The sequence below is a fragment of the Streptomyces sp. NPDC006430 genome (genome assembly GCF_040612395.1).
Taxonomy (GTDB): Bacteria; Actinomycetota; Actinomycetes; order Streptomycetales; family Streptomycetaceae; genus Streptomyces.
The window spans coordinates 1-54,905 of record NZ_JBEXQA010000027.1 but is presented as its reverse complement, the minus strand read 5'-3'; the positions used below and the strand labels follow the sequence as shown (position 1 = coordinate 54,905).

52 protein-coding genes and 7 pseudogenes (1 of these 59 running past the window's edge) are annotated in these 54,905 nt (G+C 69.5%); 34 read left to right on the top strand and 25 right to left on the bottom strand.

Annotated elements, in window-relative coordinates; all coding sequences use genetic code 11:
• A protein-coding gene (gene gdhA / locus ABZZ20_RS28860) for an NADP-specific glutamate dehydrogenase (protein ID WP_356874505.1) crosses the window boundary here: on the bottom strand, positions 1-1,028 show its 5' portion. It extends 328 nt beyond the left edge of the window; only the first 1,028 of its 1,356 coding nucleotides appear in the window; its start codon is at positions 1,026-1,028; its stop codon lies off the left edge, out of view.
• A gap of 233 nt (positions 1,029-1,261) precedes the next feature.
• On the opposite strand from gdhA, the gene ABZZ20_RS28855 reads away from it, so the two are divergent.
• The 5 genes and pseudogenes from ABZZ20_RS28855 (at position 1,262) to ABZZ20_RS28835 (ending at position 4,486) form a co-directional block, all read left to right on the top strand.
• Positions 1,262-1,582, top strand: coding sequence for a hypothetical protein (locus ABZZ20_RS28855; protein WP_356874503.1), 321 nt, complete (start codon positions 1,262-1,264; stop codon positions 1,580-1,582).
• Positions 1,583-1,764: 182 nt separating this feature from the next.
• Positions 1,765-2,256: pseudogene (locus tag ABZZ20_RS28850) on the top strand (transposase); the annotation flags it as partial.
• Positions 2,257-2,481: 225 nt separating this feature from the next.
• The gene (locus ABZZ20_RS28845; RefSeq protein ID WP_356874568.1) at positions 2,482-3,021 is read left to right on the top strand and encodes a hypothetical protein; all 540 of its coding nucleotides are present in this window, start codon (positions 2,482-2,484) and stop codon (positions 3,019-3,021) included.
• A 409-nt stretch (positions 3,022-3,430) separates the two neighbouring features.
• Positions 3,431-3,919 carry a hypothetical protein gene (locus ABZZ20_RS28840; RefSeq protein ID WP_356874564.1) on the top strand — a complete coding sequence of 163 codons (489 nt, stop codon included), beginning with the start codon at positions 3,431-3,433 and terminating at the stop codon, positions 3,917-3,919.
• A 12-nt stretch (positions 3,920-3,931) separates the two neighbouring features.
• Positions 3,932-4,486 (top strand): flavoprotein, encoded by a 555-nt coding sequence (locus ABZZ20_RS28835; RefSeq protein ID WP_356874501.1) that lies wholly within the window; start codon positions 3,932-3,934, stop codon positions 4,484-4,486.
• A 90-nt stretch (positions 4,487-4,576) separates the two neighbouring features.
• Here ABZZ20_RS28835 and ABZZ20_RS28830 read toward each other — a convergent pair whose 3' ends face one another.
• Positions 4,577-5,758 (bottom strand): epoxide hydrolase family protein, encoded by a 1,182-nt coding sequence (locus tag ABZZ20_RS28830; RefSeq protein WP_356874499.1) that lies wholly within the window; start codon positions 5,756-5,758, stop codon positions 4,577-4,579.
• A gap of 79 nt (positions 5,759-5,837) precedes the next feature.
• Positions 5,838-7,118, bottom strand: a complete 1,281-nt coding sequence (locus tag ABZZ20_RS28825; protein ID WP_356874497.1) for a cation:proton antiporter — start codon at positions 7,116-7,118, stop codon at positions 5,838-5,840.
• Between the two features lie 196 nt (positions 7,119-7,314).
• Between ABZZ20_RS28825 and ABZZ20_RS28820 the strand changes: the two genes are divergently transcribed.
• The 6 genes from ABZZ20_RS28820 (at position 7,315) to ABZZ20_RS28795 (ending at position 14,020) form a co-directional block, all read left to right on the top strand.
• The gene (locus ABZZ20_RS28820; protein ID WP_356874495.1) at positions 7,315-7,773 is read left to right on the top strand and encodes a carboxymuconolactone decarboxylase family protein; all 459 of its coding nucleotides are present in this window, start codon (positions 7,315-7,317) and stop codon (positions 7,771-7,773) included.
• A 263-nt stretch (positions 7,774-8,036) separates the two neighbouring features.
• Entirely contained in the window at positions 8,037-8,711 is a 675-nt protein-coding gene (locus tag ABZZ20_RS28815; protein WP_356874493.1) for a ScbR family autoregulator-binding transcription factor, read from the top strand.
• 180 nt (positions 8,712-8,891) lie between these two features.
• Positions 8,892-10,178 carry a ParA family protein gene (locus ABZZ20_RS28810; protein ID WP_356874491.1) on the top strand — a complete coding sequence of 429 codons (1,287 nt, stop codon included), beginning with the start codon at positions 8,892-8,894 and terminating at the stop codon, positions 10,176-10,178.
• Entirely contained in the window at positions 10,175-11,167 is a 993-nt protein-coding gene (locus ABZZ20_RS28805; RefSeq protein ID WP_356874489.1) for a ParB/RepB/Spo0J family partition protein, read from the top strand. Before ABZZ20_RS28810 ends, ABZZ20_RS28805 begins: the two co-directional genes overlap by 4 nt.
• A 135-nt stretch (positions 11,168-11,302) precedes the next feature.
• Positions 11,303-13,459 carry a helix-turn-helix transcriptional regulator gene (locus tag ABZZ20_RS28800; RefSeq protein ID WP_356874487.1) on the top strand — a complete coding sequence of 719 codons (2,157 nt, stop codon included), beginning with the start codon at positions 11,303-11,305 and terminating at the stop codon, positions 13,457-13,459.
• A gap of 6 nt (positions 13,460-13,465) precedes the next feature.
• Positions 13,466-14,020 carry an XRE family transcriptional regulator gene (locus ABZZ20_RS28795; protein ID WP_356874485.1) on the top strand — a complete coding sequence of 185 codons (555 nt, stop codon included), beginning with the start codon at positions 13,466-13,468 and terminating at the stop codon, positions 14,018-14,020.
• Positions 14,021-14,106: 86 nt separating this feature from the next.
• On the opposite strand, the gene ABZZ20_RS28790 is transcribed toward ABZZ20_RS28795, so the two are convergent.
• The 3 genes from ABZZ20_RS28790 to ABZZ20_RS28780 all read right to left on the bottom strand — a co-directional run bounded on the left by ABZZ20_RS28790 (position 14,107) and on the right by ABZZ20_RS28780 (position 17,333).
• Entirely contained in the window at positions 14,107-14,484 is a 378-nt protein-coding gene (locus ABZZ20_RS28790) for a DUF6009 family protein (RefSeq protein ID WP_356874483.1), read from the bottom strand.
• 180 nt (positions 14,485-14,664) lie between these two features.
• The gene (locus tag ABZZ20_RS28785; RefSeq protein WP_356874482.1) at positions 14,665-16,245 is read right to left on the bottom strand and encodes a phage/plasmid primase, P4 family; all 1,581 of its coding nucleotides are present in this window, start codon (positions 16,243-16,245) and stop codon (positions 14,665-14,667) included.
• On the bottom strand, positions 16,242-17,333 hold the full coding sequence (locus tag ABZZ20_RS28780; RefSeq protein WP_356874480.1) for a bifunctional DNA primase/polymerase: 1,092 nt from the start codon (positions 17,331-17,333) through the stop codon (positions 16,242-16,244). Before ABZZ20_RS28780 ends, ABZZ20_RS28785 begins: the two co-directional genes overlap by 4 nt.
• A gap of 1,210 nt (positions 17,334-18,543) precedes the next feature.
• Between ABZZ20_RS28780 and ABZZ20_RS28775 the strand changes: the two genes are divergently transcribed.
• Positions 18,544-18,759: a hypothetical protein gene (locus ABZZ20_RS28775; RefSeq protein WP_356874478.1), complete on the top strand. Its 216-nt coding sequence runs from the start codon at positions 18,544-18,546 to the stop codon at positions 18,757-18,759.
• A 171-nt stretch (positions 18,760-18,930) separates the two neighbouring features.
• On the opposite strand, the gene ABZZ20_RS28770 is transcribed toward ABZZ20_RS28775, so the two are convergent.
• Complete coding sequence (locus ABZZ20_RS28770) at positions 18,931-19,533, bottom strand: hypothetical protein (RefSeq protein ID WP_356874476.1); 603 nt, start codon at positions 19,531-19,533, stop codon at positions 18,931-18,933.
• Between the two features lie 303 nt (positions 19,534-19,836).
• Positions 19,837-20,319 (bottom strand): HIT domain-containing protein, encoded by a 483-nt coding sequence (locus ABZZ20_RS28765; protein WP_356874474.1) that lies wholly within the window; start codon positions 20,317-20,319, stop codon positions 19,837-19,839.
• Positions 20,320-20,487: 168 nt separating this feature from the next.
• Between ABZZ20_RS28765 and ABZZ20_RS28760 the strand changes: the two are divergent.
• A pseudogene (locus tag ABZZ20_RS28760) lies at positions 20,488-20,692 on the top strand (MerR family transcriptional regulator); the annotation flags it as partial.
• A gap of 57 nt (positions 20,693-20,749) precedes the next feature.
• Here ABZZ20_RS28760 and ABZZ20_RS28755 read toward each other — a convergent pair.
• The 5 genes from ABZZ20_RS28755 to ABZZ20_RS28735 form a co-directional block, all read right to left on the bottom strand.
• The gene (locus ABZZ20_RS28755; protein ID WP_356874472.1) at positions 20,750-22,444 is read right to left on the bottom strand and encodes a DUF885 domain-containing protein; all 1,695 of its coding nucleotides are present in this window, start codon (positions 22,442-22,444) and stop codon (positions 20,750-20,752) included.
• Between the two features lie 290 nt (positions 22,445-22,734).
• Positions 22,735-23,340 (bottom strand): response regulator transcription factor, encoded by a 606-nt coding sequence (locus tag ABZZ20_RS28750; RefSeq protein ID WP_356874470.1) that lies wholly within the window; start codon positions 23,338-23,340, stop codon positions 22,735-22,737.
• An 804-nt stretch (positions 23,341-24,144) separates the two neighbouring features.
• Positions 24,145-24,654 carry a GNAT family N-acetyltransferase gene (locus ABZZ20_RS28745; RefSeq protein WP_356874468.1) on the bottom strand — a complete coding sequence of 170 codons (510 nt, stop codon included), beginning with the start codon at positions 24,652-24,654 and terminating at the stop codon, positions 24,145-24,147.
• A complete protein-coding gene (locus ABZZ20_RS28740) occupies positions 24,647-25,909 on the bottom strand; it encodes an MFS transporter (RefSeq protein WP_356874466.1) in 1,263 nt (420 codons plus the stop codon). The genes ABZZ20_RS28745 and ABZZ20_RS28740 overlap by 8 nt, the downstream gene beginning before the upstream one ends.
• Before the next feature lie 10 nt (positions 25,910-25,919).
• Entirely contained in the window at positions 25,920-28,055 is a 2,136-nt protein-coding gene (locus ABZZ20_RS28735; RefSeq protein ID WP_356874464.1) for a YcaO-like family protein, read from the bottom strand.
• A 393-nt stretch (positions 28,056-28,448) separates the two neighbouring features.
• Here ABZZ20_RS28735 and ABZZ20_RS28730 point away from each other — a divergent pair, with 393 nt between their 5' ends.
• From ABZZ20_RS28730 to ABZZ20_RS28720, 3 genes are all read left to right on the top strand, one after another.
• On the top strand, positions 28,449-28,625 hold the full coding sequence (locus tag ABZZ20_RS28730; protein WP_356874462.1) for a hypothetical protein: 177 nt from the start codon (positions 28,449-28,451) through the stop codon (positions 28,623-28,625).
• A 53-nt stretch (positions 28,626-28,678) separates the two neighbouring features.
• Positions 28,679-29,494 carry a DUF899 domain-containing protein gene (locus ABZZ20_RS28725; RefSeq protein ID WP_356874460.1) on the top strand — a complete coding sequence of 272 codons (816 nt, stop codon included), beginning with the start codon at positions 28,679-28,681 and terminating at the stop codon, positions 29,492-29,494.
• Positions 29,495-29,623: 129 nt separating this feature from the next.
• Positions 29,624-29,998 (top strand): VOC family protein, encoded by a 375-nt coding sequence (locus tag ABZZ20_RS28720; protein ID WP_356874458.1) that lies wholly within the window; start codon positions 29,624-29,626, stop codon positions 29,996-29,998.
• Positions 29,999-30,000: 2 nt separating this feature from the next.
• Here the strand turns inward: ABZZ20_RS28720 and ABZZ20_RS28715 are convergent, their stop codons facing one another.
• Positions 30,001-30,360 (bottom strand): transposase, encoded by a 360-nt coding sequence (locus tag ABZZ20_RS28715; RefSeq protein WP_356874456.1) that lies wholly within the window; start codon positions 30,358-30,360, stop codon positions 30,001-30,003.
• Positions 30,361-30,545: 185 nt separating this feature from the next.
• On the opposite strand from ABZZ20_RS28715, the gene ABZZ20_RS28710 reads away from it, so the two are divergent.
• The 4 genes from ABZZ20_RS28710 to ABZZ20_RS28695 all read left to right on the top strand — a co-directional run bounded on the left by ABZZ20_RS28710 (position 30,546) and on the right by ABZZ20_RS28695 (position 36,181).
• Positions 30,546-31,496 (top strand): MerR family transcriptional regulator, encoded by a 951-nt coding sequence (locus ABZZ20_RS28710; RefSeq protein WP_356874454.1) that lies wholly within the window; start codon positions 30,546-30,548, stop codon positions 31,494-31,496.
• Entirely contained in the window at positions 31,493-32,728 is a 1,236-nt protein-coding gene (locus tag ABZZ20_RS28705) for an MFS transporter (protein ID WP_356874452.1), read from the top strand. Before ABZZ20_RS28710 ends, ABZZ20_RS28705 begins: the two co-directional genes overlap by 4 nt.
• A 481-nt stretch (positions 32,729-33,209) precedes the next feature.
• Positions 33,210-34,661: a DUF4158 domain-containing protein gene (locus tag ABZZ20_RS28700; RefSeq protein WP_356874450.1), complete on the top strand. Its 1,452-nt coding sequence runs from the start codon at positions 33,210-33,212 to the stop codon at positions 34,659-34,661.
• The gene (locus ABZZ20_RS28695; RefSeq protein WP_356874448.1) at positions 34,619-36,181 is read left to right on the top strand and encodes a transposase; all 1,563 of its coding nucleotides are present in this window, start codon (positions 34,619-34,621) and stop codon (positions 36,179-36,181) included. Before ABZZ20_RS28700 ends, ABZZ20_RS28695 begins: the two co-directional genes overlap by 43 nt.
• A gap of 48 nt (positions 36,182-36,229) precedes the next feature.
• Here ABZZ20_RS28695 and ABZZ20_RS28690 read toward each other — a convergent pair whose 3' ends face one another.
• Together ABZZ20_RS28690 and ABZZ20_RS28685 are read right to left on the bottom strand one after the other, a co-directional pair.
• Entirely contained in the window at positions 36,230-36,793 is a 564-nt protein-coding gene (locus ABZZ20_RS28690) for a TIGR03086 family metal-binding protein (RefSeq protein WP_356874446.1), read from the bottom strand.
• Positions 36,790-37,386: a TetR/AcrR family transcriptional regulator gene (locus tag ABZZ20_RS28685; protein ID WP_356874444.1), complete on the bottom strand. Its 597-nt coding sequence runs from the start codon at positions 37,384-37,386 to the stop codon at positions 36,790-36,792. Before ABZZ20_RS28685 ends, ABZZ20_RS28690 begins: the two co-directional genes overlap by 4 nt.
• A 174-nt stretch (positions 37,387-37,560) precedes the next feature.
• On the opposite strand from ABZZ20_RS28685, the gene ABZZ20_RS28680 reads away from it, so the two are divergent.
• Positions 37,561-38,163, top strand: a complete 603-nt coding sequence (locus tag ABZZ20_RS28680) for a recombinase family protein (RefSeq protein WP_356874443.1) — start codon at positions 37,561-37,563, stop codon at positions 38,161-38,163.
• A gap of 41 nt (positions 38,164-38,204) precedes the next feature.
• Here ABZZ20_RS28680 and ABZZ20_RS28675 read toward each other — a convergent pair.
• From ABZZ20_RS28675 to ABZZ20_RS28665, 3 pseudogenes are all read right to left on the bottom strand, one after another.
• Positions 38,205-38,553 (bottom strand): annotated as a pseudogene (locus tag ABZZ20_RS28675) (transposase); the annotation flags it as partial.
• Positions 38,554-38,872: 319 nt separating this feature from the next.
• Positions 38,873-39,247, bottom strand: a pseudogene (locus tag ABZZ20_RS28670) (MarR family transcriptional regulator); the annotation flags it as partial.
• A 162-nt stretch (positions 39,248-39,409) separates the two neighbouring features.
• Positions 39,410-39,607: pseudogene (locus ABZZ20_RS28665) on the bottom strand (helix-turn-helix domain-containing protein); the annotation flags it as partial.
• A gap of 235 nt (positions 39,608-39,842) precedes the next feature.
• On the opposite strand from ABZZ20_RS28665, the gene ABZZ20_RS28660 reads away from it, so the two are divergent.
• Genes ABZZ20_RS28660 through ABZZ20_RS28650 form a run of 3 tightly spaced genes read left to right on the top strand, consistent with a single transcriptional unit; the run spans position 39,843 to position 42,270 of the window.
• Entirely contained in the window at positions 39,843-40,508 is a 666-nt protein-coding gene (locus tag ABZZ20_RS28660) for a DUF4097 family beta strand repeat-containing protein (protein ID WP_356874441.1), read from the top strand.
• 26 nt (positions 40,509-40,534) lie between these two features.
• Positions 40,535-41,494: an ATP-binding cassette domain-containing protein gene (locus ABZZ20_RS28655; protein WP_356874439.1), complete on the top strand. Its 960-nt coding sequence runs from the start codon at positions 40,535-40,537 to the stop codon at positions 41,492-41,494.
• A complete protein-coding gene (locus tag ABZZ20_RS28650; protein WP_356874437.1) occupies positions 41,494-42,270 on the top strand; it encodes an ABC transporter permease in 777 nt (258 codons plus the stop codon). Before ABZZ20_RS28655 ends, ABZZ20_RS28650 begins: the two co-directional genes overlap by 1 nt.
• A gap of 220 nt (positions 42,271-42,490) precedes the next feature.
• On the opposite strand, the gene ABZZ20_RS28645 is transcribed toward ABZZ20_RS28650, so the two are convergent.
• Positions 42,491-42,871 (bottom strand): hypothetical protein, encoded by a 381-nt coding sequence (locus ABZZ20_RS28645; RefSeq protein ID WP_356874436.1) that lies wholly within the window; start codon positions 42,869-42,871, stop codon positions 42,491-42,493.
• On the bottom strand, positions 42,868-43,455 hold the full coding sequence (locus tag ABZZ20_RS28640; protein ID WP_356874434.1) for a TetR/AcrR family transcriptional regulator: 588 nt from the start codon (positions 43,453-43,455) through the stop codon (positions 42,868-42,870). Before ABZZ20_RS28640 ends, ABZZ20_RS28645 begins: the two co-directional genes overlap by 4 nt.
• A gap of 341 nt (positions 43,456-43,796) precedes the next feature.
• Between ABZZ20_RS28640 and ABZZ20_RS28635 the strand changes: the two genes are divergently transcribed.
• Together ABZZ20_RS28635 and ABZZ20_RS28630 are read left to right on the top strand one after the other, a co-directional pair.
• Positions 43,797-43,907 carry a DUF3117 domain-containing protein gene (locus ABZZ20_RS28635; protein WP_356874558.1) on the top strand — a complete coding sequence of 37 codons (111 nt, stop codon included), beginning with the start codon at positions 43,797-43,799 and terminating at the stop codon, positions 43,905-43,907.
• A 221-nt stretch (positions 43,908-44,128) separates the two neighbouring features.
• Positions 44,129-44,446, top strand: a pseudogene (locus ABZZ20_RS28630) (virginiamycin B lyase); the annotation flags it as partial.
• 105 nt (positions 44,447-44,551) lie between these two features.
• Here the strand turns inward: ABZZ20_RS28630 and ABZZ20_RS28625 are convergent.
• A complete protein-coding gene (locus tag ABZZ20_RS28625) occupies positions 44,552-45,214 on the bottom strand; it encodes a response regulator transcription factor (protein WP_356874432.1) in 663 nt (220 codons plus the stop codon).
• The gene (locus tag ABZZ20_RS28620; protein WP_356874430.1) at positions 45,211-46,422 is read right to left on the bottom strand and encodes a histidine kinase; all 1,212 of its coding nucleotides are present in this window, start codon (positions 46,420-46,422) and stop codon (positions 45,211-45,213) included. Before ABZZ20_RS28620 ends, ABZZ20_RS28625 begins: the two co-directional genes overlap by 4 nt.
• A 402-nt stretch (positions 46,423-46,824) precedes the next feature.
• On the opposite strand from ABZZ20_RS28620, the gene ABZZ20_RS28615 reads away from it, so the two are divergent.
• On the top strand, positions 46,825-48,315 hold the full coding sequence (locus ABZZ20_RS28615) for a hypothetical protein (RefSeq protein ID WP_356874428.1): 1,491 nt from the start codon (positions 46,825-46,827) through the stop codon (positions 48,313-48,315).
• Between the two features lie 331 nt (positions 48,316-48,646).
• Here the strand turns inward: ABZZ20_RS28615 and ABZZ20_RS28610 are convergent, their stop codons facing one another.
• Positions 48,647-49,864, bottom strand: a complete 1,218-nt coding sequence (locus ABZZ20_RS28610) for an MFS transporter (protein ID WP_356874426.1) — start codon at positions 49,862-49,864, stop codon at positions 48,647-48,649.
• 108 nt (positions 49,865-49,972) lie between these two features.
• On the opposite strand from ABZZ20_RS28610, the gene ABZZ20_RS28605 reads away from it, so the two are divergent.
• Positions 49,973-50,491: a MarR family transcriptional regulator gene (locus ABZZ20_RS28605; RefSeq protein ID WP_356874424.1), complete on the top strand. Its 519-nt coding sequence runs from the start codon at positions 49,973-49,975 to the stop codon at positions 50,489-50,491.
• A gap of 650 nt (positions 50,492-51,141) precedes the next feature.
• On the opposite strand, the gene ABZZ20_RS28600 is transcribed toward ABZZ20_RS28605, so the two are convergent.
• Complete coding sequence (locus tag ABZZ20_RS28600) at positions 51,142-51,777, bottom strand: hypothetical protein (RefSeq protein ID WP_356874422.1); 636 nt, start codon at positions 51,775-51,777, stop codon at positions 51,142-51,144.
• 116 nt (positions 51,778-51,893) lie between these two features.
• Between ABZZ20_RS28600 and ABZZ20_RS28595 the strand changes: the two genes are divergently transcribed.
• The 6 genes and pseudogenes from ABZZ20_RS28595 (at position 51,894) to ABZZ20_RS28570 (ending at position 54,815) form a co-directional block, all read left to right on the top strand.
• A complete protein-coding gene (locus ABZZ20_RS28595) occupies positions 51,894-52,484 on the top strand; it encodes a TetR/AcrR family transcriptional regulator (RefSeq protein WP_356874420.1) in 591 nt (196 codons plus the stop codon).
• Between the two features lie 86 nt (positions 52,485-52,570).
• Positions 52,571-52,723 (top strand): hypothetical protein, encoded by a 153-nt coding sequence (locus ABZZ20_RS28590; RefSeq protein ID WP_356874418.1) that lies wholly within the window; start codon positions 52,571-52,573, stop codon positions 52,721-52,723.
• A gap of 28 nt (positions 52,724-52,751) precedes the next feature.
• Positions 52,752-53,111, top strand: a complete 360-nt coding sequence (locus ABZZ20_RS28585) for a hypothetical protein (protein WP_356874416.1) — start codon at positions 52,752-52,754, stop codon at positions 53,109-53,111.
• Positions 53,112-53,229: 118 nt separating this feature from the next.
• Positions 53,230-53,559, top strand: a pseudogene (locus ABZZ20_RS28580) (transposase); the annotation flags it as partial.
• 94 nt (positions 53,560-53,653) lie between these two features.
• Positions 53,654-54,124, top strand: coding sequence for a DUF5959 family protein (locus ABZZ20_RS28575; RefSeq protein WP_356874414.1), 471 nt, complete (start codon positions 53,654-53,656; stop codon positions 54,122-54,124).
• A 169-nt stretch (positions 54,125-54,293) separates the two neighbouring features.
• Entirely contained in the window at positions 54,294-54,815 is a 522-nt protein-coding gene (locus tag ABZZ20_RS28570; protein ID WP_356874412.1) for a replication-relaxation family protein, read from the top strand.
• Positions 54,816-54,905 lie beyond the last annotated feature (90 nt).

Sequence of the window (54,905 nt, the reverse complement as noted above, 5' to 3'; positions counted from 1 at the left end):
ACCCCGCCCGCAACGAGCGTACGGGCGTCCTGCGCTTCCAGTTCGTTCTGCGTGGCGGAGGGGAACGCGACGTCCGCCGGAACGTCCCAGACGCGCCCGCCGGGCACGTAGTACGCCGAGGACCCGCGCCGCGCCGCGTACTCGCTCACCCGCCCGCGCTCGACCTCCTTGACCTCCTTGAGCAGGGCGAGGTCGATGCCCTTGTCGTCGACGACGTAGCCGTGGGAGTCGGAGCAGGTCAGCGGGTTCGCCCCGAGCTGCTGGAGCTTGTCGATCGTGTACAGCGCGACGTTGCCGGAGCCCGAGACCACGGCGGTCAGGCCGTCCAGGGACCCGCCCCGGACCTTCAGCATCTCCGCGGCGAACAGCACGCTGCCGTAGCCGGTGGCCTGCGGGCGGATCGCGGAACCGCCCCAGCCCTGGCCCTTGCCGGTCAGGACGCCGGCCTCCCAGCGGTTGGTGATGCGCCGGTACTGGCCGAAGAGGTAACCGATCTCGCGCCCGCCGACCCCGATGTCCCCGGCGGGCACGTCGGTGCGCTCGCCGATGTGTCGGTGCAGTTCGGTCATGAAGGACTGGCAGAAGCGCATGACCTCGGCGTCCGACCTGCCGCGCGGGTCGAAGTCGCTGCCGCCCTTGCCGCCGCCGATGCCGAGGCCGGTCAGGGCGTTCTTGAAGACCTGCTCGAAGCCCAGGAACTTCACCACGCCGATGTCCACCGAGGGGTGGAAGCGCAGACCGCCCTTGTACGGGCCCAGCGCACTGTTGAACTCGACGCGGTAGCCGCGGTTGACGTGGACCTGGCCCCGGTCGTCCTGCCACGGGACGCGGAAGAGGATCTGCCGCTCGGGTTCGGTGAGCCGCTCCACGAGGGCCACGGCCGGGTCGGCGTACTCGGGCCGCACGGCGAAGACGGGGGTCAGGGTGTCGAGGACTTCCCGTACCGCCTGGTGGAACTCGGGCTGCGCGGGATTGCGGCGCTCGATCCCGGTCCGCAGTTCTTCCAGCCTGTCCTTCGGGTCCTTCACGTGTGTCCCTCCAGGGAGTGCGGTGTAGACGACGGCAGGGGTGTCCGCGCGCTCCGAGCACGCACTTTCGGAAGATCCTTTCCGGATCTCGTTTCCCGGCGGAGGCTATCGCGCACGGCGCCGCTCCGGTGAAGGCTTCACGTCCCCGGACAAAAACCGCCCGCGCCCCCGGCGCTGAGCTTGTTCTTTAAGCCCTGGTGCTCCTCATGGCCTGTCACATGTACGGTGCCGTGGTGACAGATGGCCTGTACCCACGGCTGGCGGATGCGTTTCCGGCACTTGCTACCGAGATCGCTGAACTGCTGCGTGCTGAGGGTGAACCACTGGCCAAGGTGGTCGCTGACCTGCCCTACTACGGCCCGTGCACCTGTACCGCAACCTGTATCAACCTGCTGACCGCGCCGCCCGGTTCGTCGGGTTCCTCGGTGATCCAACTCGAACGCGACGGCGTGGACATCATCTGGCTGAGCACGGATCCCTCCCGGACCACTATCACCGACATTGAAGTCCTGGACGGACGCGATCTCGGCCCAAACGCCCAGCGATCTGGTTGACCACGTCACTTCCGCTGTCCGCCGGATACCCAAGCGGCCCGGGGCTGATCACATGACGGCCTCGAACGGCGCCCCGAACGTGATCGCCCGTACGGGGATTCCCAGGACGTGAACACGGCCTTTTCGTCTGATCCTGTGCTCCGACCAAAGAGGCACTTGACCAGCACGAAGGCCGTGAGGGAATGAGTCTGTTGCAACATGACGTCCGGCGGGAGGCGTTCGCGGCGGCGTCACACTTCCGGGACGACTGCTTCGACTGCCTGACCGCGCACGGGACACGCTGTTCGAGCTGACCGACGCGTTGCTGTGCGCTGACGGCCCGGTGACCACGCCGGTGGACCTGACGCTGACGGCCGAGCACCGGCGCGGGCACGGCGCCATGTACGACGCACTGAACAGCGGGAACGTCGACGTGCCGCGGCTGCGGCAGGTGCTGGCTGGGCTGCCGCAGCCCGAGGCCGCCGACGGGCGCCTGGTCCTGGGGGTGGACGTCACCCACTGGCTTCGGCCCACCGCACCGACCAGCGCGGACCGCTTGTTCTGTCACGTCTACGGCCCGCAGCGGCCGATCCTCGGATCAGTTCGTGCCTGGCTGACCCTACTCGTTCGTCGCCGCGCTCGAATCGGGCCGGACCTCGTGGGGCCAGATCCTGGACGCGCTGCGGCTGGGGCCGCTCGACGTCGGCGCCCGAGGCGTCGAAATCCCCGATGTTTCTCCGGGGCTCGGCGAGTGTGCGTCGGAGTTTCCGAGAGATGGGCCACCAGGCGGCGGCCGGAGTGTCAGCGCCATGTGCGAGCAGGCCCACGGGCGGCTTCGCCCCGCCCCTCCCCCGCGCGGGGGAGGGGCTCCTCCTGCGAGCCGACGCCTCGTCCGCGCCCCGGCTCGTAGCGTCGAGGTCATGCAATCCGAACCCGGGAAAACTCTCCTCCGCTGGGCATACGCGGCCGTCGCCTGGTTGGTGGTGAGCTTCGTGTGGCACGTGCAGATGGGCGTCATGTACGAGGACACGATGGATCCCGACGACGGCACTCCGGTGTGGCTCTTCCTCTCCTACGACGCCCTCATCGTCCTCATGTCGGTCGTCGGCGTGGTGTGCGTGCTGGCCACGGTCAAACCATGGGGCCGACGTGCGCCGTACTGGTTGGTACGCGCGCCCCTGTGGATCGGCTGCGCGGTACTGACGATGCGGGGCGTGCCTGGCCTCGTCGAGAACATCACCACGGCGACGGGACTCACTCCGCACGGCCTGCTCGGCATGGAGAAGGAGGCTGTCGACACAGGGTCATGGGACTTCTGGAAGACCATGGTGATCAACGGCTACTTCTTCCTCGGCGCGGTACTCCTCGTGCCGGCCACCGTGTTGTCCCGCCGGCGTCGACGCACGGCGAAGGCAACGCGAACGGTGGATCCAGCGCGACCCGCCCAGACGCGCTCCTGAGAGCTGCCGACCCTGAGGACGATGTCGGAGGCACGGTTCACGATGCTCGGTCACTGGAGTCGGGGCACACCAGTACACCTGACCGAGCGCCAGCCCTTCTTGGACTACAACCTGGAGAAGCACCATCCCGGCATTGACTCCCTCCGTCTGGCCCCCGAGGTCGCCGCAGCCTGGAAGGAACACAGCCGCACCAAGACGACGGTCCGCCGGTGCCCGACGGTAGGTCCGTCGAGGTCACCAGCCCCAGAGCGAATGCGTCGCTCTGTTCACCGACGTCCGAGCGTTTCACCCGGACCTCGCCCAATGGGCCTTGGAGGAACCCGGCCGCTGGGGCCCGTGGGTGGCACCGTGTCCGGTCGGGCCGGCCGAGATTTCGTACAGAAAGCATGTCAGCCGGCGCAAAGCGCGCATGGACCAGCGGACCCGAGAGCGGCTCCCCGTCCTTCCCGCCCTGGTCAAGAGCGCGTCCGACGAGCTCAAGAAAGCCCAGGCCCGCCTCGCCGCCGTCCACGCGGCAGCGCCGGGAGCCTCGTTCACCGTCCTCGGCGCGACCTACATCAAGGTCAAAGGGACCCGCTACATCGTCCGCACGGCCTCGGCCACTGTCTACGACGCGGCTGGGCGACGGCGCTGCCTCGGAGTCGCCGAGCAACACGCCTTCTGGGCCTGGGCAACGGTGGAGTTCCTCCGCCACACCGGCGGCCGGATCGAGGAGATGCGTACCTTCAGGAGGTCATCGGCCACTCCCCGTTGGCCGCCGGTCTCGCCTTCTCCGTCCTCGGCGCCGGCACCGTCCTCGGCGGCTCGACCGCTGCCGTTCCCCTCGCTCGACGCGGCACGGAATGCACGATCGCATCGATCTTGCTCCCTCAACTATGGTCGAGGCCAGGCAATGTGATCACATGACGGTATGACCCCCACGAGGACTCTCTACCTGCTCTGCTCCGCAGCCCCGCCCGTCTTCGACGTGGCCCACGTGATCGAGGACGCCCAGTCCCGCGGATGGGACGTCTGTCTCGGCCTCACCCCCACCGCCGCGCACTGGGTCGCCGGCAGCCTCGACGGCCTGGCCGCCCTGACCGGCCACCCCGTGCGTTGGCAATACAAGCTTCCCGGCGAACCCGACGTATGGCCGGCCGCCGACGCCCTGCTCTTCGCCCCGGCCACCTTCAACTCCCTCAACTCCTGGGCCCTCGGCCTGACCGACCGCTTCGCCGTCGGCGTCGCCGCCGAGGCGATCGGCAAGGGAACCCCCGTCGTCACCATGCCCTGCACGAACGCCGCCCTCGCCGCCCACCCGCAGTTCGACCTGTCCCTGGCCACACTGCGCGGCGCCGGCGTCACCGTCCTCTACGGCGAGGAAGGCTTCACCCCCGGCCCCGCCGGCCCCGATGCCCCGACCCACTTCCCGTGGCCGGTGGCCCTCACCGCCCTGGACACCGTCAGCATCCCGCACACCCCCTGAGGGGCATGAGGGTCATAAGGGCCGCGCGGGACCACTGTTCCTCGGTCATGGGGTGATGACCACAGCCGTACGGCGGCCCCGCGCGCCCCTTCACCTTCCGGACCGCAACTGCCGGAAGAAGGCCCGGACGTCCCCGACCAGCAGCTCCGGCACCTCCATCGCGGGAAAGTGCCCGCCCCGGTCATACGAGGTCCAGCGCACGATCGCGTCGGTGCGCGCGGCGACGTGCCGCAGCGGGATGAAGTTGTCCCGGGGAAAATCGGCGAGTGCGGTCGGCGTGGCCGACACCTCTGGCGGCAGCCCGTAGTAGTCGGCGTGCGCGCGCTCGTAGTAGATTCGCGCGGCGGACCCGGCCGTCCCGGTCAGCCAGTACAGCATCACATTGGTCAGCATCTGGTCCCGGTCGACCGGACACCGCGGATCCGCCCACTCGATGAGCTTCTCCCCGATCCATGCGAGCAGCCCGACCGGTGAATCGTTCAGACCGTACGCGAGGGTCTGCGGCCGAGTCGCCTGGATGTCGGCGTACCCCTGCCGCTCCCGCGCCCACACCCGGTACCGCTCCCACGAGGCCAGCGTCCGCTGCCGTTCCGCCGGGCTCAGCACGGCCAACTCCTCGGGCCGGGGCTCCTCGGTCGCCCCGCCCCCGGGCAGCAGATTCAAGTGAACGCCCACCACCCGCTCGGGTCGGATCCTCCCGAGCTCCCGCGATACGGCGGCCCCCCAGTCCCCACCCTGCACCCCGTAGGTCGCATACCCGAGCCGCTCCATCAGTACCCCGAAGGCCCGCGCGACCCGCCTGAACTCCCAGCCGGTCTCGCGGGTCGGCCCGGACAGGCCGAAGCCCGGGATGTGGGGCAGCACCAGATGAAAGGCATCGGCGGGATCCCCGCCGTGCGCCCGGGGATCGGTCAGGGGGCCGGCAACCTTCTGGAACTCCACGAAGGAGCCGGGCCATCCGTGGGTCATGAGCAGCGGCGTCGCACCGGCCTCGGGCGACTGGATGTGCGCGAAGTGCACCCGGGCCCCGTCGATGACGGTCGTGTACTGCGGCCACTCGTTCAACCGCGCCTCGGCCGCCCGCCAGTCGTACCCGGTACTCCAGTACCGCGCGAGTTCCCGCACCTCGTCGAGCGGCATCCCGTAGGCCCGCCCCACCCCCGGCAGTTCGTCGGGCCACCGCGCCCGATCGAGCCGCTCCGTCAGGTCCTCGAGTTCCGGCTCTCCCACGTCCAGCCGGAACGGCTGCGCCCAGTTTCCAAGATCGCTCATGGGCCCGCATGGTAGGCGCCGCCCTGCCATTAACGCCGTTAACACCCCCACCCCCTGTCCTCGCGGAGCATTAACGCCGTTAACACCCCCGGCCGGCCGACACCTCAGACCGCCGCTCCCCGTCCCGCTCCCGCAACACCCGCACCACCGGCCCGGTCACCGCCGTCGTCACCAACGCCATCAGTACCAGCGTCGTGAACAGCTCCTGCCCGATCACCCCGAGTTCGAGCCCCACGTTCAGCACCACCAACTCCGTCACGCCGCGGCAGTTCATCAGGGCTCCGAGCGTCACCGCGTCCCGCACCGGCTGTCCCACCAGCAGCGCCGCCCCGGTCCCGCCGCCGCACTTCCCGGCGACCGCCACCACCAACACCGCCGCCGCCCACAACCCGGCCGCGCCGCCCCCCAACAGCCCCACATCCGTCTTCAGCCCGCTCCCGACGAAGAACAGCGGCAGTAGCACCGGGACCGCGAACTCCCGCATCCGTTCCGCCGCCGCCTCGACCACCGCCGCCCTCGGCACCACCACACCGAACACGAACGCCCCGAACAGCGCGTGCACCCCCATCACATGGGTGGCATGGGCCGCCAGATACACCCCACTGCACAGACCCACGACCGCACCGGTGCCCACCCCCCCGCCCCACCGCTTCACGACCCACGCGAGTACGGGTCGTACCCCCCACCACATCCCTGCCAGGAACACCCCGGCCAGCACACCCATGCCGGCGACCCGCCAGCCCTTCCCGCCCCCGATCCCGCCTCCCGGGGAATGCGCCATGGCCACCACCAACGCCAGCAGGCACCACGCCACCACGTCGGCAACCGCCGCACACGCCATCGCCAGTGCCCCCACCGGCGTCCCGTACAGCCCCTGCTCCTTCAGGATCCGCGCCAGCACCGGGAAAGCGGTCACGCTCATCGCGACGGCCACGAACAGGACGAACTCCGCCCGGCCGACCCCCTCCGGCGCGAAGACCCCGTACATCGCCAGTGCCAGGAGGCTCCCGAACCCGAGCGGTATCCACACGCTCGCCTGGCTCACGACGACGACGGCCCGCCCGCGCCCGCGCAGCAACCCGAGATCAAGCTCCAGGCCCGCCAAGAACATGAAGACCAGCAAGCCCAGGTTCCCCAGTACACCCACGTACGGAAGAACCTCGCCCGGTAGCAACCACCGGCTCCCCGCCGGCCAGAGCCATCCGAGCAACGAGGGCCCCAGCAAGATCCCCACGAGGATCTCCCCGACCACGGCCGTCTGCCCGAGCCTGCGCATCACGGCGGCTGCCCCGCCGCACGCGAGGACGACGACGGGTACGGCGATCAGCACAGCTTCGAGCGGATCACGTGACGCTCCCACCGCCACAGCCTTCCGCCCGGACCCCCGCCCGGGCAACGAACCGCCCCACACTTCCGGGGGTCGCGGCGTTAACGGCGTTAACGCCGTTAACGCCCACCCGAAAAGATCTTCGCCGTAGCGGTCACACTCCCCGTCGCCCATCCGTCAGTGCAGTGGAAGCAACGAACGGCACCCACCCACACCCCAGGAGACCGCAATGACCGCACGCATGGGAAACCCCGCGCTCGTCGTCCCCGGCGCCATGGCCAGCCTGACGGCCATGGGCAAGGCCGTCATCGCCACCGGCATCAGCGAGCGCACCCTCGAACTCGCTCACATCCGCGCCAGCCAGATCAACGCCTGCGGCGTCTGCCTCGACATGCATCCCAAGATCGCGAAGAAGCTGGGCGAGACCGACGAGCGCATCCACGCGATCGCCGGCTGGCGCGACACCCCGTACTTCACGGATGCCGAGCGCGCCGCCCTCGCCCTCGCGGAGGCCGTGACCCGCGTCGCGGACCGCAGCAACCCGGTACCGGACGAGGTCTACGACGAGGCCGCCCGGCACTACGACGAGCAGCAGCTCGCCGCACTCATCCTCTCCATCTCCACGGTCAACGTCTGGAACCGCATCAACCTGGCCACCCGCCAACAGGCCGGCACCCCCTGGTCCTAGGAGTGCCGGGGCCGCCGGCCCGTCCGAGTGTTAACGCCGTTAACGGCGTTAACACTCGGACACCGCCGTGCCGGGGACCGTTAACGGCGTTAACGCCGTTAACGCGCCCTCGCCGAACGCACTTGTCGACTGGTTTTCTCTCCCGCTGCCCCACTAGATTGAACTTCGTACGAACCTCCGCCCGCACGGCCCCGCCGCAGCGACGAAGACCACTCGCACACCAGCGACGAGCGGCAATCGGCACACGGCAGGAGACCCCCACCATGGCAAGGGCGAGGCAGGAACGTGCCGAGATCACCCGGCAGGCGATCCTCACCGGCGCAGCCATCGGCTTCGACCGCTACGGCTTCGGCGGCACCAGCCTCGGCGACGTGGTCAAGCACGCCGGGGTCACCAGGGGCGCCCTGTACTTCCACTTCCGTTCCAAGGACGCCCTCGCCCGCACCCTGATGGACGAGCAGTTCCAGGTCTCCGAAGGCGTTTCCGCCATCGAGGAACCGGGACTCCAGACGGCCATCGACCTGACCCACCGGATGGCGTACGGGCTGCGCACCAACGTCCGCATCCGTGCCGGCGTCCGCCTCGTCATCGAGTTCGGCTCCTTCGTCAACCCGGACCCGACCCCCTACAACGTGTGGATCGACATCGCGCACGTCTGTCTCAAGCCTGCCCAGGAGCGCGGGGACATCCTGCCTGCGCTGGACGTGTACGACCTCTCGACGTTCCTCGTCGGCTCGTTCACAGGCATCCAGGTCACCTCACACGTCCGCACCGGCCGCGAGGACCTGCACACCAGGGTCATCGACCTGTGGAACGTCCTGCTTCCGGGGATCGTGCCCGCCCACCGCATTGCGGCCTTCGATCCGGCGGGCTCGCCCGAGTGCCGAGCAGAGCTCGGTCTGTCCGCTCCGGACTCCGCGGCGGTCCCGGTCAGCTGACGGCGTGTTCGGGGGCCGCCCCACGGCGTACCCGGGTGGCCATCACAGCGGCGTGCGCCGCTCACGTACGCCCCCACACCGGCTCCACACCGCCCCGCATCCGAAAACAGACCCCACTTCGTTAGCAAAACTCAAGCGTGGCGCCCACATCCGGCCTCGAACGTTAGTAAAGTCCCTCTCATGACTTCGCCCTCGTCTCAGAGCGACCGAGAGAAGGTCGTCTCGAAGCTCCCCCCGTGGCTCCGCCAGGAGTTGAAGATCCGCACCGCCCAACTGCGGGTCGACATCCAGGACGCCGTCCACCAGGGCATCGCCCACTGGAGCGCGCTCGCTTCCGCCCCCTCCCCCGTCGACACCTCCGGTGCCGAATCGTTCTCCACCTGGCTGCCCGCCGGCCAGTGGGAATCCTTCCGCACCGACGCGAAGGACCGCGGCGTCTCCCTCATCCAGGGTCTCGCCCAAGCGGTCCGTCTCTGGCTGGAGATGAACCCGGCGCCCACGGTCAAACGCCCTTCCGTCGTACGCCGCATCGTCGTGTGCAACCAGAAGGGTGGCGTCGGCAAGACCGCCATCACCGCCGGCACTGCGGAGGCCCTCGCCGAGGACCCGGAGACCCTCCACCCGGTCCGCATCGCCCGCCAGCTGGCCCGCCTCTCGGCGTCAGAAGACGGAGACCAGAATCAGGGCCACGGTCAGGGCCAGCACTCCCAGAACGACACGACCCCGCTGGACCTCGAAGACCTCCCGGGTCTCGGCATGCGCGTCCTGCTGGTCGACTTCGACCCCCAGGGCCACCTCACCAAGCAGCTCGGCCAGCAGCCACTGCCCATCGGCGGCGACAGCCTCACCTGCCACATGGCAAGCGAGGCCAAGGGGCCCCTCGCCGACCTGATCGTCCCCATCCCGGACGAGCGCTTCGGCGACCGCCTCCACCTCCTGCCCGCATGCACGGACGCGTTCCTCCTCGACGTCCGGCTCTCCACCGTCCGCGCCCGCGAGGCCGCCCTCGAACGCGCCCTGTCCCCCGTCGAGTCGGACTACGACGTCATCCTCATCGACTGCCCGCCGAGCCTCGGCCTCAGCATGGACGCCGCCATCTACTACGGGCGCCGCCGCGACACCGAACAGCCAGGCGCCTCCGGCGCGCTGATCGTCGTACAGGCGGAGGACTCGTCGGCCGACGCGTACGACCTCCTCACCTCCCAGATCAACGACCTGCGCGACGACCTCAGCCTCGACATCGACTACCTCGGCCTCGTCGTCAACCTCTACGACGGCCGACGCGGCTACATCGCGACCTCCTCCCTCCAAGCGTGGATGGACATAAAGGATCCGCGTGTCGTCGCCGTCGTACCCGACCTCAAGGAACAGCGCGAAGCCGTCCGCGTGAAGCAGCCGCTGTTCGTCTACGCGCCCAAGGGCGACCAGGCCATCGCACTGCGCGCACTCGCCAGGGAGATCTCATGAGCAAGGCCGACAAACTCGGAGTCTCGGCATCCTTCGCGCGGGCCCAGCCCGTCGGCGTCAGTTCGCGCCGTGCAGCGATCGCGGAAGCCACGGGCGCGCCGACCTCCGGCGTGGTCCCCCCGTCCGAGGTCCCGATCGAGGCCCTCGCCCACAACCCGTTCAACCTCCGCGAGGACCTCACCGAACTCGACGAACTGGCCCAGTCCCTCCTCTCCCGCGGTCAGCTCCAGCCCCTCGCAGTAGCCACCCGCATGGCCTTCATGGAGGCCCACCCGGGCCAGACCGACGGCCTGGGCCGCGCCCCGTACGTGGTCATCGACGGCAACCGCCGCCTCGCGGCGGCGCAGCTGGCCGGTCTCAAGACCATGCACATCCACGTGAACGACGCCCTCTCCGCCTCAGCGGCGGACATCCTCGAATCGGCGCTCATCGCCAACGTCCACCGCGTGGACGTGGCTCCGATGGACCAGGCCCGCGCCCTCCAGGAACTCGTCGAGGTCCACGGCTCCCAGGCCCAGGTCGCCAAGCGCCTGGGCAAGACGGCTGCCTGGGTCTCCCAGCGGCTCACCCTCCTGAACCTCACGCCGAGCCTCCAGGAGAAGGTCGAGACGGGCGAGCTCAAGGTGGAACCGGCTCGCCGCATCGGCCGCCTCCCCCAGGAGCATCAGGAGGCGGCAGCCGAGGAGACCATCAACACCGTCACGCCGCCGCGCCAACGCGGGCACGCCGCCCCGCCGCGCGTTAACGCCGTTAACGCCGTGGAGGTGGCGGAAGCCAGGGACGCCGTGCACCCGGACACGGCGGAATCCGTTAACGGCGTTAACGCCGTTAACGCCGCTCCCTCGGCTCCTTCCGCTCCTTCCGCTCCCTCCGCTCCCCGGATCACGATCGCGACTGACTCCCCGGAAACCATCGCCGACGCCCTGACGGCACACCTCACCCCGGACGACCTCAAGGCCGTCACCGAGCTCCTGGTGCTGCGCATCTGAGCTGGCATCCGTGCTGGCATCGGAGGCGGGTACCCACGACGGGGGCGCTGACGGCATTAACGCCGTTAACGCCCCCACGTGCGTTTCATGTGCGTTCAGCAGTGTGGTTCACATAGGCTGCCCCCGGAGGTACCCATGCCCAACGAACAAGAGAGCCTCTTCGCAGCGGTGGACGCCCTGCTCGAAGAAGCCGCCGCCCAGGACACGCTCCCGCATCCGGACGAGCGCAAGCGCCTGCGTGAAGCCGCCGGACTGAGCCAGGAGCAGATCGCCACCGCGCTCTCCGTCCGCCGTGAAACGGTCACCTCCTGGGAAACGGGCCGCACGGCCCCCCGCCCTCCCAAGCGCGCGGCCTACGCCCGTCTCCTGGAAGGCCTCTCGGCCCTCCATCCCCCCACCCCGGCACCGGGTGACACCCCGGCGACCCCGGACACGCCCACCCCGGACACGCCCACCCCAAAGCCCGCACCTCCAGGTGCCGGCAACCCGGAGCCCGCACCGGAGCCCCCGGCTGGGGAAGCGGCCCGCAGGGAAACACCCCCGCAGAGCACCCCACCCCGGAAGCGGGCGGGCAGGGGCACCGCCCCGCAGGCCCCCACCGCCACCTCCCTGCAAGGCAACGGCCCGCTCGCCGTCCTCGACGGCAGCGACAAGGCCCACGCCGCGCACGGTCTCCTCCTCCCCCTCCCCCCCAAGGCCCGCACCGACCTCCCCACGCTCATCGCCTGGGCCCTCGGTCCCGACGCCGATCTCCGCTCCCCCCGCCTCCACCGCAACGGCAAGGACGGCGACCCCCTCCTCGTCCTCACCCCCGCTGCCACGGCAGCCCTCGGCCTGCCCGCCACCCTTGAGGACCGCCGCGCCCTCCGCCTCCCCGACGACCACCCCACCGTCAGGCAACTCGCCCGCGCCAAGTGGCAGCTCACCCGCCGCGGCTTCGGTCCGTGGCCCCGCATCTACCGCCCCGCCTCCCCTACCACCGGCCGCCAGTGCGTCCAGCTCGCGATCCTCCCCTGGGGCGCCCTCGACCCCCGCGCCTGGGGCGAGGAAACCGCCGACCTCCCCGCACCGGAACTCGCCGAGCTGCTCACCACGTACGCCACCCGCGTCCTCACTCCCCGGGGCTCCACCGCCGTGTCCGGCCTGGAGCTGATGACGGCCCTGCGCCCGCCCACCCGCGCCGCCTTCAACCCCGACACCAATGCCTGGGAGTCGGCCCCCGTCCCCGGCTCCCTCCTGCGCCCCGTCGACCCGGCTCCGCCGGAGGCGCCCGACGAGCACCCGGTGGTCGCCGCCCTCTACCCGCGGGCCCACCAGCGCACCCCGGACCAGGTCCTCGACGAAGAGGCGTACGACTGGATCCGCGACCCCGAGCTCCTGACCGACGCCGAGTGCACCCGTACCCATGCCGTCGGCATCGACGTGAACATGGCCTTCGCCGCCGCGGCGAACCGCCTCACCGTTGGCCTGGGCCCTTCCGTCCACACCTCACGCCCCCGCTTCGACCCAAAGACCCCCGGCTGCTGGTTGGCGGACCTCTCCTCGCTCAGCCTCGATCCCCGGCTCCCCAGCCCCTTCACCCCCAGCGGCCACCCCCCCACCGGCCCCGCCTGGTACGCGACCCCGACCCTCGCCTACGCCCAGGAGCTCGGCCACCCCGTCCACCCCGTCGAAGCCTGGATCCGTCCGGACAACGGCCCCTACCTCGACGCCTGGTACACCCGTCTCCGCGATGCCTACACGGCCACGATGGCGGACCTCGGCATCACTTCGGCGCTCTCGGAGCCCGATTTCCTGGCGGCGATGGCGGAACTCCAGCAGCACCCCCACCCGATCCTCAAGCCGGTCCTCTCGGCCATCAAATCCACCGTCAAGGGCGGCATCGGCAAGCTCCGCGAACGGCCCCAGGGCGCCGGCTACCGTCCGGGCGAACGCTGGCCCGCCCTCGAACGTCCCACCTGGCGCCCCGACATCCGCGCCGCCGTCATCTCCACGGCCCGCATCAACATGCACCGCAAGATGAACAAGCTCGCCACGGCCACGGGCCAGTACCCCATCGCCGTCCTCTCCGACTGCGCCGTCTACCTCTCCGACGGCCCCAGCCCCCTCGACTTCCTCCCGCACACGCCCGACGGCAAGCCCCTGCCCGGCGGCTTCCGCCTCGGCGTCAGCCCTGGCATGGTCAAGCACGAGGGCACCCAGTCCCTCCTCTGGGCCGTATCGATGCTCGACGAGAACCACAACCCCGCGCGCCACATCAAGGGCCATGACGCGGCAGCCGACGGAGAGTAGTCCCCCATGTCCCAGATCGACGACAGCCTGACCCGCGCCGACGAACAGCACTTCACCCGCGCCCTCCCCAAGTCGGCGGGGGCCCAGGTGCGGTTCCTCGTCAAGCAGCTGAAGTCCACCCGCGAAACGGCACGCTTGCTCGGCATCTCCCAGCGCACGGTGGAGCGCTACGTGAAGGACCAGATCAAGCAGCCCAAGCCGGCCCTCGCCGCCCGCCTCGCGTCCGAGGTACGGCGCCGCTGGCAGCCCCTGGTCCGCAAGCGCGCCCGCGCCAAGGCGGCCCGGACGACCGGGCTGGTCATCGAGACCCGTGCCCGCTTCGGCTTCACCGCCGCCCCCGGCAGCACCGACGACGGCCGCATGCGCCGCATCACCCAGCACCTGCCCCCGGAGTACGCGAGCCGCCTTTTCGCCGCCCAGGAGGCGGGCGCCGGCGAGTCCCAGCTCCGCGCCATCGCCGCGGAGGGCCTCCAGGAGATCTACTTCAAGGACAACGGCGCCCGCGCCGACAGCCTCCTGGTCGAATTCACCGACATCGACTACGTCGACTTCGCCTTCTGACGCCGACCACGTTCGTCCTCCCGCAACGACGACTCCACGGAAGGACCGCAGGGACTGGAGGGACTGGAGGGACCGAAAGAACTAATTCAAGCCACGGTCGGCGTGGACAGCCCGCGCTGCGAGCGCTCGGTCTTCTTGCCGACCTGCCGGGGCTGGATCGTACGGGGGTCCACTGCTTCGCCGGGGGCCCCTTCGCGGTAGAGCCCGTCCGGTTCGGCATCCCGGTCGTGGGGCAGCAGGTAGAAGACGCGTCGCTTCTGCAGACCGCTGTCGGGGTCCGCCTCCGCGGTGTCACCGAGTTCGGTGAACCCGATCATGCGCCCGTCGCGGTGGTAGCGGGGCTTGCCCCGGCGGCGGGGCGTCTTGTCCAGGGCCTGCCGGACGTAGTCGAGCGGTTCAGGGTTCTCCAGCCACACCACTTTGTCCTCGTGGGCGAGATCGCTTGCTGACAGTAGCGAGCTCATGGCTTGGGTCCTTCCTCGTTCACGTCGGCCCCCGAGGGCCCCTGACTCCTCCACGCCGTGGGCGGCGCCGGTGTCGGTATGCAGTCGGCCCCTGTGGGGCGCGACCGGGTGGTGGGTCTGTTCATCTTCCTTGTCCATCGTAGGCGTGCCCGTCCCGGGGCGGGAGCACACGTCGGCCCTTCACGTCGTGGTTGCCCTGTTCGCCTCGCGCGGTGGCTGGTCCTCGTCGGCCAGGAGCGCGAGCCCCGGATAGAATTTCTGCCCGTTCGAGCGAAGCATCTCACTGGGCGACGCGACACCGACCTCGGCACGGATACGAGTGGCGAAGGCACGCGTGGTCGCCGGCCGCAGACCTTCCCCGTCGCTGCACCAGGAGCTGTAGGCCCGGTAGAGGGCTCCCTGTTCGACCTTGAGGTCACGCGGATCGGGAAGGTCGCCGCCGGTGGTGCAGCATTCGGCCAGGAACCGCCCGATGTGGTCCTCGGTGGTGGCGTACGCCTCGGTGGCGTTGCGGACGACCGTGGGGCCCGTCAGGGACGGTTTGGCGGCCAGATAGGCCTTGGCTCCCTGGATCATCCAGTGGAGGATGCCCGGACCTTCGGCGTGTACGAGTTCCTCGGCCAGGTTGTCGATCTTGCGGTGGTCGGGGACGACCCGCTCGAAGGGGATGAGCCGGATGCGGCGCCAGAAGGCGTGCCCACCGGTGCCGACCTCCGGCCGGTGGTTGCCGAGCAGCCAGAGCTTGTGGGTGGGCTCGAAGCTGAAGAAGTCCTGCCGCATCCGGCGTGCCTTGAGGCGGTCACCACCGGTCAGGAGCTTGACGCGGGCCTCGTCGAACTTGTCGTGGGGCTTGAGCTCGCTACAGACGAAGAGACGCCGGCCGTGGAGCTCGGTCAGCTCGGTGGAGTGCTCGTTGAACTTGCCGCGCTCCATGAGGAACCCCGGCGGGGCCACGTCCGCGTAGTCCCCGAGGATCTTGATGACGACGTCGAGGAGGGCTGACTTGCCGTTGGCGCCGACGCCGTAGAGGAAGGGCAGGACCTGTCCACCGACATCGCCGGTGATCGAGTACCCGAGCAGGAGATGCAGGAAGTTGATCATCTCCTTGCCCTTGTCGTCCTCCCCGAAGGTCTCGTCGAGGAACCGGTGGAACCTGGGGGTGGGCACGGCCTCGGGCGCCAGGTGCGTGGCACGCGAGTGAAGGTCCCGGGTGGGATCGGGCTTGTGCAGGTCGCCCGTACGCAGGTCGACCACGCCGGCCGGGGTGCACAGGGCGTATTTGTCGCCGTCCAGCGTGTCGGGATCGAGCGCGAGCTCCGGTGAGGCCTTCGCCTGGGTGAGCATGGCCTTCACGCCCGAGGTGGACATGGTGCGCTTGCGGTGCTGGGCCAGCTCCCGGTCGGTGAACAGGCCGCGCGGGTCATGGGTGGGCAGTTCCTCGGCCATGTCACCGGCCGCCCAGATCGCAGCCTTCTCCCCGCCGGTGCGCTTCCACCGGTACTCGTCCCACACGTACCAGCCCAGTCCCTCGACATGACGGAACCGGTCGTGGTGGAGGTGGGCGAAGAGCTTCGCGTTGCCGCGGTCGGTGAGGTTGTGCAGCAGCCCCGCCTGGATGAAGTCTGCTCCGGCCCCGACGGCTGGGGCCCCACCCTGCTGAGCGGGCAGGCGCCGGCCGGGTACGACCGTCTCGGTGGCGAACGCGGCGAGCTGTTCCGCCGCTGCCTGGGCGTTGAACCCCGTGCTTCCGGCGCTGCTCATGGGCGTTCCTTGGGCTGGATCGGTCGGTCGCTTCCGGCGCGCAGCCCCGCTTCGACGATGAGGACGTTCCGGCGCGGCTGGTGGGGTCGTGCGTGGTCTGCGGCTTCGAGGAGCAGGCGGCGGCACTCCGACTCGGTGAGGTGCCCTGCCGCAGCCAGTCCGCCGGCGGTGTAGGCCGCCCGGTTGAGCTTCTCGCTGAAGGCCGTGCCCTCGGGACTGTCTGCGCAGGCGCGGACCTCCTCGACGAGGGAGGCGAACACCCGCTGCCCGTCCTGTCGTACGACTCGGATCGGACGGGGGAGGGGCTGCCGTCGCGACGTGGGAGCGCCCGTGAGCTCAGGGCCGGTTTCTACGGTGTGGCCGGTGCGGGCGAGTTCGGCCGTGAGCCACATCGGCAGGACAGCGGGCAGCCGGGCTCCGGGCAACGGCCGGTAGACGCCCGCAGCCGTGCGTGTCGTGGGCGCCACGATGTAGCCGCCGGCGGCGCGGACGTCGACCTGCCAGGCGAGCGCGACCTTGGGGCTCGAACCGCTGGAGCACCTGAAGCGAGGGCCGTCCTTGGGCAACCGGTACCAGATGTGCATCCCTCCGGAGGGCGTACGGACCCGCAACGTCGACGAGTCCTCGCAGGGGTGGGGGCGGGACCGGAGGGCGGCCAGGAGGGCCAAGGTGTCGAATCCGCTCTGCAGGCCGGTCAGGTCGACGCGGTCGTCGATGGCGATGCCGGGCAGCAGCCTCTGCCGGTCGGGCAGGGGCGCCTCGTGGGCGTCCACGTCGATGACCACGAGCCCGGCGGGACCACAGGCCACGCCGATGCCGAACCCGGGTTCGGCCTCCCACCACTCCCGCACCGTGCGAAGGTCTGTGGTGGCCGCGTGGAATCCGTGACACCAACGACGCTCGGAACGGCAGGGGCACTCCTGCGGCGGGTGCTGACCGCCCCGGCAGGCTGGGCAGTTCGGGGCGGGCGTCTTGGTCCCTGGAGCCAGCGGGTGCACGGGGTAGCCGCGCAGGGCCAGCCAGGTCGCCACGTCCAACGCCGTCCCGCCGCTCACGCCTTGCGGCGGGTTCTCGGGAGGGACGGGCACTGGCTCTTCCTTGACGCGGTGTCGGGGGCGGCTGTTCGTGTCCCCTGGTCTGGTGAGTACGGCTGACCTGCACTTCAGGGACCAGAGGGACTGAAGATTCACTATCGCGGAGATTACCGCAGGGACCGCAGCGACTCAGGATGCAATCACGGCTTTATTGAGAACTCAGTCCCTTCAGTCCCTCAGTCCCTGGAGTTCTCGCCTGGTTCGTCCTGAAAGGTTCCTCCTTGAAAGCGGTGTGCTCCCGGGCGTGTCGTGCCCGGGAGCACACCGCCGACCGTCTTCCCGGGCAGGAGGGTCCCGGTGCCGGCAAGTCTGTCAGGTACAGCACACGGTGGCTCCGGACCCCTCCGGACCAGGCAGGGGCTCAGGTACTGAACCGCAGGGATCCGCGTTCAGTCCCTGCAGATTCAGTCCCTGGGCAAACATGCAGGTCACAGCGTTTTCGATCCAGAGACAGGGACTGAAGGGACTCAGAATCACTACTTCCACTTCTCACGTGTGTGCGTGTATGCGCGGGCGTATGAAATGACTGGAAGTGCATATGTGGCTCATAACTGGAAAGTTGGGTCCCTTCAGTCCCTGACGCCGCGGGTGCACGGCGCTGACCTGCAGGTTTATGCAGTGACTGAAGGGACAGGGACCGAAAGGGACTCACCGGGCTTCAGTACCTGTTCGGGGGGGACCGGGTACCGGGGGAGGGGGGCCCCGGCCCCCACCCCAGCGGCCCCAGGGACTCACCGCTCGGCAGGGTCTGAAGCACCACTCGGCAAGCAGCGGACGCAGGCCTCACGCTGCATCCGGAGCCAGCCTCGACGCCCACGCGTCCGTCCAGGCCCCCGCCCGGCGCCCGGCGAACGCCACCCACAGCAGCGGCAGAAGGCCCAGCACGGCCCTACGGGCCCTCTGCGAGCCCTCCAGGGCCCTCAGAGGGCCCGTAGGGGCCGGCGATTGGCCCCGGCTGCCGCGTGGCGGCCGGTACGGGCCGGGACGGGATGGCTGCCACGGCACCCGTGCCCCCGGTGCCGTCCGCGCCCAGGTCCCCAACCGATTTCGGTGCGCCGGCGCCGTCAATGCCCGGCAGGGCCGCGACGCGCGGCCCAGCTCGACGCCGGGCTCGTCAAACGCATCGCACCCCTCGGACACCTGCCGGAGCCGGCCCCGGGATACGATCACGATTTCGGTTGGCGTCGGGTGGGTTGGGGGAGTTGTGCAGACAGGCGGCGTCGGTGTTGCGGCTGATCGGGAGTGGGTCATCCAGAACGCGAAGGGGAAGAAGTTCGTCTACGACTCGGCGGCTGAGGCTTTCGAGGAGCTGCACGAGTACGGGGACGGGGCGGTGGTGCTGACTCGTCTCGTGTACCGGGGTCTCTTCCGTACGAAGCCGGTGGAGGACTGGCACCCGGTAGAGCGTCCTGCCGTCTGACCGTCCGGCGCGGCACGGCGGGCGCGTCCCGGACGGAACGGCCGAGAAACAGCGGGGCGAACGGTCCCCGCTGCGCCGCCGGACGCCTGGCTGGCGCTCACCGGGGACGAACACGACCCGGCCACATGCGCTCTCCGGAGACGGAGAGCGAGGCGATCCGCGGGTAGCCCGTCAGTACGGGCCACCGCGGAAGAGCACGCTGCCGTAATGGCGCGGGCGGTCGCCGCGCTCGTATGCCGCGTCGGAGCGGTCGGCGGGCGCTGAGAGCCGGGCGAGGCCCCGGAGGGTCCCCAGGCCGGCAAGTACCTCTTCACGGTGCTCCGCGGACTTCATCCAGACCGGCAGCCGGGCGAACATCGCCATCGTCGGGGAGGCGCGACGCTCGCGCAGCCGGGCACCCACGTAGGCGGCGAGGGCGTCGACGTGCTCCTCGTCGTAGGCCCACAAGATCCGTCCCGCACAGCGGGTCTGGAGCCAGAGCGGCCGTCGGAAGAACGGGTCCTCGGTGCCGCCGGGCACCGCACCGACCAGACCGGCGCCCCGCTGCTCGGCCGTCCAGTCGGCGACCGTGCCGCAGCCGGCGCAGGCGAGGCGGCGCGGCTGGAAGAGCAGGGCGCTGAAGTACTTCGGCGCCGGGAGACCGGGCCGAGGTACGACGAGCGCCCGGCCACCGCACTTCGGGCAGACCACGAGCACCCGGCCGGTGAACTGGACGAGCCACGTGCCGTGGTCGTCGTGGCGGACCGGTTCTGGGTACGCGGGCTCGGAGCTCATGGCGGACACCCTGCCAGGCCCGTCCCGCCCCCGACGACCGAAAGGGGGACCGGCGAGCGTGACGAGCACCAGGGTCCGTAGCCGTCATCCTCTCGGGTACCACTGACATCAGTTCCACCCGGCCGGTGGCTGATCGACTACGGTGCCGCGTCGGCCGTCCCGTCTCCCGGACGTGGTCAGTCTGGCCAGATAGAGTGCAGGCCCCGCCTGACCCTCGTAGGAGGAGTGCCGCGCGGGGCCTGCGTCGTGCGGCCGCCAGACCGTGCAGGGAGGTGTCCAGCCGGCCCGGGGGCAGGCTCCGTCTCAGTCCGGGCCGTAGGCTTCGGCGAGGACTGCCGTCAACGCATGTGTGATGTCCGCCTGCAGATCCTCGTGTCGCGGCCCGAGGCGATGTTCAGGGGCGGTCCGTTCATCTCCATAGCGCCACACGGGGCCATGGAGAAGTTTGGGAGGCTCCCAGTCGTAGCGCGGGTGGATGTGGCCGTGCAGGTGCTCCCAGGAGTTGCCCAGCACTTCGTAGTTCAGCCGACGGAAGGCTGTGTCGCGCTTCCTGCACACGGCCTCGACGGCCTCGCCGAGCAGTGAAAGATCGAGCATGAAGCGGACGCGTTCCGCTCGGGGGAGATCGGTCAGGTGATTTGCCTGGCCCGCATACAGCAGCAGGCAGTATCCGGGAAGGTGCTGGATGTCGCCGATCACGGCCCAGCCGGTACGCATGCGCGCCAGCACCGTGGGGTTCTCGCCCCGTTCGGCGGCACCAAGTCGGTCATTTGCCCAGTGATTCATGCCCCATTGCTAGCAGTCAGTACCCGGGAAATCCCTGGAACCGTGTGAGGGGCCGTCTCTAGGCTCGCCCCATGCTGAAAGCACTGGGAGGCATCAGCGATGTGGCAGAGGGCCAGGTCGGCATGGTCACGGAGCAGCAGGCCGCTGCCGCCGGCGCTACCGCAGCCGCTCACCGAACTCCTGGCCGCCGGTCTCCCGGCTGACGCCGCACCCGTGCAGGCCGAGATAGAGGGCCAGTGAGGGGTACCGCGCCATCGGACGTCCCTGCGTGCACCACGAGCAGCGGCGCGCCGCGTACGAGGCGGTCGCGCCAGGGCCGGCCGCCTACCAGCGGGACGCCATCGAGGCCTACGCCACGACCCGGCTCAGCTGACCGGCAACCGGGGGTGACCCGGCGGGCGGTGGTGTGCCACCGCCCGCCGGGCCCGGCTCAAAGCGCTGAAATCTCGCTCAGCAGGTCGTCCAGGCCCAGCGAGCCCTGCGACAGCGCGGCCATGTGCCAGGCCTTGAGGTCGAAGTCCGCGCCGTGCCGGGCTCGGGCCGTCTCCCGGCCCATGAGCCACACCCGTTCGCCGAGCTTGTAGCCGACGGCCTGGCCCGCCATGCCCAGATAACGGGTGATCTCGCTCTCGACGTAGTCGGCGGGGCGGCTGGTGTGACGGGCGAGGAACTCCTGAGCCAGCCCCGGCGTCCAGCGCTCGCCCGGATGGAAGGGGGAGTGCTTCGGGATCTCCAGCTCCAGGTGCATCCCGATGTCGATGATGACGCGGATGGCCCGCATCATCTGCGCGTCCAGATAGCCGAGCCGCCGCTCGGCGTTGGCCAGGAAGCCCAACTCGTCCATCAGACGCTCGGCGTACAGCGCCCAGCCTTCGACGTTGGCGTTGACGAGGCCGACGGTGGTCTGGTAGCGGGAGAGGTTGTCGGCGACGTGCGCCCACTGGGCGAGCTGGAGATGATGACCGGGTACGCCCTCGTGGTACCAGGTGGTGACCAGGTCGTAGACCGGGAAGCGGGCCTGCCCCATCGTCGGCAGCCAGGTGCGTCCGGGCCGGGAGAAGTCCAGCGACGGCTCGGTGTAGTAGGGGGCGGCGGCACTGCCCCGCGGGGCGATGCGCGACTCGACCCGGCGTACCCGCTCGGCCAGTTCGAAGTGCGTGCCGTCCAGCGTGTCGATGGTTTCGTCCATCAGCGACTGGAGCCACTGCCTGGTCTCCTCGACCCCCTCGACGGCCTCGCCGTGCTGGTCGCACCATGCCAGCGCCTCCCAGGGGGTACCGGCGCCCGGCAGGACCCTTTCGGCCTCGGTGCGCATCTCGGCGAGCAGCCGGTGGAACTCGGCCCAGCCGTACGCATAGGCCTCGTCCAGGTCGAGGTCGGCGCCGTTGTGGTGACGGGCGAGACGGACGTAGCGCTCCCGCCCGACGACGTCCGGCGCGCCCTCGATGGCCGGCGCATAGGTGTCACGGAACCAGTCGCGCAGTTCCGCCAGGGCGCCGGTGGCCACTGTGGCGGCCGTGCTGAGCTCGCCCCGCAGCCGCTCGGGACCGGGGTCGGTGAACTCGGCGAACCAGCTCCGGTCCGTACCGATCCACTCGGTCAACTGGCCAACGACGGCTGAGACCTGCCGAGGCCCTGCGGGCAGCCCGCCTGCGAGGCCTGCGTTCAGGGAGGCCCGGTAGCCCGCCAGGGCGTCCGGCACGGCGCGTAACCGTCGCGCGATCGCTGCCCAGTCCTCGTCCGTGTCCGTGGGGGTGAGCGTGAGGACGTCGCGGACCTGGCGCAGGGGTGAGTCGAGGTTGCTGACCGCACGCAGGCCCTCGCCTGCCTCGTGCACCGCGAGTTCGGCGGTGAGCCGTTCGCGCAGCAGCCGGGCGCAGCGACGTTCGGCGATGTCGTCCCCACCGGGAGCGGCTTCTGCTTCAGCGAGCTGCCGCAGGGTCGTACGGGCCAGCCGGGCCACTGCTTCCTGGCCCTCAGGCGAGAAGTCGGGGAGCCGGTCGGAACTCTTGGCGACGCCGAGGAAGGTGCCGACGATCGGGTCGAGTTCGATGAGGGCGTCGACATGGGTGTCGGCCACCTGACGGGGCAGCCGACCGCCCATGGGATTGATGGAGTTGGGCATGCGAGCCGTCCTTGTGCCGATGCGTCTGCTTTTCAGTGCCGCCGTGCTGGACATCTGGTCGTTCCTGAGCGAGGACGGCCGGTGGCGCATCCCGCCGGCGCGGTACGGACATTAGCAGTCGGTCCTTACGCCGCAACAGATTTATAATGCATTCGTCGCCATGCGTTCTGCATGGCGACGAATGCCAAGGCTGGACGCGCGAGGCGCCACGGATAAGAGCTTCGTGCTGCTGGCGCAGCCGTCGAGGAGATTCACCCGTGCGCGACCCGCGGAATCCGACATCCTTCGAATCAGATCAATTCCAGATTCCGGGCGATGCGTAACGCGTCAATGCGGTTGCGTGCGCGCATGTTCGCCACTATGGACGCAATGTAGTTGCGTACGGTCCCTTCGGACAGGGACATCCGTGCGGCGATCTCCTCCATCGTGTCGCCGCGGTCGAGATGCTCCAGCACGGACAACTGCCGGGGCGTCAGCGGGTGGTCTCCGACGGCCACGGCCGCGACCGCCAGTTCGGCGTCGAAAGCTCGCTCACCCTGGTGCACCAGACGGATGGCCTCGAAAAGGCGCTGAGGCGGGACGCTACGCCGCACCATTCCGTCGATTTCCCCGGTGAAGGCCCTGCGGACGACCGATCGGACGCACGCGGTGGGAACCAACAGTGTGCGGACCTCAGGAAGGATGGCGATTTTCTCGGCAATGTCGACCGTTTCCTCGTCCCTGCCTTCGAAACTGATGATCGCGACATCGGGTCGATTCAGCTCGGCGAACTCAAGCGCGGCGTACCTATTGCTCACCGATCCCACGACTCTGATCTCCGGACTCTGTTCCAGCAGTGCCGTGAGCGCACATCGAGACAGGGCCAGATCATCGTAAACCATCACATCGATACCCACTCGAATCCCCCTATCAATTGAGACGATGCAGCAATGGTGTGCGCGTACGAAGAATTCATGTGATGCCGTGCAGGGTGCCAACACAGCGGTGGACCGGCACGAGCTCGGTGTCCAGCCGCGAGATCACGGCGGCGTCCTCCTCGGCGCCGGGCATCGCGCCGGTTCCACATGAGGCAGGGATGATCCGGCCGCCGTGGCGGGCCGCGGGCAGCGTGGGAGGCCGGCCACAGGACGGGCGCGACCCGGGAGTCGTGGGCATACCGGACACCCTTGCACGCGACGCGCTTCGGACCTCGAACCGTTTGTTGCCTCTGTCAGCTCGTCCTCGCGGATGCACGCCCGGCCGCGCCACTGGCTCCATGACGTACGCGCCGTCCCGCCCGACACCGAGGAGCGAGCACGGGGTTCAGCTGCCGGGCCTTGGCTCCCTGGCCGGGCGTACGTCCGGCCAACGGCTCTGTCCGCTGTGAGCTCGGTCGTCTCGGGGCAGGCGGCGGGCCGGCCGCCATGCTGCCCGGCACCGCGGGGAGCGCGGGGAGCACCTCGACCGCGCATCGACGGCGGAGCTCCGCTCCACGACCCGGGGCGTAACGCGGGCGATGGAGCGGAATCGCGTGCGCTCATTTTGCCGGGTCGGGTCCGCCAGGGCCTCGGAGGGGGTGACCGGGTCCAGGGTGCCGGAGCCGCACGGAGACGATTTCCCGCACAGGGTCGGAGACGGGCACACCGGCATGGCGCCGGGATACTCGTTGATCCCCGGCCACCGCACCGGCCGCCCCGAGGCACCGGCGAGCGGCGCGCCGGTCACCGCAGCGGCGTCAAAGGGAGTGCAAGGAGGTCCACACCGTGCGGTGGCCCCGTGAGTTCACCGACCTTCGTCCAGCCCCACCGCCGGTACATCGCGCGCGCCGACGCCCTGCTCGACGCGGCGAGTACGGCGAACGGCTCGCTGCGGTCGGCCAGCAGCAGGTCCAGCAGCTCGCGCCCGTACCCGCGGCCGCGCAGCTCCCGTACGACCGCGAGCTCGTAGACGTAGAACAGCGAATGCCGGCGCAGCCGCGGCGGCGCGGGCGCGGCGGCGCGCGGATGCCACCACCCCTCCTCGCGGTGCACGCCGTAGGCGAACCCGCTGAGGACGCCGCCGTCGCCGACGGTGGTCACGGAGAAACCGGGCAGCGCCGCATGGCCGGCCAGCTGCCGGACGAAGCCGTCCGCAGCCGCCGCGTCCTCGTGGTAGGGCGGCTCGCAGTAGACCCGGTGGTAGACCTCGCGGAACTCCTCGGGGCGGCGGACCTCGGAGCCGCGCTCAGGCATCGACGGTCTCCCGCTGGATGTGTGTGGGCAGCACACGGTGGAGTCGGTGCAGCACCACGACCGCCACGAGGCAGCAGAGGCAGAGCGCAAGCCACGGCAGGCCCGCTCCCCGCGCCAGCAGCCAGGTGAACACCGTCGGTGCCAGCACCCGGGCCAGGCTCCACATCAGCTCCTCCAACCCCAGGTACCGGCCGCGAAGGTGCCCTGCGGCCATTCCCACGATCAGTGCACTGCTCGTCGGGGCCTGGAGCAGCTCCGCGACCGTGAAGACGACCATGCCCAGCACGAGCCCGCCGAAGGCCAGTCCGACGTGCTCGCCGGGCACCAACGCGAACAGGACGAAGGACACCATCCACAGGACGGCCGCCACCTGGAGCACTCCGGGCCGCCGGTACCGTTCGACCGCCTTGGCCAATGCGGTCTGCGCCAGTACCACCATGACGGTGTTGATCGCGAACAGCATCCCCGGCTGCCACGCCGGCAACCCGCGCGCCTCGATCACGTACGCGCTCAGCAGCACGGTCAGCGCGAGGTCACACAGCGCGAACACCCAGACGGTGGCCAGGACGCCGAGGAACGCCCGGTCGGCGAGCACCTCCCGGTACCCGCCGCGTCGTACCTCTGGAGCGTCCCCGGCCGGGACGGGGGCGGCGCCGACGGGACGCGGGACGGCGGTCCGGCGCCAGGTCGCGACCAGCCCGGCCGCGAGGAGGAAGGACACGGCGTTCAGCGCGACCACGGCCGTGTAGCCGGAGGTGCCGCCCCAGCCGACGAGCGTGCTGCCCACCAAACCCCCCGCGCCGATCCCGGCGTTGCGCAGGGACCGGTCCATCGCGTACCAACGCGCCCGCTGCCCGTCCTCGGCCACCTGCGCCACCAGCGCGAAGACCGCGGGCCGGAACAGGCTGTCGCCCCACAGGGTGGCCGTGACCAGCACGACCAGCTGCCAGGGGGTGTCGGTGAACACGTAGGCGGTGAAGGTCAGCACCCGGATCAAGTTGCTCGCGACCAGCACGCCCCGCGGCCCGATCCGGTCGATCAGCCGGCCCCCCAGCGGTCCCGCGGGCAGCGAGAGCAGCGCGCCGGCCGACAGCATCAGGCCGACCGTGGTCAGGGGGATGCCCTTGGCTGCGTGGAAGTACACGACGGCGAAGGGGAGGAAGAGCCCGGTGCCCAGGGCGTCGACGACCTGGGCGACGATCAGAGGTCGGCGGCCCTTGGTGTTGGGCAGGCCGAGTGTGTCGATGACAGCCATCGGTTATCCCTCACGCGTGGGGCAGTGGGAAGACGTTGAACTCCTCCTCGGCCAACGGCTGTGACCGCCAGCCGAGCCGTACGCCCGCGCGGCCGATCCTGCCGTCGCCCCACATGGGCATGCCGGCGGGGAAGTTCGACACGAGACCGGGCACGATCGTGTGGGCGGCGCTGAATCCGGCCGCTTCGGCGTCACAGGTCGTCAGGTCGATGCTGATCACCTCGAAGCCACGGGCCTCGACCCGCTCGCGGTACGCCTGGAGGCTCCGCTGCGCGAGCGCGGGCAGCCCGTCCCAGGGCCGGGTGGGCAGGTCCTGCACCCAGGGTGCGACCCGCTCCCCGGCCCGGGGATCGAGGTGGACCTGCTGCTGGCACAGCAGGTCCCGGACGTCGCTGAAGTCCGGGCGGTAGGAGTCGAGATAGCGCCGGTCGGCGCGGTACGGCTTGAGGTTGCCCAGGTGCGGCAGCCCTGCGAGACCGTCCGCCAGCGCCTTGTCGTCGTCGAGGAAGCGGCAGGTGTGGTGCAGGGTGAACCCCTCGGCGAGGGCCTTCTCCGCCGCCTCCTGCGGGTCGGGCCGGGTGGCGAAGCCGATGGCCAGCCATCCGGCGGCCCGGTCGCGCACGACCGCGGCGAGCACCGGGACGTCGAACTCGTTGTCCAGAGGGATCAGGGTGATGTCGTAGGCGTCCAGGCTGTCCGCGACCAGCTCGCGGATCCGATCGGGCACCGGCAGCCGGGGAAGGCGGGCTGCGTTGGCCCACCACAGCATGGTCGTGTCGCGCTCGATCACCTCTTCGAGCCCCGAGGTGACGGCGTGCTCCTCGCTCACGCCGCAGGCCACGCCGGCCACCAGCGGGTCGGAGTAGGCAACGGGGTCGTGCTCCCCGTGGGCGACCAGGAAGGCGGGCACCCACACCGGCTCGCCGGTCGTCCACGAGCGGCCCTCGACCCAGGCGCACTCCGCGTCCACGGTCAGCGGCGCGAAGGGGAAGCCCTCGCTGCGGTACTGCCGCTGCGAGTACAGGTGCAGCCGGCGCGGGTCGAGCGCGGGCACTCCGGCCCTGCGCAGCTGGGCATGGCTGCCGAACCGGAGCCGGTCCTCGGGCAGTCGGCTGCCGCAGTAGCGTTCGACTGCCTCGCCGACGGCGCTGCGGCGGGCGGCGTCGAAGTCGGACCAGGACGTGCCGAACGCCTGCCGGTCGTTGGGCCAGTCAGCAACGCGCCGCATGTCGGCGACGTCCACCGCGCACACCCGCAGCAGCGCCGGCATGCCCGGCAGGGGTGCCAGCTCCTGAACGCCGGTCACCACGCCGACCTGGTCGTCGACGAGCAGCCCGGCCTCGGCGTCGCCGCGCACCACGGGCCGCGGCCTCGTCGGAACCGGCAGGACGGTGCGCTCGATCCGGTCGAGCCGGCGTGGATCGAGCTCGACCTCGCCGACGGTGGCCTCGCCGGTGACCCAGCGCTCCAGGTACGTGCCGAGCTGTGCAGACGTCCAGCGGACGTCGCCGTCGCGGAGCCGGTGGCCGTCCGGCTGCGGCGCGGCCCGCATGGCCTCGACGATCCGGGGGTCGTGTGCCGCGGAGAGCCTGCGGTCCAACACGTCGGCGAAGTCCGCCGTGGTACCGGGGGTGATGGCAGGACCGAGGACGGCCCGGCCGCGTTCGTGGCGCAGCGGCAGCCAGCGCAGGCCGAGCCGGGCACACAACTCGTCGATACGGCTCAGTTCTCGGTGGGCGGGGTACGAGAAGGCGGCGACGAGCACGGTGTCGCGGACGTCGACGACGGACAGGTCCTCCGGGGCCGGCCCGACATGTGCGTAGCCGGTGGTGCTCAACGCGTGGGCGAGTGGGGCGGTGAGCTCCGGAGCGCCGGTGATGAGGACCGTGGTACGCGCCACTCGCGCGGCCCGCTCGGGGTCGGGGGCTTCGGCCGGCCGCAGGCAGCCGTCGTGCCGCAGGACGTCGAGCACCTCGGCGTATTCGGGGGCCATTCCCGCCAGCAGTTCGCTGCTGGACCTGGTTCCGTCGCAGCGCGCCACCCATGCACGGAACTCGGAGGTGGGGGCGGAAATATAGAACTGCCCACCATTCGGAGTGGCGAGAAAGCACAGGTCCTGCTCGAGGTCGTATATCTCAACGTCCACGATTTCCAAAGCGGTGTCGTCCGCCGGCATATCAGCCCCCATAGAAACTGACTCCTGATGCAAAGTGCCACGGTCCCGGGAGGAACCCCGGGACCGTGGTCGCAGGACCTTAGAAGGTCAGCTTCACTTGGCGACCGAGCGGTTGTGGACGACGGCACGGTTGTGCACGACCGCGCGGTTGTGGACGACGGCACGGTTGTGCACCACGGCGCAGATGGCGTTGGTCTTGACGGTCGAGATCATGGAAATTCCTCCCACTTCGCTGTCAGGGACAAGAAATACGTTACGTATGTTCAGCACCGTGGCCTAGGTGCATTCCTCACGAACCGTCATGCACAACGCACACGTCACCCGGACTCCCTGTTCGGGAATACGACAGGAGGGGTACGGCGTTTGCCGGCCCCGTTCGACCCTGCGAGCCGTCCCGGCCGGGAGATCGTGGGCGCCACCCGCGGCGACGTCCCGTACGAGGAGAACGCCGACTACGACTCCGCCCTGCGGCGCGAGCCGCTGACCAAGCCGTCCCCCTGCCGCGAAGTGTTCCCCCCGGGGCGTGAGTCTGTCCGGTGAGCGTCGGAAGACGTGCTATGACGCACCCGGCACGGGACACGACGGAGGACACCATGACGACCACGCCCCGCAACGTGAGCAGCGACCTCCCCGGCAAGCCGCCGGTCGTCGACCTGGCTACCTGGCAGGCGGCGCGTGAGGAGCTACTGGTCCGCGAGAAGGCACACACCCGTGAGGGCGACGCGATCGCCGCGGCCCGGCGGCGGCTGCCGATGGTCGAGTTCGACGGCGCGGTCGAGGTCACCGGCGTGGACGGGCCGGTCCCGTTCCTCGACCTGTTCCAGGGGCGCGACGAGCTCGTGGTCTACAAGCACATGTGGTACGACGGCGCGCCGCACCAGGGGCAGTGCGAGGGCTGTACCACCACGGTCTGGCACGTGAAGGACGCCGTCTACCTCAACGCCCGGGGCGTCTCGTTCGCCGTCCTGACCTCGGGGCCGTGGGACGAGGTGGCTCCGTACGTCGAGTTCATGGGATACACCCAGCCCTGGTACTCGGTACGCGGCGTGGAGGCGCCGATCGGCGGGGAGATGGGGCACATCGTCTGTTTCCTGCGCGACGGCGACCGGGTGTTCCTGACCTACTCCACGACGGGCCGTGGCAACGAGCGGGTCAACGGGTCCCTCGGCCTGCTCGACATGACGCCCTACGGCCGCGGCGAGGCGTGGGAGGACAACCCCGAGGGCTGGCCCGTGATCGGCGATGTCCGCGAGGGGCACCCGTCCGAGGCCCGCCAGGCCTGCTGGTACTGGCGCTCGGACGCCGACGGCGTCGCCAGCTGGGGCCCGACCAGCCGGCCCGTGCCGCAGTGGACCCGCCCCGGTGCAACCCCCGTGGAGACCCTCGGCCGGCACGGCCACCACCACTGACACGCCTTCGGCGACGGCGTCGGCGAAGCCGACGGATCGACGTACGCCGCGCATGCCCGCTGCGGCGCCGGGTACCACCCCTCTCATACGGAGGGCTGGGAAGCGCCCGAGGGACGAAGGGTGTCGGGAATGATTCGAAAGCTGCAGGCGATCGCGCTGGACTGTGCCGATCCGGTACCGCTCGCGAAGTTCTACGCGGATCTGCTCGGCGGCCGGTTGGTCGCGGACCCGGATGATCCCGACTGGGTCGAGGTGCACGGGTTCGAGGGAACGCCGCTGGCCTGCCAGCGGGTGGACGGATACCGGCCGCCCGAATGGCCCGGCCAGCAGCACCCGCAGCAGCTCCACCTGGACTTCGACGTGGACGACCTCGACGGGGAGGAGAAGCGGGCGCTCGCTCTCGGCGCGACCGTGCTGGAGCGGACGGACCAGATCCGCCCGGAGGCCAACTGGCGGGTCTACGCGGACCCGGCAGGCCATCCGTTCTGCCTCTGCCTCCACTGAGTTCACCGGGCGAGGGAGTGGTCGGCTTTGCGTTCGTAGCGTCGGTGGAGTCGGCGGCAGCCGGCGAGCCGGGCCATGGTGCGTTCGATGGTCCAACGGTGGCGGCCCAGCCGCTGTGAGGATTCGACACCCATGCGGGCGATGCGGTGGGTGATGCCGCCTCGCGTAACCATCGCCGCAGGTGGGAGTAGTCGTAGCCCTTGTCGCCGGGGAGCTTGCCCGGCTCGCGCCGTTTGCGTCCGCGACGGGACCGGATCGGCGATGCCCTTCACCAACGGGATCAAGGCCTGGCTGTCGTGCAGGTTCGCCACCAAGACCCCGACGAAGTTAGCCAAACCGCAGGCTACGGAGGGGGTGATCATTGACGAGAACACTGGTGTCCGGTCACGCGGAAGACCCGTCGGTGCAGTCGTCATGCACAGCGTGACCACAGGTGGGCATCTACTCATCTCTCGTCGCTGAACGTGTCCGCGGGCTTTGCTGAGCAGGTCAGCCTGGTGACCGTGAGGCTTGAGTCTCCGGTAAGGGGAGACGTGAAGGTAAGGGCATGAACGGCGAGACGCTCTATTCGATCGGTGCTCTGGCTCGGAGGACGGGCCTGACGGTGAAGGCCATCCGGTTCTACGCAGATACCGGGATCGTGCCACCAACCGACCGCACTCCGGCCGGATACCGCCGGTACGGTGCCGATGCCATCGCACGCCTCGAACTCGTACGCACTCTGCGCGAGCTGGGAATCGACCTGGCCACGATTCGTAAGGTCATGGACCGGGAGGTCTCGCTGACGGACGTTGCGGCGACACACGCCGAGGCACTGGACGTGCAGATCCGCGTCCTGCGGCAGCGCCGCGCTGTGCTGACGGCTGTGGTCAGGCGCGGCTCGACTCCACAGGAGATGAACCTCATGCACGAACTGGCACGTCTGTCGGAAGTCGAACGGCAGTGTCTGATCGACGACTTCCTCGGTGCCGTGTTCGACGGCCTGCATGATCACCCCGCGTTCGCTGCGGTCACCCGCTCATTGACACCCGAACTGCCCGACGATCCCGAGCCCGAGCAGATCGAGGCGTGGGTGGAGCTGGTTGAGCTGTTCCAGGACCACGATTTCCGCACCACACTGCACGGCATGGCCCAGGACTTGGCGGCCGACCGGGCCCCAGACGACGCCACGGGCCTGCCCCGGATCCTCGCCGATGCCGTCCGAGTCCAGGTGGCACCGGCTCTCGAGGCCGGTGTCGAGCCGGACTCGCCTGCCGCGGAGCCGATCGTGACCGCTCTCGCGGCCCACTATGCGCGCATCCTCGGCTGCCCAGCCTCACACGATCCCCGTACCCTCTACCGGCGCCTTGCCGCCCGGCTGGAGCAGATGAACGACCCGCGCCGGGACCGGTACCTGTCGTTGCTGGCCGTCGTCAACGGCTGGCCGGCACCCGGGAGCCTGGCGCCCGTGCTCACCTGGTCCACTGCGGCACTCCGTACCCGGATACCGCAGCGATGAGCCGATCACGCACCACGCCCAACGCCACGAGATCGGACCACCCGACCCCGTATCGGTTTCTTGCCGACTACCAGACCCTGCTCCGCGTGCCGGGCTTCTGGCGCATGGCCATCATCGGCATGACGTCGAAGCTGGCCGCGAGCATGACCAGCTTGAGCCTGCTGCTTCTGGTCAGCGGCTCCTATTCGTACGGGACCGCCGGACTGGCGGTGAGTTGCTCCACCCTCGGTCAGGGTCTGACCGCACCGTTGCGCGGACGGCTTATCGACCGCTTCCCGATCTGCCCGGTCCTGCTCAGCTGCCTCGTCGCCTATCTCACCGCCACCATCGCCCTGATCGTGGCGGTGCGGAACGGCGGTGGCGCCACGCTGATCTGCTCACTGGCCGCAGCCGTCGGCGCGAGTGCTCCACCCGTCGCGGTCATGATGCGTTCTGTCTGGCACAGCGTCACCACCAGCACAACCCTGAACACGGCCATGGCGCTCGACGCTTCCATGATGGGTGCCGCGCTGATCGTTGGTCCGGTGCTCGCCGGCTGGCTCAGCCTGTCGCTCTCGCCTCTCCTGCCGTATGCGGCCATCACGACGATGACGGTCACCACCGTCGCACTGGTCGTGGTCAATTCCTCTGCTGTCGTCACGCCTTCGGCTGAGGTTGGGCACTGGCTGGGGCCTTTGGCGTCGTCGCCGTTGCGCCGCCTGCTGGCCGCCGACGCCCTGTTCGTCATGGGGGTGACGGCCGTGGACGTGGTGCTGCCGATCTACGCGCGCCAGGAGCACGCGGCCGAGCTGACCGGCTTCTATCTCGGAAGCCTTGCGGTCGGCAGCGTTGTGGGGAGCTTTGTTCTGGGTACGGCCACGAACCGGCTGCCGCGTCGACTCGCACTTCCGGTCCTGCTCGGCCTGTTCGCCCTCGGATGTGCCGCTCTGGCTGTGGCCGCAGGGCTCTCCCCGATGGCGGCCCTCATGGTGTGCCCAGCCGCCGGCCTTGTCATCGGGTCCCTCTTTGCTCTTCTGCGCACCACTGGAGGTGATCTGGCCCCGGCTGGGCAGGTCACCGAGACCATGTCCTGGCTCAGCGCCCTCGACATGGCCGGTGGCGCGGCAGGGGCAGCCGTGTTCGCGCACCTCGCCGATGCGAAAGGAAGCCTGACGGCACTCGTGCTGGTCCCTGTGCTGGTCGTGACGGCAGCTGTGGCCAGCTGGCGGGGCCAGGCTCGGCAACGTCGTTGACGTCCCTGCAGCCGTCGTCAGAGTGGCCGCAACCCGCCGACTCCGGCGACGGGGCGCTGACCTACCGGACGCCCCGCGGTGCGGTGAAGGCGAGGGAGTGGTCGGCTTTGCGTTCGTAGCGTCGGTGGGGTCGGCGGCAGCCGGCGAGCCGGGCCATGGTGCGTTCGATGGTCCAACGGTGGCAGCCCGGCACGGCGGTATGCCCTTCTCTAACGGGATCAGGGCATGGCTGTGGTGCAGGTTCGCCGCCGAGATCCTCACAGAGAGGGGCAGACCGGTCCGTTCGGTGATCACGTGATCTTCGAGCCGCACTTGCCCCGGTGGACAGGATTCGGACCTGTCAGGTCGCCCTTTTCAAGGCCCCGGTCTCCTATCTCTGACCCACGGTGCAAAGTAGTCGCCGCTCCTTTCGGCCCTCCCGTTGCTTCGTGTCTGACCACTTCGTTAGGCCGAACGAGTAGTCGACGGAGGGGGAGTGTTCATGCGCCGGGAGTGGTCGCCCGAGGACGTGGTGGCGTGCTGGACGCCTGTGGGCAGTGACTGGGACCTGGTCGCGAACAAGTCCGGCCCGACCCGGCTCGGGTTCGTGCTGATGCTGAAATTCTTCGAGCTGGAGGGCCGGTTCCCGCAGCTCGTTGAGGAGTTCCCGCAGGCCGCGGTCGACTACGTGGCCGACGTGGTGAAGGTGCCAGCGGACGACGTGGCGAAGTACGACCTGTCGTCCCGGTCGGCCAAGGGGCACCGTACGCAGATCCGCGAGGCGCTCGGCTTCCGACCGGCGACCCGCGCGGACGAGGAGCGGCTGACGGCCTGGCTCGCCGAGGAGGTTTGTCCGGTCGAGTTGGCGGAGGACCGGCTGCGCGAGGCCCTGTTTGTGCAGTGCCGCAGCGACCGCATCGAGCCCCCGGGCCGCGTCGAGCGGATTGTGGCCGGGGCGCGGGCGCGGGCGGACCGGGTCTTCTGCACGCAGACCGTCGGGCGCCTGGGCGACGTGTGCGCCGGGCGTCTGCTAGTCCTGGTCGCGGAGGGCAATGAGGATGGCACCGCGCTGTTGGCTTCGCTCAAGCGGGACCCGGGGGCGGTGGGGCTGGACTCGCTGCTGACAGAGATCACCAAGCTGACCGAAGTGCGCAGGCTCGGGTTGCTCGAGGAGCTGTTCGCGGACTGCTCGGAGAAGCTGGTGGCCGCGTGGCGGGCTCGGGCGATCAAGATGTACCCCTCGGACTTCCGGGATGCGGGCAAGGAAGTGCGGGTCACGCTGCTGGCGGCGCTGTGTGCGTCACGGAAGGCAGAGATCACCGATGCGCTGGTGGAGTTGCTGGTCGCCCTGGTCCACAAGATCAATGCCCGTGCTGAGCGGCGGGTGGAGAAGCAGCTGACAGCCGAGCTGAAGAAGGTGAGGGGCAAGGAGGGCATCCTCTTCAAGCTGGCGACGGCCGCGGTCGACAAGCCGGACGAGGTCGTACGGCGGGCGCTGTTTCCCGTGGTGGGCGAGAAGACGCTGCGCGAGCTGGTGGCCGAGGCGAAGGCGAACGAGAAGGTCTTCAAGGCCAAGGTGCGCACCACTCTGCGGTCGTCGTACAGCTCGTACTACCGGCAGATGCTGCCGCCGCTGCTGAAGACCCTGGGTTTCCGCTGCAACAACACCGCCTACCGGCCGGTGATGGACGCGCTCGTGCTGCTGGAGAAGTACGCCGAGGTCGACGGAAAGACCCGCCTCTACGACGCCGGCGACGTGGTGCCGATGGACGGCGTCGTACGCAAGGACTGGCGCGAGGCCGTCGTCGATGACAAGGGCAGGGTCGAGCGCATCCCGTACGAGCTGTGCGTTCTGGTGGCGCTGCGGGACGCGATCCGGCGTCGGGAGATCTATGTCGAGGGCGCGATGCGGTGGCGCAACCGGAGGATGATCTGCCCGGAGATTTCGAGGTAACCCGCACCGTGCACTACGCCGCGATCCGCCAGCCGATGGACCCCGAGGAGTTCATCGCCGACCTGAAGCTGCGGATTGCCTCCGGACTGGACCGGCTGTCGGCGGCGCTCGCGGACGGCTCGGCGGGCGGGGTGAAGATCACCACTCGCAAGGGCGAGCCCTGGATCACCGTGCCCAAGCTGGAGCCGCTCGACGAGCCCACCGGCCTCCAGGCGCTCAAGGATGAGGTCGTACGCCGTTGGGGAGTGCTCGACCTCCTGGATGTGCTGAAGAACGCCGACTTCCTGGCGGGCTTCACTGATGAGTTCGCCTCGGTCGCCGCGTACGAGCGGATCGACCGTGCCACCCTCCAGCGCCGACTCCTCCTGACACTGTTCGCCCTCGGCACGAACATGGGCATCCGGGCGATCGTGGCTACCGGCGAGCATGGCGAGACCGAGGCGGCGCTACGTCACGTGCGCCAGCACTTCATCACCGTCGACAACCTGCGGGCCGCTGTCACCAGGCTGGTGAACGCCACCTTTGCCGCCAGGGAGACCGCATGGTGGGGCCAGGGCATTGCGTGCGCGAGCGACAGCAAGAAGTTCGGGTCCTGGTCATCGAACTTCATGACCGAGTACCACGCCCGCTACGGCGGCAACGGCGTGATGATCTACTGGCACGTCGAGCGGAAGAACGTCTGCATCTACTCCCAGCTCAAGAGCTGTTCCTCCTCCGAGGTCGCGGCGATGATCGAGGGCCTGCTGCGGCACTGCACGGACGCCGAGATCGAGTCCAACTACGTCGACACCCACGGCGCGTCCGTGGTCGGCTTCGCCTTCACTGAACTGCTCAACTTCCGGTTGTTGCCCCGGCTGAAGAACATCTGCAGCATCCGTCTGTACCGCCCCGATGACACCCCGCCTGGCTGGCCGGCGCTCGGCGGCTCCCTGACGCGGCCAATCCGCTGGGAGCTGATCGCCCAGCAGTACGACCAGATGGTCAAGTACGCCACCGCACTGCGCCTGGGCACCGCCGAGGCCGAGCAGGTACTGCGGCGCTTCACCCGCGGCGGCCCCAAACACCCCACCTACGCCGCCCTCGAAGAACTGGGCCGCGCCGTACGCACGATCTTCGCCTGCGACTACCTCGCCAGCCCCTGCCTCCGCCGCGAGATCCACGGTGGCCTCCAGGTCGTGGAGAACTGGAACAGCGCGAACACCGTCCTCCACTACGGCAAGGACGGCGCCCTGACCGGCCCGGACAAGGAGCACGCCGAGACATCGATGCTTGCCCTGCACCTACTCCAGTCCGCGCTCGTGCACATCAACACCCTGCTGCTCCAGCAGGTCCTCGGCGAACTGACCTGGGCATCGAAGCTCACGAACGAGGACCGGCGCGGACTGACCGCGCTCTTCTGGTCGAACATCAACCCGTACGGAACCTTCCGGCTCGACATGAGCCAGCGGCTCGACTTGAGCTTGGTCGCAGCCGTCCCAAGGCCCCGTACGTTCACCGCTCCCGCAGGTTCGCGCGGCTGAAGCCTGCACATCGAGCGCAGGACACGCGAACGGGAGCCGCTCCGAAGGTCACGCGGCCTCCCGCCCCAGAAGAGCCAGAAGCTGCTGCTGAGGCGTGGCCTGCGCCGAAGCAGTCAGAGCGGGTGCGTACATTCCGGTAGCGGCGAATTGCTCCGCCATGGGAGCAACGGCGGTCAGGCACGCCTCGACGGCCTCGACATCAAGGAGCGTTTCGAAACCCGCGGCCTGCGCGAGGTCCCAGGCGTGTACAAGCGGTTCGATGACGGCCGTGGCCAGCACCCACTCGGCCGTCACTTCGCCGTGGTGTGAGGCAACACAGCTGTTCGGGTCGGTGGTGGTCAGCAGATCCAGCATGGACTGGCAAGTGGCGGTCCATGCAGTGAGCGGTTGCCCGATGACCGCCTCGGCCGGATCCCGAAGTGGCTCACGCGGTCCCTGGCCCGACAGCAGAGCAGCGATCTGCTGCTGGCCGTCGATGATGTGTCCCAGGACGTGTAAGCCAGTCCATCCTGGGCAGGGAGAGGCGCTGGTCCAGCGGTGGGCCGGCACTCGATCGACGACGTTGCTGACGTCTGCGAGTACGCGCTGGTAACGCGCGAAGACGTGGTTCATTGCGCTTCCTCCAAGGTGGGCGTCGGTATGAGCGGATGCAGGGCGTTCCATGCAGCCCGGGCCAGTGCTGTTGCCGCCGTGTGGGGTAGCCCGGCTCCGCCCATCAGCCAGTTGCGGGTGTATTCCTGAGCCGGTCCGATCCACACAGCGACCACCACGCTCAGATCGGGCGTGCCGTCCCAGCCACGGTCCCCCAGCCATTGGGCGACAGCCTGGAAGAACTCCTTGCTGCAAGCCGCGATCCGGGGAGACTCCCGAGGCGTGACCCAGTCCGGCGGCGCTGCAAGAAAGGCAGCCAGCTCCGGGTGCGCCTCGACCCAGGCGAGGTGGCGGCGCACGGCTGCCTCGATGCCGGCTTGAAGAGCTGCTTCACGCGTCAGCACGGCCATCAGCTCGGCCTGGTGCTGTTGGAGACCGTGAAGATAGACCGCCTCGGCAAGATCTTGCTTGGTGCGGAAGTGGTGGAAGAAGCTGCCGTTGCTGACCCCCGCCCGCCTACGGACCTGCTCCACCGTCGTGCGTTGCACTCCGTTTTCGAGGAAGCAGACGAGGGCTGCGGCCAGGATGCGCTGGTAGGTATCGGAACCCAACATGGCGCCAGAGTAATGCTCTAGAGCAACACTCCACCATGGCGATTCCGAGAGATGTCGAAAAACGTTCGTCTGTCGACACTCGGTACCGTGATCACGAACCTGCAGGTGGGCAGTGTCGGCAACTCGCGTCGACAATCAACGTCGGCCAACGGTCCGGCCGATAGATTCCGACACATGCTCATCGGCTACGCGCGGGTCTCGACCGCCGACCAGAACCCCGATCATCAGATCGACGCCCTGCTACGGGCCGGCGTGGACCGCAACAACATCCACCTCGACACCGCGAGTGGCGCGAAGGCGTCCCGCCCCAAGCTTGACCTCGTCATGCAGTTGCTGCGCGAGGGCGACACGCTGAAGGTCACCCGGCTCGACCGCCTCTCCCGATCGGTCCTGCACCTGGTGACCCTCGGCGCCGAACTGCGCGAGCGCGACATCGGTCTGCACGTCATCGAGCAGGGCATCGACACCTCCACCATGGAGGGCCGGGCCATGTTCGGGATGCTGTCCGTGCTCGCCGAACTTCAGCGCGAACTGATCGTCGCGAACACCAATGACGGGCTCGCGTCCGCGCGGGCCCGCGGCCGGGTCGGCGGACGCCGGCCCAAGCTCACCAACGACCAGGCCGCGCTCGCCCAGCGGCTCTACGACGAGCGGGAGAAGACCGTCCAGCAGATCGCCGACATGTTCGGCGTTCCGCGATCGACGGTGTACGGGCACCTCAACAAGGCCAAGACCGTGCCCCGACAGCCGAAGAACACCAAGGTCACGCAGTCCTGACCGCTACTTTGCACCTGGGGTCAGCGATAGGAGTCTGGGGCCTTCAAGGCCCGCATGTTCACCGAGTCGATCGCGCAGCGGGACCAGTCAAGCGAGCCTCGGGACCCGAGCTCGTGGAGGACCAGGCGGTAGAGCGTGGCCTACACCCCTGGCCTTCGTCCACTACGAGATGCGCCGGTGGGCCGTCGCTCCCGAAGGCCCGAACGACGCTGACGGCAACTGCTGCCACGTGCAGCCCGACGTGGCCCCGAACACGATCGCTGCCGGCACTTCCCGGTCACCATGGCGACGCCGGCCACCACCTTGAGGCCGCGAAGGAGCCTCCGGCACCACCCGTAGGAACAGTTCCCACGACTCGTCAGGCACCAGCCGTTCAACGATCCCCACCACGGCCCACGGCTTGCCGACTCAACCTCGAGCCAGGGGTCTGCCGGGGTCGGGCCGATTGGGTTTCGGCGCACGGGGCGGGCGGAGTTGGGTGTGGGCGGTGATGATCAGCGACGTCCAGCGGTCCGCCGCCTCCGGGTACGGAAATTTCGGGCGGGTCCAGCCAAGAGCCTGCTTGATCATCGGCCCGTCCCACTCCGGATCACGAACCACCGTCCCCCGGCTGCCTGCGGCAGTGCTCCCCGCGCCGCCTCTGGGGCAGCGGGCGCCCTGTGATGTGCTCGACGGTCGCTCGGACGCGTCGAGCCTGACGAGGGGGAACTCAGGCAGTGCCGTCTGAGGGTGTTTCGGGTTTTGTGTGGAGGATCTCTCGGGCCTGTTCTGCGGCGCGGATGATGCTCTCGCAGACGAAGTCGAGGAAGCGGGCGATGTTCTCCATGCGGGCGCCGGCCGGGGTGTCGGGGCCGAGGACGCCGACGCCCTGCCGTGCGGTTTCGACGATCTGGGCGGTGGACCGGGCGCTGGCCATCATCGACTGGTACCAGACGTCGTCGTCAACGACGTAGCGCTCGCGGCGGCGTTCGTCGCGTTCCCGGCGGACGAGGCCTTGGCCATCGAGGTACGTGATTGCTTTGGAGATGGACGCCGGGCTGACCTGGAGGTGCTGGGCGAGTTGGGACGCGGTGAGGCTGCCCGCGTCGCTGAGGGTGAGGCAGGCCATCACCCGGGACACCATCTTGGGCGCGCCCGACGCCATGATGACGGTGGTGAGCGTCTCCTCGTACTCGCGTACGGCCTCGGCGTCGCGTCCGTGGGCCGGCGCCGGCGTCTGTGGGTTCCGGGGCGCGGTCTGCCTGCGCCGGTGGGCGCGGCGTTCGGTGGCGCGGTGGGCCAGGTCGGCGCGGTAGGCGGTGGGGCCGCCGTTGCGCATGACCTCGCGTGTGATCGTCGAGGTGGGGCGGTCGAGGCGTCGGGCGATCTCGGCGTAGGGGAGGCTGTCGGCCATCCCCAGCGCGATCTGCTGGCGTTCCTGCTGGGTGAGCCTGCCTCCCGGCATCGCAATCTCCTCGGTGATCCTTCGCGGCGGTCCCTGATCCCCCCACCATAGCGTTCACTTCTCATTCATTGCAATGATCAGAGTGACTGTCGTTGCGTTACTTCCAACTCCGTTGCAACAGTTTCTTGGCATCTACCTGCACATATAGCAATCTCATGCAACGAGCATGTTGTCGCTATTTGGAAAGCAACGTAGCGTTTCTGGTGTCAGAAACAGCGAGCCGCAGGAGAGCACGATGCAGAAGTTCGACACCCCCGCCCCGATCTCCGCAGTCCTGGACCTCCCCGCCGGGCGCGTCCAGTTCATCGCCGCAGACCGCGCTGACACCACCGTCGAGGTCCTTCCCGCCAATCCCGCCAAGAGCCGCGACGTCAAGACCGCTGAGCAGACCACCGCTGCCTACGCCGACGGCGTCCTGCGGATCACGGCGTCGACCCCCGATCGCCAGCTCTTCGGCCCCTCCGGATCCCTGGAGGTCACCGTCCAGCTGCCCGCCGGCTCCCGCATCGAGGGCAAGGCCGCCGGCGTCGAGCTCCGCGGTGTGGGACGGCTCGGTGACGTCGCCTTCGAAGGCGCGTACCGCCAGATCAAGATCGACGAGGCCGCGGGCGTCCGCCTCACCGCGATCGACGGCGACGTCGAGGTCGGCCGGCTGGGCGGCCCCGCAGAGATCAGCACCGCAAGGGGCGACATCCGGATCACCGAGGCCGTCCGAGGCACGGTCGTGCTCCGCACCCAGTCCGGCGACATTTCGGTCGCCGCCACCGCTGGCGTCTCAGCCTCCCTGGACGCCGGCACCGGCTACGGCCGCATCAGCAACGCCCTCAAGAACGATGGCACCGCGGAACTCGACATCCGCGCCACCACCTCCCACGGCGACATCACCGCCCGCAGCCTGTAACCACAGCGTCTCAAGGAGCATCCACCATGACCAACGTGGCCATCGCGGCGAACGGTCTGCGCAAGTCCTATGGCGACAACGTCGTGCTCGACGGCGTCGACCTGCACGTCCCGGCGGGCACGATCTTCTCCCTGCTCGGTCCGAACGGCGCCGGCAAGACCACCGCCGTCAAGATTCTCTCCACCCTCATCTCGCCCGACCCCGGCTCCGGCGAGATCCGCGTCGGTGGCCACGACCTGGCCGCCGACCCGCAGGCGGTCCGCGCCTCGATCGGCGTCACCGGGCAGTTCTCCGCCGTCGACGGGCTGATCACCGGCGAGGAGAACATGCTCCTCATGGCCGACCTGCACCACCTCCCGCGCCGCGAGGGGCGGCAGGTCGCCGCCGAACTCCTCGAACGCTTCGACCTGGTGGAGGCTGCGAAGAAGCCCGCTTCCACCTACTCCGGCGGTATGAAGCGCCGCCTCGACATCGCCATGACGTTGGTCGGCAACCCTCGGATCATCTTCCTCGACGAGCCGACCACCGGGCTCGACCCGCGTAGTCGCCACAACATGTGGCAGATCATCCGCGAGCTCGTCACGGGCGGTGTCACCGTCTTCCTCACCACGCAGTACCTGGAAGAGGCCGACCAGCTCGCCGACCGTATCGCCGTGCTCAACGACGGAAAGATCGCCGCCCAGGGCACCGCCGAAGAGCTCAAGCGGCTGATCCCCGGCGGACACGTCCGGCTCCGCTTCTCCGACCCGGCTGCCTACCAGTCCGCCGCCTCCGCACTACGCGAAACCACCCGGGACGACGAGGCCCTCTCCCTGCAGATCCCCAGCGGCGGCAGCCAGCGCGAGCTGCGCTCCCTCCTCGACTGGCTGGACTCCGCCGGCATCGAGGCCGACGAGCTCACCGTGCACACCCCCGACCTCGACGACGTCTTCTTCGCCCTCACCGGCGACACCACCATCCCCCACCAGTCCGAGGAGACAGTCTGATGAGCGCCCTCTCCCTCACCATCCGCGACTCGTCCACGATGCTGCGCCGCAATCTCCTGCACGCCCGCCGCTACCCGTCGCTGACCCTGAACCTGCTGCTCACCCCGGTCATGCTGCTGCTGCTCTTCGTCTACATCTTCGGCGACGCGATGAGCGGCGGCGCGGGCCGATCCGCCTACATCGCCTACATCGTCCCCGGAATCCTGCTCATGACGATCGGCTCCACCGTCGTCGGCACCGCGGTGTCGGTCTCCAACGACATGACCGAGGGCATCATCGCCCGCTTCCGCACGATGGCGATCCACCGCGGCTCGGTGCTCATCGGCCACGTCATCGGCAGCGTGCTGCAATCGGTCGCCAGCGTGGCCCTCGTCGGCGCCGTCGCCGTGGCCATCGGCTTTCGTTCCACCAACGCCACCGCCCTGGAGTGGCTCGCAGCATTCGGTCTGCTCGTGCTCTTCGCCCTGGCGCTCACCTGGATCGCCGTCGGCATGGGCCTGATCAGTCCCAACGCCGAGGCCGCCAGCAACAACGCGATACCGCTGATCCTCCTCCCGCTCATCTCCAGCGCCTTCGTGCCCATCGAGGCGATGCCGGGCTGGTTCCAGCCGATCGCCGAGTACCAGCCCTTCACCCCGGCCATCGAAACCCTGCGCGGACTGCTGCTCGGCACCGAGATCGGCCACAACGGCTGGCTCGCCATCGCCTGGAGCCTGGGCCTCGCGGTGCTCGGCTACTTCTGGTCGGCCTCGAAGTTCAACACCGACCCGAAGTAACCGACACGACAACGGGCCAGCTCCCGCACCCGTCCCGCCCCAGGGCGGCGATGGTGCCCGCCGACGGCCCGAAGATGTTCTTCACCTACAAGGTCGAATACGGCGACGAACCGCGGGTCGAGCTGTCCGTGCCCCGCACGTGGGCACGGCAGGTCGCCGGCGCCGGCTGGGCGGTCGTGGACGGCGGTGGGCGGCGGCGGGGGACTCTCCGAGGGTGCGGCTACGCGGCGCCCACCGCTGCCAGTACCGCGACCGGCAGGAGCAGAATCCACTGCGGCAGCCGGAGTAGTGGTCTGGGCCAGCCGACGGACAGCGTGACGACGAGGAAGGCTGCCGCGTACGCGATGAAGTGCGCGGCCACAAACCATGCCACCAGGCCGGTCTCCTGCGTATCGTCCGTCAGGGAGAGGTAAAGCAGCGCGAGTCCGGAGAGCACCAGGTCGACGCTCACCATGTGCCACACGGCGTGCAGGACCCGCTTGGGTTCGTCCGCGAGCCCACAGGAGAGCAACGGGCGCACCACATCGCGGTGCCCGCCGACGATGTGCACTGCGGCCACGCCCAGCGCGGTGATCCCTGCCGCGAGAAACCAGCCGTTCATCGGACCTCGATTCCTTTGGCCACGACAGCGGCCAGTAGTGCCGCCAGCTGCGGGTCAGGGTGTTCCCCGACCAGCCCTACGTGGAAGAACACGGCTCCTGCCAGCGTGTCCAGGACCAGGTCCACGGGTGTTTCGGCTGCGATCTCCCTGCGCAGCACGGCGCGTTCGAAGACGACCTGCAGCCGTTCCTTCGACGGGGCCAGGAAGTCGCCGCGGATGCGCGCCTTCAGTTCCGGATCGGAGGCGAAGTCGGCGAGCAGCCCCGGAAGCGCCGCCGCGGCGGCAGGCGCGTGGAACTCGTCGACCAGGCTCTGCAGCAGTACGGTCAGATCCCCGGCCAGCGTTCCGGTGTCCGGGGTCGGAGCATCGTCGGTGGTCGTGAAGACGGCCTCGAAGACCAACTCCGGCTTGCCCGGCCACCGCCGGTAGATCGTGTCCTTGCCGACACCGGCCCGCGCGGCCACCGCCCCGATCGATGTTGCGGCGTATCCGACCTCGACCACCAGCTCTGTGGTCGCGCTGATGATCGCCTCGTGTGAGCGGGGATCCCTGGGACGCCCCCTGGAGGGCGGGGAGAAGTTCATGGCATTTACCATACGGGTCGACCCGTAAGGTAATCAAGGGCTCGCCCCGCCCATCAAGTAGCGGCGCCGACGGCGCCGCTACAGGCCGCTCCCTAGCCGGTCAGACCGGCTGTTCGTGAGTGCTCCTGACCAAGCGCGTGCGAAGCGCCCGCAGATCGCTTCCCGCCGCGCGGTGCTCGTTTCCCGGGCGAGGCAGCCGGGCGCGGCCAAACCCACCGTCCCGTCCCCGGGCCGAACGCCTGCGGGCATGAGTCGGTGATCAGTGGGTGCGGCTGGGAACCAACCAGGCGGTGTCCCTCAACGACGGTGAATCCACTGAGTCGCTGAGCGTCCGCGCCACCATGAGGCCGCGAACGGGCGATGGCCCGGTCGAGGCCACCAAGGAGGGGAGGGCATTGTCCCCGGACGCGGCTGGTGCCCTCGCCGAACGAACTCAAGAACCCGTCGGCTGATGTCGTGGGTCGGTGAGACCGACCAACACGGGAAGCGTCGTTGGCCGCGGGGCTTCCCCCGGTCGGGTGCTGACCTTCGCCGTGGTGAGCTGCGCACTTCCTGCCTGAGGGGCATGGCCCCGCCTCCTGGTCTGGGCCGAGGCGGCCGGCGGTGGGCCCCTGTGGCTCAAGGTTGCCCGCCCACGGGTCCTTCACTGGGCTCCGGGCGCGACGAAGACGCCGCCCCGGGCCGCGAGGGCGCGCTCTGGTTCGCCGAGATCGGGGCCGGCCGGATCGGCCGGATCACCCTGGGGGGCGAGATCACCGAGTTCCCGCTGCCGGACCCCGCCTGCCGCCTGCACGCCGTCACCGCCGGGCCCGACGGCGGTTGCTGGTTCACCGAGTGGGGCACCGGCCGGGTCAGCTGGATCACAGCCGACGGACGGACCACCGCGTACGCACTGCCGGGGGGCGCCAAGGGCGCGCCGGAGCACGAACCGCACGGCTTCGCCTTCGGACCCGACGGCGCGCTGTACGTTGCCCTGGAGTGCTCGCAGTAGGGGTCGACGAGGGTGGGCCGGTAGGCGGGGGCGATGCGTATGGCGGTGGGTTCGGGCATACGGGCGTAGCTCTCAAGACATCGCCGTTGGCTCCGGGCGGCGGCGTCATGCCGGGTGGATGAGGCGGCTTTCGTAGGCGAAGATCACGGCCTGTATCCGGTCTCGGAGCTCGAGTTTCTGCAGGATTCGCCCCAGATGGGACTTCACGGTCGCCTCCGCGAGGAACAGGACGGCCGCGATCTCGGTGTTGGACAGACCGCAGCCCACCTGGATGAGCACCTCGCGCTCACGGGCGCTGAGCCGGCTCAGTCGCTCGTTGCGGTCGGCGCTGCTGCCGTCGGGGATGTGCGGGCGGAAGTTGTCCAGCAGGCGGCGGGTGATCCGCGGGGAGACCACCGCGTCGCCCGCGGCCACGCTGCGTATTGCGGTGAGCAATTCCTCGGGCCTGGTGTTTTTCAGCAGGAAGCCCGAGGCTCCGGCGTTGAGTCCGGCGAAGGCGTATTCATCCAGGTCGAAGGTGGTGAGGATCAGCACTCTGCTCTGCGGGGAGACTCGGATGACCTGCCGCGTCGCCTCGATCCCGTCCGTCCCGGACATCCGGACGTCCATGAGGACGACATCGGGGCGCAACTCCCGGGCGAGGCGTACGGCCTGGATGCCGTCCGCGGCTTCGCCGACCGGTGCCATGTCGGGCTGGGCCTCCAAGACCGTGCCGAAGGCCATACGGAGCAGCGCTTCGTCGTCGGCGATCAGGATGCGGATCGTCATGCGGGCGCCGCTCCGCTGCTACCGAGGAAGAGGCGGGTATGGACTCCCCAGCCGCCGCCCGGAAGAGGTCCGGCCTGCAACGTCCCCCCGTAGGAGGCCGAGCGTTCGCGCATGCCGGGGATGCCGTGGCCGGACGGTGTGGCGCCGGGAAGTGACGGGCGGGGGCCGCTGTCGGTGACGTCCACTGTGACGGTCTCGGTTGAGCACCGTATCCGGACCTTCGCGTGTGTGCCGGCGGGTGTGTGCTTGAGGGTGTTGGTCAAGGCTTCCTGTACCAGGCGGTAGACGGTCAGTTGTGCGGTGGCGGGTATGCGGGTGTGGCCGCCCTGGACCTCGACGCGGGTCGGCAGCCCGGCGGCGCACATTTGGTCGGCGAGGGTTTTCAGTTGGGCGATACCGGGCAACGGGTGGCGCTCCGCGTCCGGTTCGTCGGTCCGCAGGATGCCCAACGATCGCCGCATGTCGGTCAGGGCCTGTCGGCCTGTCTCGGAGATCTGCAGCATCGCGGTGGTGGCCTTGTCGGGCGACCGGTGCTGCGCGTAGACGGCGGCGTCGGTGAGCGCGACCATGACGGACAGGTTGTGGGTGACGATGTCGTGCACCTCCCGGGTGATTCGTGTCCTCTCCTCGGCGACGGCCAGTCGCGACTGCTGGTCCTGCTGTTGCTCCAGGCGTGCGGCCCGTTCCTCCAGGGCAGCGAGGTAGGCGCGCGTGGTCCGCACGTTCACACCCAGGACGGCGGCGGCGACGACCATCGCGGTCACCGCGGTGAAGAGGGTCAGGAACGCACCCTCCGTCGCCCAACGCAGGCAGGCCAGCAGGGCCCCGCCCTCCACGATGGCACCGGCGACAAGCGTGCCGCGCCGGCCCGAGTGTGCGGCCGCCGCGTAGAGAGCCACCAGCAAGGCGATGTCCGCCGGCAGTTGGACGTCCATCAGCCACTGGACGAAGGCCGCGGCTGCCACGGCCCCGAACACCGTGAGCGGGGCCCGGTGCCGCCACACCAGGGGCAGCGCAAGGGCGGTGGTGAGGGCCACGGCCACCGGGAGCTCTTGAGGCGCGCGCGTGGTCATGATGTTGAGCAGGAGCAGCGCCGGCCACAGCGAGTCCCACACCATGGGCGGCAGCCGGAGCCCCCAGCGCCGGGCGGCTCTCACCAGTCGCGCCGCTCGTACGGAGGCCAGGTCGGCGTACCTCGTCAGCCGCACGGCTGTCCTCGTCCGCCGCACGCGGTCCTGGTAGAGCACAGGGTGGGCATTGCCGGGTTCCGAGGCCGCCTCGGTCATCACACGTCCCTGTCGGTTCAGCATCATGGCGGCCCTGGCCGGGGCCACCGCCGCGTACAGCCGGAGCCGGGTCGGATACAAGGAGCGCAGAGCCCGCGCTCCCCGGCACCTACCGCGGCCCTGTCACGGTAGGCCGCGGACCCGCTGAGCACATGGGCCCACCGTCTGATGGCACCGCGCCCTGATACGACCGCAGGAGGAGTCCCGCTACCCCCGTGGTCGCAGGGCGGCCGCTGACCTGGAGTGCTCGATTGCGACTCCGGTCGCACAGGCGACATGCATCGGACTGCGACTCCGGTTGCCCACGACGGCGACCCGGGATCGATGTGGCACCGCGTGCCCCGCGCCGAGGATGGCCGGGTGAACGAGATCATCGCGGGACTGCACATGTCCCCTCTGGAAGTCCTTGCCTTGCTGGGTGCCGTCGCGCTGGTGGTGGCGCGCTGGCTTCCGCCTGCCGTCCGTCCACCCGTCACGATTGCGGCGGGAGCGGTTTTCGCGCTGTCCACGATCGTGCTGAGCGTGGTGGGAATCCGCTGGCAGATGCTGCCGGTACTGGCAGGCGCTGTTTTCACGCTGCCGTTCGTCCTCTCTCCTTTGCTGCGAAACCGTCCCGGCCGGCCCGTGTGGCGGGCCCGATGGTGGCTGGCGTTGCCGGGATCTGTGGTCTGCGTCGGCCTGATCGCCACGGGGCCGGTGGCCGCCTGGGCCTGTCCCGTACCCGTATTCCCCGAGCCGACAGGCCACTTCGCGGTCGGCACCCGCGTGATGCAGTGGACCGACCCGAACCGCCCGGAGACCGCCACTCCCGAAACCGGCGACCGGCGCACGGTCGTGGTCCAGCTCTGGTACCCCGCAGCGAAGAGCCCCACAGGCGCGCAGTGGGCCCAGTACCTCGGCCGCACGCAGCAAGAGGCGCGCACCGTCTCCGACGCCCTCGCAAGCTATGCCGGCCTCCCCGGCTTCCTGGTCGACGGTGTCCCGCGTGCCCACACGCATTCGGTCTTCGACGCCCCGGTGGCCAATGAGGGCGGACGGTTCCCGGTCGTGCTGTTCTCTCCCGGGCTGGGCGGAGTGCGCACACAGAACACCGCCTGGGCGGAGGAACTGGCCAGCAACGGCTATGTGGTCGCCGCCCTCGACCACCCGTATGACTCCGCCGCCGTCATCCTCGCCGACGGCCGGACGATCAACACCGAGATCACCTCCACCGGCAACGACGAAGAAGACAACAAACGGGCCGTCGAAACAACGGGAATTCGGGCCGCGGACCTCAGCTTCGTCCTCACCCAGCTGGACCGCCTGGACCGAGGCGAGACCGCGGGGCCGCTCACCGGACGCCTGGACACCGGTCGGGCCGCCGTGACCGGCCACTCCCTGGGTGGCGGCGCCGCCCTGCAAGCAGCCCGCCAGGACCGTCGGTTCGCCGCCGTCATCGATCTGGACGGCTACCCCCGCGATCCGGATCTGCGCCCCTTCCACCAGCCGGCGCTTGCGCTCACCCAGGCCATCAGCCCGCAAACCGACCCGCGCTACCTACCCCGCCTCACTGAGGTCCTGGGGCTCGGCACCGCGACGAGCTACCGGCTCACCATCCCCGGCGCTGCACACCTCACCTTCACGGACGGCCCCCTGTACCTGCCGCCCGTGCCTTCGATAGTCGGCTCCCTGGGCCGCACCGAGAGCCCGCGCGTCGTCGCCGCGACCACTCTCGCCTTCCTCGACACCACCCTGCGGAACAAGCCCGGTGACCTCTCCGGCGTCTTGTCGGCCTACGGCGACCTCAGCGTCTACCACCCGGGCGGCAGCCGCTGATCAGCGGTGCCGCGGCAGCCGACGGCACGGCCGTTCCCCCGGCGAGGGCGAAATTCTGCCGGGCGTTCGCCGGCCGGCGGAAGACGCTGGCATCGGCCCCGTGTACGTCCGCCCCGCATGTCCGCGGTTTCACGAAAGCCGGACCGCTTGTCTCCCGGTCCTTCAGCACCGGCACAGAGCGTTCCGGCCCGGAACCATAGGCGGTGGCTCCGGGCCGGGGGAGTTCATCTCGGCGAGCTTCCGCGGGCCACCCGGTCGAATGAGTCGGCACACCAGGCCGCAGGTGCTCAAGTCCTCAGGCGCCGGGCACCACGGTCAGGGGCGTACACGGTCAGGATTCCAAGACCTTCTTTTCGGTCTTGCGGGCGGGCGTCCGGCCGCTTGCGGCGATCGCGGCCAAGGCGATCGCCCCGAGGACAGCCGCGACCCACAGGACCGCACCCACAGCGAGGGCGCTCACCACGACCGCGCCGACGGCCGCGCCCGCGGCGATGGCCAGGTTGTAGAGCGCGGTGTTCAGCGCGGTGGCGGCCTCGGCGGCATCGGGTGCCGCCTTGAGGATCCAGGTCTGCACCCCTACCGGCACGGCGCCGAAGGCCAGGCCCCACACCAGCAACACCGCGACGGCCCCGACCGGGGTGGTCCCGGCCAGGGAGAACGCCGCCGTTGCGGCGGTCAGCAGCGTGGCCGCGCCCAGCAGTGCCCGGCGGGGGTCGCGCCCGGCAGCCGAGCCGGCGACGAAGGTGCCGATCACGCCGGCGATACCGAATCCCAGCTGCACCGGACCGATGGCGGTGTCACTGAGTCCTGCGGTCTGCTGCAGCAGCGGGCGGACGAACGTGAACGCCGTCCAGTGACCACCGACCAGCAGGAACGTCGCGATGACCGCGGCTCGCACCGCCGGATTGCGCAGCTGCGCGGCCAGCATCCGCGGAGTGACCGCCGTAGTGGCCGGCAGCTTCGGCAGCAGTGTGCCCAGCGCCACCGCGACCACGGCCGCCAGCGCCGCCAGCACGAGGAACGCCGCCCGCCAGCTGCTGAAGTCGCCGACCAGCGTCGCTGCCGGCACACCCAGCACGGTCGCCACCGTCGCGCCGCCGAAGGTCAAGGACGTCGCCCGGGGAATGTGCTGCTCGGGCACGAGACGGACCGCGACGCCGGCGGCCAAGGCCCAGAAGCCGCCGATCGCGACTCCGACGACCGCACGGGAGACCAGCAGCACCCCCAACGACGGCGCCAAAGCCGAGGCAACCGTGGCAGCCAGCATGAGCGCGATCAGTGCCAGCAGTACGATCCGCCGGTCCAGACGGCCGATCACCACCGGGAGCACCGGCGCGGCGATCGCGGCCATCAGCCCGGGCAGCGTGACGGTCAGACCGGTGACACCGGCCGACGCACCGAAACTGTGCCCTATCGGCGTCAACAGCCCGACGGGCAGCGACTCGACGGTCACCATGGCGAATGTCGCCGTTGCCACCGCACCGACCGCCAGCCAACTGCGCAACGTGACCGGACCGTCCGCGGGGTGCCCCACCGCAGATTCCAACAAGGCAGGCATGTTGTCCCCACTCTTTAACTCAACATTGAAATATTCAACGTTGTGGAGAGTAGGGCGGTACTATGCCAATGTCAAACAGTTCAATGTTGAGAGGTTGCCGTGGAGTCGAACTCCGAGACCGACCAGATGGACCGGATCCTCGCCCAGTGGCAGGCCGAGGAACCCGACCTCGACGTAACCCCCATGGGAATCGTCGGACGCCTACAACGCGCCAGCCGACTGCTCGAACGCAGCATCTCCGACTGCTTCGCCGAACACGACCTCCAACTATGGGAATTCGACATCATCGCCACACTGCTGCGCTCCGGCCCGCCCTACCGCCTCACCGTCGGCGCGCTCGGCGAGACCGCCATGGTGACCTCAGGCGCGATCACGAACCGCCTGGACCGCCTCGCCACCCGTGGTCTGATCGACCGCCAAACCGACCCCAGCAACCGGCGCAGCGTCCTGATCACCCTCACCGACACCGGCCGCGCACTCGTCCGGCCCGCCCTGCTCGACCACCTCCAAAACGAGGCACGCCTGCTGAGCTCACTGGACACCGCCGAGCAAGACCAACTCGGCCACCTCCTGCGCAAGCTCCTTCTCGACCTCGGCGACCGCCCCGTGCAACCCTGACCCACTCCGCGCCACTACCCCAGCCGGATCCGGCGACCCGTCGCGCGATGGCGCGGTGGTCGCCGGGCGGGCCGCGCGAAGCCCGCATGCCCGGCCCCGAATCGCCCACACCTCGACGAGTGAGGTGCACGGCCTACCCGCGTGGGGTGACGACCGGCAATGAACACACCCATTCCGCCCCCGGTACGGGACCTCATCACCGGTAGTCGGGAGCGCCTGCCGAAGCGCGGACACCGATGTACGCGGCCCCTTCGCCGATGACGACGAGCTGGACGAGGAGCAGGGCCACCACTTCAACTCAGCCCTCCGGGCCCGGCCCGGCTGCCACGACACTTTGCCGAAGCGGGGAGCTCCTATCCCATGCGCAACTGAACCTCCGGAGCGGCGACGAGCCGTTCGTCTTGGCGTCACCGTGAAGCCAAAACGAACGGCGCGTTCGCGCTGGGACCAGCACGCCGTGTGACCTCGCCCGCACGGTTCAGGCACAGCGCGCGAAGGCCGTGGTGATGGGCGTGCTGCAGCAAGCTGTCCGGTGCGATCTGTTCGCGGAGCTGTCACGCTTCCGTACCTCTACGGTTGCCTGAGCAGTCGCGCGGACGTGTTGTTCGAGCGGACCGACGAAGCGGCCCGCGACCGTGCGCCTCCCGCAGCTACGGCTGGACGAGAGCGGAACGGCCCGCGCCGCCTGCCGCCGACGGTCCACCGGCCTCCTCAAGCGCCGACTGCGGTGCCCGCCGGATCAGCGTGACGCCCAGCAGCGCGACGCCGATCGCCATCAGCAGCAGTCCCGGCGGGAACGTCGCCGTGGGGAGCACGCCGCGGAGCGAGACTGGGACGGCGCCCAGCGCGTACGCAGCGACGGCGACCCGGGGAGCCCGGCCGGCCTTCCACAGCGATGCACCGAAGACGACGGCACCGGCCAGGTAGACCATCGACGAGGCTTTGAACATGGTGCCGGTCAGACCGTCGACGAGGCCGGTGATCTGCGCCTTGGGCAACTCGGGGAAAACCAGGTTGAGGATGTACTCCACCCCGAGAAGCCCGGCCATGCCCAGGAAGTTGAGGGTGTATCCGAGCAGGCCCAGAGTGCCCGAGCGCCGCCGGTCGGCAAGGAAGAGGCCGGTGATGAGGAACAGGCCGAAGGCCTCCGCCAGCGGGGCGAGCACGTGGGTGAACGCCAGGTCGTCGGGGATCAGTCCACCGCGCCGGACACTGTTGAGTACCAGGATGGCGGCGGAGACGGCGCCCGCCCAACCTGCGAGTCTGTAGAGGGTGTGTGTGGGCATGCTTCCTCCGTCGGATCGGTTATAACGCTCGTAATAACGTATGTCATCGACTGTCCGCGGGGCCGGCATAGGGCATGCCGTAAGGATTCGGAAAGATTTGAGAGGGGACGGCTGCAGTGGCCGACAGCGAGGACATGCGCGACCAGTTCATCGAGGCCGCGCTGCGGGTGGTGTCCGCGCACGGCCCGGCCGGGCTCACCGTACGGCGGGTCGCCGAGGAGGCCGGATCGTCCACCATGGGCGTCTACAGCCGCTTCGGCAGCCGTACGGGCATGCTTCAGGCCTTGTACGGGCGGGCGTTCGACATGCTGCGGGACGACTTCGCCGCAGTGCCCGCCACGGGTGAAGCCCTGAAGGACGTACGTACCCTGGCCCTGGCGTACCGGACCTTCGCCCTCCGGAGCCCCACCCGGTACGCGTTCATGTTCGAGCAGGCGGTGCCCGGATTCGACCCCGGCCCCGACCTGCGCGCGCAGGCCCTGGAGAGCACCTTCGGCGTTCTGGTCGCGGCGGTCGCACAGACCGCCCCGCCGGCCAGCGCGGAGCGGAACGCTTACCTCGTCTGGACGGCCATGCACGGCATGGTCAGCATCGAACTCACCCACCGGGACCGCACCGAACTCCCGGGTTGGACGATCGCCGCGGACTGGGAGGGCGTCTACCTCGACGGCGTGCACGCGGTCTGGAACGGCCTCGGCCTTGCGTGACCGCGCGTACCGGTGCCTGGGACTTCCCACGAGAACCACGGCGTAGCGTCGACGGAAGGCCTCCGGAGGCGTCGAAAGAGGCCGAGATGGGGGCACGCAACGCCGCCCGGACGCTCCTCGCCCTCGGCGGGGCGGCGGCCGCCGTCTGGACCCTCTTCCGCGCCTGGTCCGGCAACCGGCCAAGCCGTGACTACCGTGGCCAGGATCTGTTCGGCGGGATCACCGGAACACCCGGATGATCTCCTCACCCACCAGGAGGCCGCGGTCGTGCTGGGCGCAACGGCCTCCACGGTTCGCGACTACGGCGCCGCTGGCTACCTCCGTACTGTTCAGTGCTGCGGCCGCACCTGGTACCCCCGCGCCGACGTCGCCGCGCGCCGGGGCGCCGACGACCGGCGCCACCACCCCGAACTCACCGGGGCCGGCTGCCCCCGCGGCTCGACCGACCGCGTTACCCGCCACCACCCGGACCCCCCTATCGCCGAAACGGCTGCTGCCCTCGCCCTTGCCGCGTCAGGGGGGCGGGCCCTGGTGACCAGCGGGGAGACCGCCGAGCACTACGGCGTCGGCGAGCGCACGGCTCAGCGGCTGCTCCGGGAAGCCCGCGAACAGGCCGCCGAGGTCTGAGCCCGGGAACGCCGGGCATCCCGCATACCCATGCCAGTGCCTGTCCACGACCACCGCCATGCCTGGCCGAAACCCGCTCAGCCGTATCTCCGCACCCCGGCCCGCCATCAGCAACGTCGGCGGCATCCACCTGCTCTCGAACATCGCCAAGGCCCATCCACGCGTGACGAAAGCCTGGGCTGACACCGGCTACCGGACCAAGGCCATCGACCACGGTGCCACCCTCGGCATCGGTCACCCGCCGCGACCCGGGCCAGAAGGCTTCAAGGTCATCCCCCGGCGCTGGGTCGTGGAGCGGACCTTTGGCTGGTTGATGAACCACCGCCGCCTCGCCCGCGACTACGAAACACACCCGCACCGCTCCGAAGCGCTGATCCGACTCGCGGTGATCGACCTGATGAGCCGCAGGCTCACCCGAGAGTCCACTCCGAACTGGAAGGACTCATAGCCAGAGCGCGAGAAGCAGACTCGCCGGCCCGACAAGCCCACCCGGCGATACGAAAGGATGCAGGTCAGCCCCTCTCAAGAGAGCGAGATGTACGGTGACTGAACCCGCCCCGGTGAACCTGATCGATCTGGGAGACGCGGATGGCAACCACTGCGTCGTCCGCGTGACCGGCCGCTACCAACCCGGAGTACTGAGCGGCCACGACATTCTGCAAGCCGATGTCCTGGTCTCCGCGAGCTTTGTCGATGCCAGACTTGAGCTCTACCTGTTCCAGCAGGACCTCGACACCTGGCAGCACGACTTGACACAGCTCGCACCGGGCAAAGGCGCAACCATCGGTGGCGACCGCGGGCTGAGTCTCGACTTCTTCATGCATGAGGACCGCACGTTGTCGTTGATGGTCCAGGACCCCGACCGCATGAGCCTCGCGCTAGGGATCGGACCGCAGGAGTCCTGGATCCAGGACCACCACCAGCGACTTGAGCACGTTCGAGAGACCTGGCCCAGCGAAGTCGTGGAGACGGCTCCCATGACCTACGAGTGGAGCTCCAACCGCAAACGCTAAGTCGGTTCGCATGCCCCCAAAGATCAACTAAATCGACTACTTCTCAAACACCCCTGCCGGGGCAAAACGCTCTTTAAGGGCCTGGAGGCCGCCTCCTACGAGCTACGGCGCCCGGTGACGGAGAGATGGGCTCCACCGCACGCGGCGCTCCAGCGGGGCTTCCCACCCGATGGCCGTCAACGAAACGGTGATCGCACTGCTGCGCCCGAAGCCGAACAAGGCCAAGCTCGCCGACGACCCGCCGCACGTCCAGGCCGCCGCCCAGGCCGCCGTCGACGCACCGGACGGCATCGGCACCATCGCCTCGTACTGGACCGAGGTCCCGCTGCCCGCGACCGGCACGTGGAACGCGCCCGGCAAGGGCGGCGCCCAGGCAGACCTGGTTCTCACTGCGCCCCAGGACCAGGTGTCGCTGCTGTTCATCGAGGTCGACAACTGCCATGAGTCCGCGGAGGAGCTCGCCGCCAAGCTGGAGAAGTACGCCCGGTTCTTCCGGCGGAAGGTGAAGGACACCGACGGCAAGGAGCGTCCGATGTGGCGCACCCGCTGGAGCGCTCCGGAGACCTGGTCCGGCGACAGGACGTACCCGCCCGTCTTGCTGGTGCTCAACCGCGTCGGCGAGCGCAAACCGACTGGGGTACCCCGAAGGAATCCCATGAGGTTCCCCCGTTGCGCGGGAGGTACTGACTAGCCGGTGACTTCGCACTTGGGGTTTTAGGTCTTCAGCCAGCGTGGTCGGGTTTCGTCGATGCCGAGGAGTTCGAGCAGGTGTGCTTGGACT

Bases quoted from the DNA above. Each gene is read 5' to 3' on its own strand.
- ABZZ20_RS28625 (WP_356874432.1), bottom strand. From the start codon at position 45,214: ATGACGATCCGCATCCTGATCGCCGACGACGAAGCGCTGCTCCGTATG.
- ABZZ20_RS28705 (WP_356874452.1), top strand. From the start codon at position 31,493: ATGAGCCGATCACGCACCACGCCCAACGCCACGAGATCGGACCACCCG.
- ABZZ20_RS28685 (WP_356874444.1), bottom strand. From the start codon at position 37,386: ATGTTGGGTTCCGATACCTACCAGCGCATCCTGGCCGCAGCCCTCGTC.
- ABZZ20_RS28805 (WP_356874489.1), top strand. From the start codon at position 10,175: ATGAGCAAGGCCGACAAACTCGGAGTCTCGGCATCCTTCGCGCGGGCC.
- ABZZ20_RS28635 (WP_356874558.1), top strand. From the start codon at position 43,797: ATGAGGCCGCGAACGGGCGATGGCCCGGTCGAGGCCACCAAGGAGGGG.
- ABZZ20_RS28815 (WP_356874493.1), top strand. From the start codon at position 8,037: ATGGCAAGGGCGAGGCAGGAACGTGCCGAGATCACCCGGCAGGCGATC.
- ABZZ20_RS28810 (WP_356874491.1), top strand. From the start codon at position 8,892: ATGACTTCGCCCTCGTCTCAGAGCGACCGAGAGAAGGTCGTCTCGAAG.
- ABZZ20_RS28690 (WP_356874446.1), bottom strand. From the start codon at position 36,793: ATGAACCACGTCTTCGCGCGTTACCAGCGCGTACTCGCAGACGTCAGC.
- ABZZ20_RS28770 (WP_356874476.1), bottom strand. From the start codon at position 19,533: ATGAGCTCCGAGCCCGCGTACCCAGAACCGGTCCGCCACGACGACCAC.
- ABZZ20_RS28660 (WP_356874441.1), top strand. From the start codon at position 39,843: ATGCAGAAGTTCGACACCCCCGCCCCGATCTCCGCAGTCCTGGACCTC.
- ABZZ20_RS28725 (WP_356874460.1), top strand. From the start codon at position 28,679: ATGACGACCACGCCCCGCAACGTGAGCAGCGACCTCCCCGGCAAGCCG.
- ABZZ20_RS28640 (WP_356874434.1), bottom strand. From the start codon at position 43,455: ATGAACTTCTCCCCGCCCTCCAGGGGGCGTCCCAGGGATCCCCGCTCA.
- ABZZ20_RS28590 (WP_356874418.1), top strand. From the start codon at position 52,571: ATGGGGGCACGCAACGCCGCCCGGACGCTCCTCGCCCTCGGCGGGGCG.
- ABZZ20_RS28790 (WP_356874483.1), bottom strand. From the start codon at position 14,484: ATGAGCTCGCTACTGTCAGCAAGCGATCTCGCCCACGAGGACAAAGTG.
- ABZZ20_RS28845 (WP_356874568.1), top strand. From the start codon at position 2,482: ATGCAATCCGAACCCGGGAAAACTCTCCTCCGCTGGGCATACGCGGCC.
- ABZZ20_RS28600 (WP_356874422.1), bottom strand. From the start codon at position 51,777: ATGCCCACACACACCCTCTACAGACTCGCAGGTTGGGCGGGCGCCGTC.
- ABZZ20_RS28700 (WP_356874450.1), top strand. From the start codon at position 33,210: ATGCGCCGGGAGTGGTCGCCCGAGGACGTGGTGGCGTGCTGGACGCCT.
- ABZZ20_RS28800 (WP_356874487.1), top strand. From the start codon at position 11,303: ATGCCCAACGAACAAGAGAGCCTCTTCGCAGCGGTGGACGCCCTGCTC.
- ABZZ20_RS28710 (WP_356874454.1), top strand. From the start codon at position 30,546: ATGAACGGCGAGACGCTCTATTCGATCGGTGCTCTGGCTCGGAGGACG.
- ABZZ20_RS28765 (WP_356874474.1), bottom strand. From the start codon at position 20,319: ATGAATCACTGGGCAAATGACCGACTTGGTGCCGCCGAACGGGGCGAG.
- ABZZ20_RS28720 (WP_356874458.1), top strand. From the start codon at position 29,624: ATGATTCGAAAGCTGCAGGCGATCGCGCTGGACTGTGCCGATCCGGTA.
- ABZZ20_RS28570 (WP_356874412.1), top strand. From the start codon at position 54,294: ATGGCCGTCAACGAAACGGTGATCGCACTGCTGCGCCCGAAGCCGAAC.
- ABZZ20_RS28715 (WP_356874456.1), bottom strand. From the start codon at position 30,360: ATGATCACCCCCTCCGTAGCCTGCGGTTTGGCTAACTTCGTCGGGGTC.
- ABZZ20_RS28615 (WP_356874428.1), top strand. From the start codon at position 46,825: ATGTGGCACCGCGTGCCCCGCGCCGAGGATGGCCGGGTGAACGAGATC.
- ABZZ20_RS28830 (WP_356874499.1), bottom strand. From the start codon at position 5,758: ATGAGCGATCTTGGAAACTGGGCGCAGCCGTTCCGGCTGGACGTGGGA.
- ABZZ20_RS28755 (WP_356874472.1), bottom strand. From the start codon at position 22,444: ATGCCCAACTCCATCAATCCCATGGGCGGTCGGCTGCCCCGTCAGGTG.
- ABZZ20_RS28745 (WP_356874468.1), bottom strand. From the start codon at position 24,654: ATGCCTGAGCGCGGCTCCGAGGTCCGCCGCCCCGAGGAGTTCCGCGAG.
- ABZZ20_RS28740 (WP_356874466.1), bottom strand. From the start codon at position 25,909: ATGGCTGTCATCGACACACTCGGCCTGCCCAACACCAAGGGCCGCCGA.
- ABZZ20_RS28680 (WP_356874443.1), top strand. From the start codon at position 37,561: ATGCTCATCGGCTACGCGCGGGTCTCGACCGCCGACCAGAACCCCGAT.
- ABZZ20_RS28785 (WP_356874482.1), bottom strand. From the start codon at position 16,245: ATGAGCAGCGCCGGAAGCACGGGGTTCAACGCCCAGGCAGCGGCGGAA.
- ABZZ20_RS28655 (WP_356874439.1), top strand. From the start codon at position 40,535: ATGACCAACGTGGCCATCGCGGCGAACGGTCTGCGCAAGTCCTATGGC.
- ABZZ20_RS28650 (WP_356874437.1), top strand. From the start codon at position 41,494: ATGAGCGCCCTCTCCCTCACCATCCGCGACTCGTCCACGATGCTGCGC.
- ABZZ20_RS28795 (WP_356874485.1), top strand. From the start codon at position 13,466: ATGTCCCAGATCGACGACAGCCTGACCCGCGCCGACGAACAGCACTTC.
- ABZZ20_RS28820 (WP_356874495.1), top strand. From the start codon at position 7,315: ATGACCGCACGCATGGGAAACCCCGCGCTCGTCGTCCCCGGCGCCATG.
- ABZZ20_RS28645 (WP_356874436.1), bottom strand. From the start codon at position 42,871: ATGAACGGCTGGTTTCTCGCGGCAGGGATCACCGCGCTGGGCGTGGCC.
- ABZZ20_RS28840 (WP_356874564.1), top strand. From the start codon at position 3,431: ATGGACCAGCGGACCCGAGAGCGGCTCCCCGTCCTTCCCGCCCTGGTC.
- ABZZ20_RS28835 (WP_356874501.1), top strand. From the start codon at position 3,932: ATGACCCCCACGAGGACTCTCTACCTGCTCTGCTCCGCAGCCCCGCCC.